Genomic DNA, 44,375 nt, shown 5'->3' with positions numbered 1-44,375 from the left:
GCATCCAGCCGCCCGTTCCTTGGGTGCCCCCAAGGAACTGCTACAACCATTCCGACGCTTGTCGTACAAGACCGTCGGAATTACTACACAACCGAACTGACGGAATAATACAAGGGTGCAATACCCGAAGGGCATTGCACCTTCGGCGGCAAAACCACAAGTGAGGCTGGAGCGCTGCCCCGGTCGACGAAAGGTGGAATGCCCCTTTGGGGTATTCCACCCTGTGCGATCCTGGCCATCAACCGCGTGGCAGAAAGGCAGTCGGCGCCGTGATGGGAAAACTGCATTACGAGGCTGGTACGGACGAATTTGCTTTAGGCAGCAAGCCAGCGCCCGTGCGCATCGCCGCACGGGCTTTTTCACAATTCATCGCGCAGCTTGGTGAAGCAGCAGCCGTAACGTGCAACACCCCGAAGGGGCAATGCACCGATGGCCGATCAGGGAAAGCGCGCCATTACCGTCACGGTTGGCCGCCGACGGCGCAATGCCCCTCGGGCGTGGCGCCTTGCGAAAGCAGCGGTCGCTCAATTTCATGTGAATGGCGGTATACGGAACGGCATATGCGGCGTGTTGCCTGGATCGATGGTTGGCGGAATGCTCCTTTGGGGTATTCCGCCCCACGATAGTGTCGATACCATCGAAAGCTGTTCCGCTTGAGGCGTTGCCGATACGCCGCTCAACGTCCGTTCGCGCCTTCGCCCCGCTTGACGCTTCCATCCGGCTGCGGCACCTCGATCGGCTTGACCTCCACCGGCGCCACGCCGTCTTCCTTCATGTCCAGCTTGTCCGCCACCTTGGGCGTGACATCGACAATGCGGTCCTTCACATACGGGCCGCGGTCGCGGATCTCCACTACCGCCTTCTTGCCGCTTTCCAGGTTCACGATCTCAGCCTTGGTGCCCAATGGCAGGGTCTTGCTGGCTGCGACGTTGGCATTCGGATTCATCCGGGTGCCGTCCGCCATCTTCCGGCCGTGGAACTTGCGGGCGTAATACGAGGCCTTGCCGCGGCGCGCCTTGCCAGACAGGTCCAGCGCCGGCTTGCCGGCCTTCGGTGTCCTGGTCGCCTTGGAGGATTTGGCCGCCTTGCTTGTCTTTGAATGCGCGGCATGTCCGCCGTCCGCCTTGCCATGGCCGGGCGGCGTTGCGGCCGACGCGGCCGCGCCGATGCAGCAGGCGACGAGGCATGCCGCCAGCTGGCGGCTCTTGCGTGAAATGGTCATGTCCGGTCCGTTGCAGAGAGTAGGGGATAGCCCGGCCGCGCCGCATCCGGCACAGCGCGTGGCTTTGTTGTTTCGATGGCAGCAGGCGGGCAAAGTTCGGCTGTCGCTGCCGTTGGGTTTGCGCGCATCGCAGCCCGACCGTATGGCACAGGCGGCTGCGTTATGATGGCGCCCCCTGCATCCCCGCGAAAGCAATGCCATGCCCATCAAAATGAAGGAAAACTCCCTGTTCGCCATCCTGCTGCGTTCGCGCTGGTGGATCAGCTTTCTGGTCGCGGCCGCCGTTGGCCTGCTGGCGGTCGCGCTGATGCCGTCGCCCTACAAGCCGCTGGCGGCCTTCTCCGGCGCACCGTTTTTCATCATCGGCTGCATGGCGGCCTGGCGCCAGTTCCGCGCGCCGGCGCCGGCCGCGGTGGCGCGCACCCTGGAACGGGCCACCGCAATGTCCTCGCGCGACTTCCTGCAGGCGGTCGAAGAGGGCCTGCGCCGCCGTGGCTACACCGTAACGCCCTATGCTGGTCCCGGCGCCGACCTGCGTGCCGAAAAGAACGAGCAGGTGCTGCTGCTGGCCTGCCGGCGCTGGAAGGCGGCCCGGCATGGCGCCGACGCATTGCGCGAGCTGGAGTCGGCCATGCGCGCCGCCAGGGCCGGCAGCGGCGCCTATCTCGCGCTCAACGAACTGACCGAGCAGGCGCGCCGCCAGGCCGCCGACAGCGGCATCGATGTGATACGGGATGCGCGCCTGGCCGAACTGCTGGGGCTCTGACCTGTCCGGCACTGCCGGTCATGCAATCGTCATCCTCTGGTCATGCTGGTGAAGCATGCGGTGATTAATCTTTTGCCAGTTCATCGCGGCCCGGCGCCGTCCGGACTGCGTGCGAAGGATCTGACCCGATGCCCATCAACAGGAGGAACACCATGACCGACAACGATATCTCCGGCAAGCGCCGCAATCTGCTCAAGGGCCTGGCCGGCGCCCATGCGCTGCCCTTCATCGGCGCCCTCGGCGCGCTGCAGGCCAGGCAGGCGCAAGCCGCCGACGGCGTCACCGCGCTGGTGGAAAGCCCTTACGGCCCGATCGCGCCCACCAACGACATGGCCACCGGCCTGCCGCTGCTGCAGCTGCCGCCAGGCTTCACCTACAAGAGCTATGGCTGGCGCGGCGACCTGATGAGCAACGGCCAGCCCTGTCCGGGCGGCCATGACGGCATGGGCGTGATCGCTTCGGGCAGCAGCGGCAACCGGGTGGAGGTGGTGCTGGTGCGCAACCATGAAATCGGTTTCGTCGCACCGGAAAGCGTGATCGATGCGCCCGCCGTCTATGACCGCGGCACCAACAGCGGCCTGGTCAACAAGCCCGGCGGCGGCACCACCAACCTGGCCTTCCGCGACGGCAAATGGGTCGGCATGACGCCCAGCCTGGGCGGCACCCAGGGCAACTGCGCCGGCGGCGTCACGCCCTGGGGCACCTGGCTGACCTGCGAGGAAGTCAGCTCGGACGCGGCCAGCAGCGCCGGCAACATGCACGGCTATGTATTCGAAGTGCGGGCCGACCCGTCTTCCACCTCGGCCCGGCCCATCGTCGGCATGGGCCGCTTCGGCCACGAGGCGGCCGCGGTCGATCCGGCCACCAGCATCGTCTACATGACCGAGGACAGTTCCGGCAAATCCGGCTTTTACCGCTACGTGCCGCGGGTGACGCCGGGCGCGCCTGGCACGCTGGCCCAGGGCGGCACGCTGCAGATGGCAAGAGTGAAAGGCCTACCCAATGCCAATCTGGCCACGGTATCGGTGGACCAGCAGTATGAGCTGGAGTGGGTGACCATTGCCAACCCCGACCAGGCGCGCGGCAATGCCACCGGCCTGAACGGGCAGGTGATCACCAATGCGGCCGGTCCCTTCGTGCAGGGATGGGCACAGGGCGCGGCGCGCATGAATCGCGGCGAAGGCATGTGGTACTACCAGGGCCGGATCTATGTGATGGACACCAGCGGCGGTTCGGCCGCGCGCGGCACGGTGTGGGAGCTCGACCTGGCGCGCCAGCGCATCACCTGCATCTACAGCAGCCCCGGCGCGCTGGTGGGGAACATGGGCGACAACCTGACCGTCAGCCCCGGCGGCGGCCTGCTGCTGTGCGAGGATGGCGGCGCGGAAACCGGCGACCGCTTCGGCATCGGCCAGCGCCTGATGGGCCTGACCGATGCCGGCGACGCCTACATTTTCGCCAAGAACAATGTCAACCTGACGGCGCAACAGGTGGCAGCGGCCGGCAAGACGGCCAGCGCCGCCGGCGACAGCCGCACGCGGGAATTCTGCGGCGCCTGTTTCGATCCGACCGGCCGCTTCCTGTTCGTCAATATCCAGACGCCAGGCATCACCTTCGCCATCACCGGACCCTGGGCCAAGGGGCCTCTGCATTCCCGCGGCAACGGCGCATAGGGCAGGGCCGCGCATGGCGGCATGACCGGACCGGGCGATGAAGGCAAGCCTGCTGCCTTCATCGTTCAGTAAGGTTTACCCGGATGGTCGTTGAGCCAGGACCTACCCCCCAGTCCAGGCCGACGCGCAGGCAATGCGACAACGGCGGGTGCGGCGCGAAAACGCGTTGCGCCCGCCGTTGTCGCTTTTGTTTGATGAGAGCGATTACCGCCCAATTTTAATTTCCTGGTGATAATATACCGACAATCACTTACCTTTTCGTAGTGATGGTTAAGCATGCTGCATCGACCCGGAACGACGCGTCGTCGCTGCATGATCTGCTCCTTCATTTTCAGCCGCCATGTTCTACCCGCCCGACACTGTTCTCCATCATCCCCGGCCGTTTGAGCAGCTTTCTCCAAGGGGAACCGCTCCATGCTGAAACGTGTCCTGCACACCCGGCCAACAGCCGCGGCCCCTATCGCCCCGCCTGCCGAGGCAGCGGTGGCGATCGGCCCGGAGGCAGTGCTGCGTCTGCTGCTGGAGCAATTGCGTCCTTTGCGTGGGGAAATGTCAGTATTCGCACCGCGCCTGGGCCGGGCGCTGGACCAGTCCGATTGGGCGCTGGCCAGCAGGACGCTGCTGGATCTGGTGGAGATGGCAGCCGAGCTGACTGGCCGTGCCCCGGTGCGGCGCGAGACGATCGAGTTCGAGCCGCCGGCCGGCACTGACGAATGGCAGGCGGCCGCCGCCATGCTGCTGGATCGCGGCATGCCGGCGCTGCTGGCAGCCGGCGATGCACTGGCGACGCGCGCCAGAAGCGCCGCGGAACGGGTCAGAAGCGTGAGCGGACCACGGCAGACCGAAGGCGCGCTGCAGGAAATGGCCTGCCTGGTCGACGACTGTGCCGGGCACGGTGAGCTCTCCCTGCAAAGGCAGGGCCTGTTGCTGGACCTGCTGCGCCACCTGAGCGCCAACATGGCCGGGCTGGCCGAGCAGCAGTCCTGGGCGCACGGCCAGGCGGCCACGGTGCAGGCGCTGCTGGACGGCCCGCTGAGCGTGGACATGCTGCAGGCGGCGCTGGCCAACCTTCAGGATGTGGCCGCCCGCCAGTCCAGGATCAAGGAGAGCCGCGACCAGGCCCGCGATTCGGTCGAGCGCATGCTGCAGACCTTCATCGCCAGCCTCGATACCATGGCCGCCAGCACCGGCCAGTACCATGCCCGCATCAGCGCGTATTCCAGCGAACTGGCGGATGTGCGCGGCGCCGAGCAGCTTCGTCCCATCCTGGCCGCGGTGCAGCGTGAAACCGCCACGCTGGAAAACCATGCCCGCACCGTCAGCGCGCAGGCCGGCGCGGCACGCTCGGAACTGCTCGACGCACAGAAGCGGATCCAGGCGCTGGAAGCCAAGCTGGAGGAAATGAGCGAACTGGCGCGCGAGGATGCGCTGACCCAGAGCCTGAACCGGCGCGGCATGATGGAAGCCCTGGGCCGCGAAATGCATCGCGCGCGCCGCTACCACACGCCGCTGTGCGTGGCCCTGCTCGACATCGACAACTTCAAGCAGCTCAACGACAGGCTGGGCCACCAGGCCGGCGACAATGCGCTGGTGCACCTGGTCAGGGTGATCCGGGCCACGCTGCGGCAGATGGATGTGATCGCACGCTTCGGCGGCGAGGAATTCATGCTGCTCCTGCCCGGCACCACTCTGCCGGATGCAATGCAGGCAGTCACCCGCATCCAGCGCGAACTGACCAGGTCCATCTTCATGTACGAGCACCAGAAGGTGCTCGTGACCTTCAGCGCCGGCGCGGCGCTGGTAGGCATCGACGAAGGCCAGGACCAGCTGATCCAGCGGGTCGACGCCGCGCTGTACCAGGCCAAGCGCGAAGGCAAGAACCGGGTGGCGGCCGCCGCCTAGTGGAGGGCAGCGCAGTCCGACATGAACTTCGGGCTTGCTGCGCATGCACGGCGTCATCGGCAACGAAGCGGCATGACTGCAAGCAGGGATCGCCCCATCCCGTCATGCCGCCCCGGGCGCTGCCGTTACCGGCTTATGCCTTCGTCGTGCGGATTGCGCTGGCATCGGCGGTGAGATAGCCGACCGCCGCGCCGAAGGCATTCCTGTAGTTGGCCTTGATCAGCGGATCGAGCGTGGACTTCACCGCGCTGTGGATGGGCAGCCAGTCGCCGGCATGCTGGAAGTTGCTCATGATGTAGGTCCAGCCATTGATCTCGTCCACCGCATGCAGGCCGGTGGACTCGCCGCCGGACGGGATCGACATGATGCGCGCGAGCTGTCTCGTGTCCACGTTGTAGGCCCACAGGAAGTTGTTGACGTGCTGGCTGCTGTCCTCGCCGATGAACAGGGTGCGCATCTTCTCCGAGAACTTCAGGTTGTCGGGATTGGCCACCTTGTCGGGATTGGCGGTATTGCCGAGCGCGTCGGCGGGGATGTCCTGGCCCACCAGCAGCGCCTTCAGGTCGACCGGCATCCATTCGCTGTTGATGGCCGCGCCGCCGGTGTCCTGCACGCCGCCCTTCAGGTTCAGCGCCATCACCGCGCCGGCAGCCAGCTGGCCCGGAATGGAGACGCCGTTGCCCGGCAGGTTGAGCGCATTGCCGGCCACCATCGAGCTCTGGCAGTTCTGCAGCGCCGAGTAGGCCACCTTGTCGCGGGCGTTGACGGTGGTGCCTTCCATCTTGGTGAAGCCCATGGAGGCGCCCACCAGCGCGGCGTAGCGATGGGTTTCCAGGAATGCTGCCGCCTTTTCCATGCCGGGCATCAGCCTGATCCACTCGATGCGGCCGTTGGCGGCCACCCGGGTGTAGGCGGGGTCGGCGGGGTCGGCGGTCTTGACGTCCATGATGTCGGTCGGCCGCAGCGTGGTGGCCAGGCGCTGGACTTCGGCGCTGCTGGCCGAGCCGAGCCTGATCCAGGTGAGCGGCGCGCCGCCGGCGTTGGGGTCGAGCGAGAAGCCGGCGCCGACCTTGGCGACATAGAGCGTGCCGGAAGACAGGTCCTTTTCGCGGTCGGCCACGAAGATGAAGTAGCCGCTGTTGGTGGCGTCGTCGCCCATCATCACGGTGCGGTTGTCCGGCATTACCTGCACCAGTTCATGCGAGATGCGGCCAAGGCAATAATGCTTTTTGATCGACGCCGTGCCGTCCGGATTGACCGTGACTTCGGGCAGGTGGCCGTAGTGGTAGGGATTGGCCGCCGTCTCGCTGCCGTACAGGTTCTTGCTGAAGGCGCGGAACTGGGCGTCGGTCGCGGCGCTGAACGCATTCGGCTCGTATTCCTCGCTGGAGAGATGGGTGCCCCATGGCGACAGGCTGGCGCCGCAGGTGATCCAGAGCCCGTTGACGGACGAGGTATCGACATTGTGATACTTCACCAGGGCCAGCTTGCCGGTGGCCGGGTCCTGGTCCAGCGTCAGCACCGCGATCGGCGATGGCAGCCTGCCGTACATGTTGGTGACGCCGTCCTGCGCCAGGCTGGTGTACTCGAACTGCACCACGGCGAACACCGCATTGCCCTTGACGCCATTGACCTTGGCATTGGGCACTGTCAGCAGGGAGGTGCCGTCCGGCGAATCGGAGAAGAACTGGCGCGGGCTGGCGGGCACGCTGCTGTCGATGATGGGCTGGTTGTAGATGTCGACATAGCCGCCGGCGAGGATGGTGCCGCCGTTGCCGTCGGGGACGCGGTCGCCGGTGATGAAGAAGGGCTGATAGGCCAGCTTGTAGTCGACCTTGCTGGCATCGCTGTAATTGACCGTCATGGTCGAGCCCACGCTGGTGGTGGCCATCGCCGCCGGCGTGGTCAGGTTGGGCGCCGGCATCGAGCTGAAGCTGACCGAGGCGAACGAGGCCGTGGTCTTCGGGGCTTCCACCGCCGCGGCCGCAACGCTGTCGGAACCGCCGCCGCATCCGCTGAGCAGCGAGGAAGCAAGCGCGGGACCGAGCGGCAGCAGCGGCGCGCTGGCGAGGAATTTGAGTGCCTGGCGGCGGGAAAGCGGGGACTTGGTCGTCATCTTTTTCAATAGGCAGTGGAATGGGGATTGCCCTGCTTCGACTGGCACCGCGGCTTTGGGTGTCATGCATGGCCGCGCAGCGTTCAGGGTGAGCGGAGTATAGGAAGCACGTGTGACGTGCTTATGACAATGACAGCAGCGGCAGCGCTGCCGCGGAATTCAGGAGGGATGGGCTCCGGCTTCGGCGCGGCCTGACTGCAGCGCGTCGCGCAGCGAGGCAATCACGGCCTCGCGCAAGGCGCGCCATGCCGGGCCCGCTGTCGCATGGCGCTGGTTGATCTCCAGCTCGATGCCGAGATAGTCGGTGCCGGGAAAGCGGCGCCGCAGATAGGTCGTGAAGCCGTCGGCGGTGCCGGCATACGGATAGTTCATGCGCACCTTCAGCCCTGGCGCATGCCGGCCCAGCGCAAGCCGCCATTCGCGGCACAGCGCGCGCTCGCCGCCGCGGCGCGGGTCGTAGAGCAGGCCGATATCGGCATCGCGCACGTTGCCGTCCAGTTCCGGCGTGAAGCTGTGGGACGACAGGTGCACCACGCGCAGGCCGCGATGGATCATCGCGCCGATGCGGCTTTCCACCGCATCGCGGTAGGGAAGGTAATACCGTTCGATCAGCTCGCGGCGCAGCTCGGCGCCGGCGTCCCGGGTGAATTCGGAGTACAGGCGGGCATGCCGCGGCGAACGGTTGAGCTCGATCAGCAGGCGGCTGACGGTGCAGGCATGCAGCGGCGCAGCCAGCGCCGCCGCCAGGTCGCGCGCCATGCGCAGCGCGCCGGGATCATGGCCGCGGTGGCTGCGCAGGACCGCGCCGTGGCCGGCAAACAAATGACGGTAGGCGGCGGGAATGCGGTTGCCGCCATGTTCGCAACTGATCAGGAAGCCGTCGTCCCTTGTCACATCGCTAGCCCCGGCGCGGCGCCCGGCCATGTGCATGGCGGGTAGCGCGCATCACGGCAGGAAGGCATGGCCCCGCTCCAGGCAATCGCACAGCCGGCGACAGGCATGCGTCATGCCTTCGCGCGCGATGGCATCGCGCAGTCGCCTTGACAGCGTGCCATGCCGAAGGATCGTCTCCAGCGGCGAATGCCACCAGGCTTCGCCCTGGCTGGCCATCAGCGGCTGCAGCAGTCCGCGCCAGATGTCGGCCGCGGGAAGGCGCGCTTCGGTGAAGCCGAGCAGCCGCAGATAGTGGGCGTTGTCGATCACGGCGGCATCGCCGTCGCGGATGCAGACAGCAAGCACGGCGGCCAGCGCTTCGGTGGCGATCTCCTGCTGCGCGCCGAGGTCGCCGCTGGTATAAAGCTGGCGCGTCACGTCCACCGCGGCGGCGGCCACGGCAAGGTCGGCGCCGGGATGTTCCTGGGTATCGATCACGCGGATCTCGATGGCGTCGCGGTCGAAGCGGGCGATGGCCCCGCGCGAATTGAGCCATTCATAACGCAGCACATGGTCCGGGTCCAGCGCGGCGATATCGTCATACATCGGCTGCAGGATGCGGGCCTCGTAATCGGCCTGGCTGCGCACGGTTTCCGGCACCACCAGGCCTGCGATGGACGGCATGCGGTCGGCATTGTGGGTGTAGACATGCATGCGGTAATCCGCATAGCCGGTATCGCGTGCGTCGGCGTAGGGCGAACTGGCGGCCAGCGCGGGCAGCAGCGGCAGCACCAGCCTGATCGCCGCATGCAGCCGGGCGAACTCGTCGTCGCCGGCGAACGGCAGGTTCACATGCATGCTCTGCAGGTTGGACCAGCCATGGCCGCGGCTGTCGAAGATGCGGTCGTAGGCCTGGTAGATGTCCTGGTTCTGATAAGGCCACAGCCGGGTCTCGCGGTCCGGGTCCATCCACGGATGCATCGCGCCCGGCATCAGCCGCGCGCCCATGCCGGCAAGCAGGGCATTGATCTGGTCGACCTCGCGCCGGAAAGCGGCCGGCAGGCCATCGAGCGACGCGGCGGGCGCCAGGTTCTTCACCTCCACCAGGTGCATCACCAGCTCGTTGGACCAACCCATCTCGCCATGCGTGACTTCATGGTCCTCGCTGCCTGGGGCGGCCGCCAGCAGCCTGTCGGCCACGGGCAATACGTCCAGGGTCTCGCGGTCGACGATCATGTATTCCAGCTCGATGCCGACGCCGCCGAAGGCATGCAGCGGCGCGCTCATGGCTTCATCCCCCGCAGCGCCTCGATGCGCTTGTTGAACACGCCCATCACCTCACGGTACAGCGCATCGCCCAGCACGCCGTCCTCGTTGCCGGCATCCACATTCGGATTGTCATTGATCTCGATGATGTAGCACTGTCCATCCACTTCCTTCAGGTCCACGCCGTAGAAGCCATCGCCGATCAGGTTCGCCGCCCGCACCGCGATGTCGATCACCTCATTGGGCGCCTCGCCGATGGACAGCGCCTCGGTCCTGCCCTCGCTGGTCTGCGCGCTGTCATGCCGGATGATCTGCCAGTGTCCCGGCGCCATGTAGTACTTGCACACGAACAGCGGCCGGTTGTCCAGCACCGCGATGCGCCAGTCGAATTCCGTCGGCAGGTACTGCTGGGCCAGCACCAGTTCCGAATGGCGCAGCAGCTCGCACACCTTGCTCATCAGTTCCTCTTCGGTATGGACCTTGGCCACGCCCAGCGAGAAGGCGCCGTCCGGCTGCTTGAGGATGCAGGGCAGGCCCAGCGTCGGGATGATGCGGTCGATATTATCGGGATGGACGACCAGCGTCTTCGGTATCGGCATGTGGTGGCGGGTCAGCAGCTCGGCCAGGTAGATCTTGTTGGTGCAGCGCAGGATGGCGTCGGGATCGTCGATCACCACCAGCCCGGCCGCCGCGGCCAGGCGCGACAGGTGATAGGTGTAGTGGTTGACGTTGGTGGTGTCGCGGATGAACAGCGCATCGAACTCGGCCAGGCGGCCGGCGTCGCGGCGCGTGATCAGGCTGGGCTTCATGCCCAGCATGGCGGCGGCCTCGCAGAACTTGTGCAGCGCCTGCGGATTGGACGGCGCTTCCTCGCGCTGCGGGTCATGCAGGATGGCGATCAGCGGCGCTTCGCCTGCCGGCCGCGTGCTGCGTATCTTCTGCTGCTGCATGTAGGCCTGCACCGAGTGGCAAAAAACGGCGCGGTCGGCTTCGGGAATCTCGCCCGGCTCGCCGGCGCGGATCGTCATCAGCCGCCAGTTGCCGGCGGTGCGCTTGAAGCGCGCATGCAGGATGGGCGCGGAAAGGCTGCGGAACAGCTCCATGCACAGATGCTCGTTGCGGCGCTCGCCGCCGGCATCATGGCCGAAGTAGATGCGCAGCTCGACCTGCTCCCGTTCAAGCGGCGCGAAGGTGCAGCTGACGAGGTCGCCCAGCCTGTCCCTGACATTCTGCAGCAGCTCGCTCGATTGCAGGTCCTTCAGCGCTTCCACCCCGGGCAGCGGCTGGTGTCCGCGCGCCTCCGCCAGCAGCGACACATAATAGCCATGGCTCTGGTAGCGGTAGTTGCTGCACAGGTTGAACACCCGGGTCGAGGCCGACTCGCCGAAGGCCGGGTCGATCAGGTAGTCGCGGGCGGCGATGGCGGTAATGCCGGGAATGTTGCATGGCCAGTCTTCCGGCCGGCTTACAACGAACAATATCTTCATCGGGCATCCCGCCGCGTCCCATCCCTTGGCCTGATCACCAGCAGGTTGGCGTCATGTGTAACGATGCCCAGCAGCACCGCGCCCAGCACCCGGTCCATGCCCAGCCAGTACTGGTGCGCGCCGGCAAACGGGTTGGGTTGATAAGGGTCTTCCACCAGCACCTTGCGGCGCTCGCGCTCATAGCCGGCCAGCACCACGAAATGGCCGGAGGGCAAGCCACGCACATCGTCCGGCGTATCGTCGGTACCGTATTCCCTCATGGCGCGGTACAGGTAAGTGGAACTGAGTCCGGTCAGCAGCGGAAAGCCGCGCCGCAGCAGGCCCTGCACCAGCCCGCGCGTCAGGTCCTTCATGCGCAGCCGACCGCCCAGCCGCAGGAATTCCAGATAGCCTTCGGTGGCATGCCGCAGGCGGTAGTCCGCCTTGACCTCGCGCTGCATGCGCAGGCGCTCGGCAATATCGATGCCGGACCCGTTGAACCAGCTGGGGTCGAACACGTTGAGGTTGTAGGTATAGATCGTTGCGTCATAGCCGCGGCGCAGGGCATCGCAGGCCAGCAGCACGGCGAAGGTCCCGCCCTGGGCCAGCTTGCCGGTGCGCTCGATCAGGTTGCCCAGCGGCTCGTCATCTCCCCAGTATCGGTAGATCGCATGCAGGCAGGTGGGACCGCAGGTCGTCTCGTCCGGCTGGGGATGGATGTTGACGGGAAGCTCGATTCGATTGGTAAGCACGGTGGCTGGCAGGCGATGACGGCATTGCCAGTCAGATTTGCCATGCCGAAAAAAGTTTCGGTGCGGCGGTCTCCGGCAAGCCGGCAATACGAATTCGATCAACCGCCGCGCCGATGGCGGGCCGGCGTGATGCCGGCCGGGAATGCAAAAAAGCCGGGCGAACCCGGCTTTGTGTCATGGATGATGCTTACTTCGTGGTCGTGGCATCGACCTTGGTTTCCTTGCTGTCCTTCTTCGCTTCGGCCACTTTCTTGTCTGCCTTGGCATGCGCCTTTGCCTTGGACTTCTCCGCCTTGGCGTCAGCCTTGTTCACGGCTTCCTTCTCGTCCGCTTTTGCCTTGGCGATCTTTTCGCTGGCCTTGGCATCGGCCTTCTCGGACTTGGCCTCGGCATTGACTGCTGCCTTGGTGGCGGGTGCCGTGGTAGTGGTGGTCGTGGTGGCAGGTGCGGCTGGCGTTGTGGTGGTTGCCGCGGGAGCCTGTGCAAAGGCGGCGCTGACGAACAGGGTGGCAACGGACATAACGATCAGATTTTTCATAAAGCCCTCATCAAGTGGTTGAGCAGTTTGCCTGCCCTCCACTAACGCGCCCTGCCGACAGGCAGTTGACCATGGAGATGTAAGCGTTGGTTACGGTTGTAAGCACGCCTTACACGGCGCATAGTGCACCCTGTCAATCAGGGGAGAGTTCGATGAGCACGATGGAAGCGGGCAGCTTGCCCGATATTGAATTGCGTGTCGCCACGCAGGATGACGCCGCGTTGCTGGCAACGCTGCAGGCCGAAATGGATGACAGCGACCCGGCCGCCGTTACCAACATCGACCATGCGGCAATGCGTGCCGTGCTGGCGGACATGGCCGCCTACCCGCACTTTCGCGCCTACCTCGTCTACCTGGACGGGCAGCCGGTGGCCAGCTTTTCGCTGATGATCTTTGCGTCGCCTTCGCAAGGCGGACAGCCTCAGGCTCTTCTGGATGCGGTGGTGGTGAGCCGCACGCAGCGCGGGCGCGGCATCGGTGAGGCCATGGTGCGGGAAGCGCTGTTCATGGCGCGGCAGGCCGGCTGCTACAAGCTGATCCTGTCATCCAATCTGAAGCGGCGCGATGCACATCGCTTCTATGAGCAGCTTGGCTTTCGGCAGCATGGGATCAGCTATGGCATGGCGTTGAAGGAGCATGATTAGCTGCTTTGCCGGCGATGCCGAAGCAGGGCATTCGAATGGCAAGTTCAACTGCAAGGCCAGCCGCTTGGTAAGGTGCAATACCCGAAGGGCATTGCACCGTCCTTCGCAGACCGGCATCGCATCGTCGGCCGATTTCCTTGATCGACCCAAGGTGCAATGCCCCTTCGGGGTATTGCACCCTACGAACGCTGGCCGGCCAGCGCCATCAGCCGCTCGGTAGGGTGCGATACCCGAAGGGCATTGCATCGTCCTTCGCAGACCGGTATCGCATTGTCGGCCGATTTCCTTGATTGACCCAAGGTGTAATACCCCGAAGGGGCATTGCACCTTACGAACGCTGGCCGGCCAGCGCCATCAGCCGCTTGGTAGGGTGCAATACCCGAAGGGCATTGCACCGCCCTTCGCAGACCGGTATCGCATCGTCGGCCGATTTCCTTGATCGACCCGAGGTGCAATGCCCCTTCGGGGTATTGCACCCTACGAACGCCCCACCTTATTCGCGGCGGGCCTCGTTCAACGAGACTGGGAAGTCAACGGCAGCGCGCATGCCAGCGCCAATCTCCTCAGGCCGCCTGGCCGGCCAGCGCCATCAGGTCCACCACTTCCAGGCCGGCCAGATCCTGCGCCGCGTTTCCGGCAAACGCAGCACGGCTCGGCTGCGCATTCTGCAGATGCCGCATGGCCACTGCCTTGAGCTGAAGCTCGGTGCATTCCAGCACGCCGCGCCGGAACTGTTCCCGCATGGCTTGCGTGACGCCGGCTTCCCGCAGCTGCCATGCCTGCAGCGCTTCATGATGCGGGCTGCGCGGCTTGTCGAGTTCGCCGATCACGCCGATGATGGCTTCCTCGATATGTTCGCGCTCCAGCGGCGCTTCCACCACCCAGGCTACGGCACGGGCAAAGTCTTCATAGGTGCCGGCAAGCCGCGGGTCGCGGTAGGACAGCATGGTGAAGACGCCGCTGTGCGCCGCATAGCGCGCGGTGCCGCCATAGGCGCCGCCTTCCTCGCGCAAGGCCTGGTGCAGCACCTGGTTGGTCATCAGGTTGGCCAGCACCGACAGCACCGGCGCGTCCTCGTGGCCCAGGCGCGGCACCGCCCAGCTTGCGAAGCAGTGGTTGACCTGGGCAGGCGCCGTCAGCGCCACGCTGGCCGGCGCGCCGCGCTCGCGCTGCGGCGGGGTAGGCGCGCTGTCGGGGTCGGCGCCAGGGACATCGATCAGCCGCGCCAGATGCGCGCCGTCCTCTCCCACGCCGGCGCCGATGATGCGCACCGGCGCCGCCAGCACGCGCTGGTGCAGCGCCGAGAGCCGTTCACAGATGGCTTGCAGGCCATCGTCGGATTCGATTTGCCGCGACAGGGCGCTGTAGAAGCGCAGCGCGCCTGCGCCGTCCACGGCGTCCTGGAAGCGACGCCGCAGGGAATAGGGAAGTTCGGCCGCAATCGCGGCGTACTGGTCGCCCTGGTCGGCCAGGTCCTGCAGCTGGTTTTCCGCGATCTGGTCGATCAGGAAGGCGATCCGCTCGCTTTCATCGAAGCGGGCTTCACGGATGGACTTCGACAGCACCTGCGCAATCGCCTCCTGCTCCTCGCGCACATTGCGCGACGAGAAGGCCAGGTTGATGCGCAGGGCCGGCGCATCTGCCTTCAGGGATTCCTGCGCATCCAGGTCGACCGAGAACGATGGCGCCAGCTGCTTGCGCCAGGATGCCGCTTCGGCGAAATTCATCGCGCCCACGCCGAGGTCGGGCAGCAGTTCGGCGTACAGGTCCAGCCATGGCCACTCGGCTTCGTCGAAGGCGGACACGTCATACACCACGCGGCCGTAGCTGATGCCGTTGCTGGCAATGCGAAGGCCCAGGAGGCGGCCGCTGTCTTCGGGCAGGTCGTGCAGGGGCCGCGGCAGCGGGCTCACATCCTGCGGCCGGATGCGCGGCAGCAGGTCGTTGTTGACGGGCTGGCGCTGGCGCGCCAGCAGCGCTTCGGCTTCGGCGGCGATGCGCTGCGCCTCGCGCTCGTCCATCGCGCTTGCGTGCTGCGCCAGGCGCTCTTCCTCGACCGCATTGCGCGCCTCGAAATAGCGCGCATCCGGCTCCACCGTGACGGTGAGGCGGGTCGGCGCGGCCAGCAGTTCGCGCACCATGGACTTGAAGAATTCCGGATGACGGATGTCCTGCTCCAGCTTCGCCAGCGTGGCTTCGCTGTCGAAGGCGGTCATGATGTCGCCGCCGGCCATCTCGAAGGGCAGGGCCTGCAGCAGCTTGCGCATGCCGTACGGCAGCTGGCCGCCCTGTATCTCGCGCTGCGAGAAGCGCAGGTCGCGCAGCGCCGCCTGCAATACCGCGTGCGGCACGCCGGTCTGCGCGGTCTTTTCCAGGGTCCGCCAGATCAGCGCGCGCGCCTCTTCGGTCTGTTCGCGGGTCAGGCCTTCCATGCCCAGGTGGAATACCAGCTGGCGGTGGCTCGGGTCCATGCCGTTGAAGGCGGACGGCCTGCCATAGCCGGCCGTCTCCATCGCATGCAGCAGAGGCGCCGAGGCGTCGCCCACCAGGCCGGCTTCCAGAAGCTGCGCGCGGTAATACGCCATCGGGTCGGCCGATTCGCCGGCCAGCCAGGCCAGCTGCATGCCGTATTCATCGTCGCGCGCGGTCGGCGACGGTATGCGGATGGTGCTGCTGCGCGGCGCGTCCCATTGCGGCGCCAGTTCCGGCATCATGCGCGGCGCCTGGCCCGACAGCTTGTCCAGCACATGCTCGGCAATGACGCGCTGTACTGCTGCCGGATCGACTGCGCCGGCGGTCATGAACACCGCCTGCGACGGATGGTAATGGCTGGCGTGGAATTGCTTCAGATCGTCATGCGTCAGGGACGGAATCGCCAGCGGATCGCCACCTGACTCGACTGCATAGGTGGTGCCGGCAAACAGCACGGCGTCCATGCCCTGCGCCAATGCCCGCATCGGGTCGGCGAACGCACCCTTCATTTCATTGAACACCACGCCGCCATAGCCGAGCTTGCCGTTCTCCAGCGTATGCCGCCAGCCCTCCTGCAGGAAGTCCAGGTATTCGAGTTGCGGGAAGAAGGCCGCGTCCAGGTAGACGCCGAGCAGGTTGAAGAAGTCGGCCTCGCTGGTGCTGGCGAACGGGTACACGGTGCGGTCGGGATAGGTCATCGCATTCATGTAGGTCGCGGTCGAGCGGCGCAGCATCGAGAAGAACGGGTCGCGCACCGGGTAGCGGCGCGAGCCGCACAGCGCAAGATGCTCCAGGATATGGGCGCGGCCATCGTCCTTGTCCGGCACGGTGGGAAAGGCCACCAGGAAAACCATTTCGGGATCGTCGGTTGCCAGATGAATGTGGCGGGCGCCACTGGCGGGATGCTCGTATTCTTTCAACACTGCCTGCATGACCTTGACGGGCCGGACACGCTTTTCAATGAAGGTCATTGACTAATCCTATTGATGATTTAATTTGTATAGCAGTTTATCCTAGATTGCCGGCCGGCGCGCCGTTGACAGAATCCAGCGATGACATGCAGCACATTACGCCTCTTGGGCCTCCTATCTGGTGGCGCCATTAGCGAAGATCAATGGCGCGGCGGCGCGATGGAGTATGACAAAGTTCAGCCGCAAGCGTTAGCGCAGGCGCACGACGCAGGTGTTCTGCCCGTGACGACCGGGCAGGCTGGTGTCGCGCGCCTTCCCTGAGCCTGCGTTTCTTCCAACCGTCCCAGGTTGATACAAGGAGCCTTCCATGTCCTCACCCAGTCCCAATCCCGTGGCCGACCTGGCCGCCGTCAAGGCGCGCCAGCAGGCGGCCTGGTCCACTGGCAACTATGCCCTGATCGGCAGCACGCTGCAGATCGTTGGCGAGAATCTCTGCGAGGCGCTTGATCTGCGTTCCGGCATGCGCGTGCTCGACGTGGCCGCCGGCAATGGCAATGCGACGCTGGCGGCGGCCCGCCGCTGGTGCGAGGTCACGTCGACCGACTATGTGCCGACGCTGCTCGACAGCGCCCGCCGCCGCGCCGAGGCCAATGGCTTTGCCATCGATTTCCAGCAGGCGGATGCGGAAAACCTGCCCTTCGCCGATGCGGCATTCGACGTGGTGCTTTCGACCTTCGGGGTGATGTTCACGCCGGACCAGGACAGGGCGGCCAGCGAGATGGCGCGGGTGTGCCGGCCGGGCGGCCGGATCGGCCTGGCGAACTGGACGCCGGACAGCTTCATCGGGCAGGTGTTCAGGACGATAGGCAGATACATCCCGCCGGCGGCAGGCGTGAAATCGCCGGCATCGTGGGGCACCAGGGCCAGGCTGGAGGAAATGTTCGGCCAGGTCGCGGCCGACATCCGCATTGCCGAGCGTGCATTCGTCTTCCGCTATCGCTCGCCGCAGCATTGGCTGGACGTGTTCCGCACTTATTACGGCCCGATGAACAAGGCATTTGCCGCGCTCGATGAGAGCCGGCAGCAGGCTTTTGCCCAGGACTTGCTGGACCTGATGGCAAGCCTGAACCGTTCAGGCGACGGCACGCTGGTGCTGCCCAGCCCCTACCTGGAAGTGGTGGTGGAGCGCAAGGCCTGAGCCGGGGCCGGCCGGCGCGGCGCTGCCAGGAGATGGGCCAGGTGCCGATTACCAGGCCAGCCGCGATGGCGGCCACGACAGCTGCCATCGCGGCCATGCGCGCTGCGTCATAGCGGGCCGGCGTTGTCCGGTACGCGACCTTGCTGACATCGCACCGCACTTGCCGCAGCGCCTAGTCTTCGGCGGTCAGGCAGGGAAAACCGAGAACGAAAATCATGCGAGACTTGATGGCTACATTCCTTGACAGGGGAGATGGCCGGTATGTCATGGCGCAGAACCTGTTGTGACCAGCATGCAATTCCCTTTTTGACAGGCGGCCCATGGCGGCAACGTATTCCACGCTCGACGACCTTCACCAATGCCTGACCCGGGAATTCGGCCTGGTCGCCGAGGCGCCGCATGGCGGCAGCTGGCGCACATATTTTCTTGGAAATGTCGAATGGCATCCGTCGCGGTCGACCCGCACCCTCAAGATATTGCTGGATGGCGCCGGCAGGCCATGGAAGATACAGCTCTGCGTTTCTTCCGACAATAACAACAGCGTCTTTCTGGACGCGCCATTCGGGCATGAGGTGCTGAAGCAGGCGATCGACGGAGAAGTCCGCCTGCTCTTACGCAATTCACAGCGCTGACACCCGTTGCGGCCGGGCCAACGCCGCGGGCATTACAGCGCCGTGCCGCGCCTGCGCACGCGAGCCACGGCAAGCAGGCCCAGGCCTAGGCCAAGCAGGCGCAGGGTGGCCGGCTCCGGCACCTGCGCCGCCTCGCCTTCCAGCGTGAAACGGAAATTGTCGGCTGCGAACGCGACCGATGTGCCGGGCTGCACCCAGACTTCCAGCCTGTCGATCGGCGCTCCCAGGCCGGTTGTGCGGGTCGCAAAGTCTTGCGGCGCGGTATCAAGGAAGGAAAACTGCAGTGCATTGCCCAACAGGCCACGGAACAGCCAGGCATCGCCCTGCGCGACCGGGCCCAATGCCGCGATGTCATAGCCGTCGAAGGTGAAGTCGCGCCCCGTGAAGGTGGAAAAGACTGTTGGCGCACTGGGCGCGCCCGGGACCGGGCTTTGCGTCGCCGGATAGCCCACCAGCGCGCTGGGCGGATTGCCGGCGCCGGCAGAGAGAACGAAGTTCCTGGCGATCGCATAATTCATCTGGCTCTCGGACCGGTCAACCCCGGGAAGGAAGCCCTCGTCCAGATCTTGAAAGGTCACTGTCGCGGCCAGCGATTGCGATCCGGTCAGGGTGTGCAGCAGGGCAAAGGCGCTGCCGAGCACGACGGCCTTGATCGACTTTCTCATGGCGACCTCCTGGGTATGCAAAGTGGTCCATCGGAATCAGCGTGTTGCTTGCCGCGGATGCTGGCAAGAAAACCTGGCCCTTTCCATTATCGATAGCGCGGCTGCATGCTTTTTGAGCGAGGCCAACATCGAGGTTGCCAGGCCTGCTGCACGGCAGGCGTCGATGCGCAATCCTCCCTTTGGCAGATGGCGCGGCTGAACAAACGACTGCCCGGAGCGTCAATCGGGGCAGGGACATGGCTCGCGCGTACTGTTAAAAACGTTGGGGCGAACGCATGGTGCGCTGAAGCCAAAGTGAGTTTGAAGAATTGCATTTGCCCGAAGACAGTTGCTTACGGTTGATCCGGATCATGGGCGCATGGCCTGCGCAGGGCGAGCGTCGCGCTGGCCATGGAAGAATAGCCGCCATCGGAATGCGGCGAAGCGCGATTGCAAGCCGCAGCAGGCGCGTCATGGCCAGCGATTTGTGCAGGAATGATGCTGATGACTGCAGGCTGCCATTCGTCATCAGTCCCGGGCCGGCGGAGACGTGCCTGCCCTGACCTGAATAAGGAAAACAATGTTCTTCGACAGCATGCATGATCTGTGGCGGGTCTTCCTGGTCGGCACGCTGGCATACATCGGCTGCATCGTGATGATGCGGCTGAGCGGGAACCGCACGCTGTCCAAGCTCAATTCATTCGACCTGGTGGTGACCGTTGCCTTTGGCTCGACGCTGTCGTCCATACTTATCAGCAGCGACATTGCTCTGGCCGAAGGCCTTTTCGCCATTGCCCTCCTGGTGCTGCTGCAATTTGTCATTACCTGGCTTTCAGTCCGGTCCGGCGCGGTCAACACCATCATCAAGACCGCGCCCACCCTGCTTCTGCGCAACGGCCGCATGCTCGACGATGCCATGCGGAAGGTGCGCATCACCAGCGACGAAATCCGGACTGCGGTGCGGCAGAAGGGCATGGGCAACCTGGAGCAGGTCGCTGCGGTCATCCTGGAAACAGATGGCAGCCTCTCCATCATTTCTGCCGAGAAGCTTGGCTCGGGTTCTGCGCTGGAGGGTGTCCAGGGAGCCGGGGACAGGCTGCAGCACTGAGCTTTCGCGCTACCGCATAGCTGTCGGCGTTTGCGGAAGGCTACGCCTGCGCCGGGCTTGCGGCAGCACCTGCCAGGCGGCGCGCCCTCAGTCTTTCCTGCCTGCCAGCGAACGACCGCCGCCCGAGGCGGGGCCTGCGCCCGGACGTTTGCCTGCAAGCAGGCGCGCGCCACACAACAGTCCCAATGCCGCGCCGCCGGCCAGGAACCATGCGCGGTGCATGCTGGCCCAGAGTTGCAGGCTTCCCGTATGCGCGCCGGCGCTGTACCTGCCCCGCGCCGCGTAGGGCCCTGGGACCGGCTGCCACAGGTTGGATGGCCGGTCGCGGGCGATCGGTTCGTCGGTATGCTGACCCTTGAAGCCGGTGCGCGCGAGATAGCGGTCCAGAAGCCGCGGCGCAACCTTCTCCGCCAGTATGGTCATGGCCGACGGCGCGCCGACATACAGCTCGGGACGCTGGGCATGGGCTGCCCAGTAAATGGCCCGGGCCGCCACTTCGGGCTGGTAATACGGCCCCATCGGCTTGGGATGACGCAGCAGCGTGGTCTTGCACCAGTCGAACTGCGGCGTGTTCACGCCCGGCATTTCCAGGATCGTCAGGTGGATGTCGCTTCCCTCATGCAAGAGCTCTGTGCGCAGCGACTCGGTGAAGCCCTTGACCGCATGCTTGGCGCCGCAATAGGCCGATTGCAACGGGATCGAACGATAGGCAAGCGCCGAGCCAACCTGGACAATGGCCCCGCGCCTGCGCGGCCGCATGCGCTTCAGGGCCGCCATCGTGCCCCATACATAGCCGTGGTACGTCACATCGGTCACGCGGCGGTAATCCTCGGGCGTGATCTTGGCCAATGGAGCGAAGATGGTCGCCATCGCATTGTTGACCCAGATATCGATCGGGCCCAGCGCTGTCTCGGCCTGTGCGGCGGCAGCTTCGACCTGCTCAGGGTCAGCCACGTCGGTAGGTATTGCGACGGCCCGGGCGCCCAGCGCGCGGGCTTCTGCGCAGGCAGCCTCCAGCCGCTCGGCATCGCGCGCCAGCAGCGCAATGGAAGCGCCATGCCTGGCGAATTCACGCACCGTGGCGCGGCCGATGCCCGCGCTGGCGCCCGTAATGACAACCACTTCGGGTCGATGAGTATCAGTCATGCGATGCCTTCGATGAAAGGAGCGACTGCGGGAACGCGCGCGCCAGCATGAAACTTTTGACCGGCGCGCGCATACCGGGTTCAATATTGTTTGCGCAAATGCACTTGCAGCGCGCTTGCCCAGGAACCATCGCTTCATCGATACATCTCAACGGTAATGCCGGCTCCGCACCCGGGGAGCCGGGATGCATTTCCAGTAGTCGCCCGCGCAGCCTGGGCGCCGTATCAGGCTAACCCGGAATGCCTGCCGCAAGCCGTCCTCCGGAAGCCTTCCATCCATCCCAGCCAGAAGGAGCACCGATGAACAGGTATGCGCGATTCGCAATAATGATTCTGACCTCGACCGTCGTCATGTTCGGAATGATGTATCTGAACACCTTTGAGTATGACCATGTCTTCTTCAGCGAGACGCGCGCCTGGATGGCCTTGATGATGGGAGCCGCCATGGCCTTCATCATGCTTGCCTTCATGCTGGGGATGTACACCAACCGCAGCGCCAACATCGCCATCTTCATCGGCAGCATCGCGGTTTTCTGCGTTTCGCTCTGGCTGGTGCGCAGCCAGGCGACGGTCGACGAGGTGTCGTACATGAAAGCGATGATCCCGCATCACTCGATTGCGATACTGACCAGTTCGCGAGCGCGCATCAACGATCCGCGGGTTCGCAAGCTGGCCGACGGGATCATTGAAACCCAGCGCAAGGAAATAGCCGAGATGAAGGGCCTGGTCGGCGAACTGGGGAAAAGATAGGCCGGCACCGCGAGGTGCCTCCTTCCAGCGGCATGGAAACGCTGCCATACGATTTCCCACAACCACTGTCTGCCCCGGGGCTGCTAGCATCCGTGTGATGAGAGGCCGGCTCGTCCGCGGGATGCGGCCGGCTGCCGGCGCCGATTCCTTCACCCCAGGGAGGCCGCGTGCCAAGTACATCACCCGTCGTCAGCAAGCCGGATGCATCACGGCCGCAATTGCCATGAGGGCGAAGCTGCTCAAGTACTGGGAGCACGTCTGGGCCAGCTTCTGGTTCCTGCCTTCGCTGATGGCGGCTGCCGCAGTGGCGCTTGCGCTACTTGCGGTGATGCTGGACCACAGGCTTGACGACAAATGGCTCAACAGCGCCTCATGGGTCTATGGCGGCGGCGCCGAGGGCGCGAGCGCCGTGCTGCAGACCATTGCCGGATCCATGATCACCATCGCGGGCGTGGTATTTTCGCTGACGCTGGTGGCGCTGTCCCTGGCTTCCTCGCAGTTCGGTCCGCGCCTGTTGCGCAACTTCATGCGCGACACCAGCAACCAGCTGGTGCTCGGTACCTTCATCGCGACCTTTCTGTATTGCATGCTGGTGCTGCGCACCATACGCAGGCCGGAAGAGGGCGCCTTCGTGCCGCACCTGGCCGTGACGCTGGGCGTGGCATTCGCCATCGCAAGCCTGTGGGTGCTGATCTATTTCATACACCATGTTTCAGTCTCGATCCAGGCCGAGGAAGTGATCGCCCGGGTGGCGGCTGAACTCGATGAGACCATGGAAAAGCTGTTCCCCGAGCAGATCGGCGAAGGATGCGACGGGCCCGGGCAGCAGGAAGAAGCCGATCCGGCGCAGGCGATGCGGGCCATGGAACGGCCCGGATGCGAAATCCTGGCCGCTGGCGACGGCTACCTGCAGATCATCGATCACCAGCTGCTGATGGCCTTTGCCACGGAAAGCGACACGGTGCTCAGGATGGAGCGGCGGCCTGGCCACTATATCGTGGGCGGCACGCCGCTGCTGTCTGTCTGGCCGCCGGAGCGTGTCGACCAGAAGGCGCGCGAGCGCCTGCTGGCGGCATTCGTATTGGGCAACCAGCGCACCTCGGCGCAGGATGTCGAGTTCGCCTTGCTGCAGCTGGTCGAAATAGCGACCAGGGCGCTGTCGCCGGGTGTCAACGATCCTTTCACCGCGATCTCGTGCGTGGACCGCATCGGCTCGGCCCTGTGCCGCCTGGCGCGGCGCGCCATGCCCGATGCGCTGCGCCGCGACGACAGCGGACAGTTGCGGGTCGTGGCCAGCGCGCCCACTTTCCCCGCGCTGGCCGACACCGCATTCCATCAGTTGCGCCAGTATGCGAGGACCAACACGGATGTCACCTTGCGCCTGCTGGAAACCATCACCGTGATTGCCGCGTTCACGCGCCGGCCGGCCGACCGGGTGGCGCTTTCCAGGCATGCCGACATGATCGCCAGGGGCGCCAGGGAAGCGATGCAGCTTGACGAGGACAGGCAGGCACTGGAAGGCCGCTATCACGCTGCACGGCGCGCGCTCGTGAGCCAGGACGCGGATGTCGGCTGACGCCCTTTCAGTATTCGGGGTGGCCGGTGGCGCATGCAAGGACGGACAAACAGGGCAAGCCCCGGGTCCGCACCTACCCGCCCGGCGCCTGGTCGAACGAGGCGGCGAGGTAGTCGACGAAGGCGTTCTTGCGGGTGGTCGAGCGGAAGGCGCCGCATGGAAGGGCCTCGGCATGCCGGAAACCCTGTGGATCAACAAGGTCATTTCCTGAGGATGGGCCATGGCGCCCGGGCATGGCCGGAAAGGCCACGGCCATGCCCGGGCGCATCGCCATCGTTTCTGCTCTGCCTGTTTCATTCGCCGGCCGGGAGGCGTCCAAAGCAAGTGGCGCGCAGCAGGCGCGGCGCAGCCATGCCGCCTTTAATTCCCGCTTTCAGTCTTTCTGCGGATCGTGGCCCCAGTTCATCAGGGAATAGCGCCAGTCGCTGGTCGCAGGATCGCTCTTGCTCGGACCTTGCGCCAGATGGCGGTGGACATAGCCAACCACCTTGCGCATATGCGCCAGGTCGTCTTCGCTCAGCTCCGCCGCAGGTGTGTGCAGCAGCTCGATGATGCGCCGGCCGGACTGATGGCCCACCGATTCGCCGGCGCCGTGCTTTTGTCCCACGCGCTTGGAATCTTCGCTGGCCAGCCATTTCTCGAGCTGGGCAGGCGTCATGTTCACCGCCTGCTTGAAATCGGCAATGGTCTTTTTCCTTTCTTCCTTCTGGTCCTTGTCGTCGGCGTTAACGTTTCCGGTCATCTGCTTCTCCATTTAAAAAGTCTTATGCCTGCATGGGCAGGCCAAGGGCCGGAGCACGTCGGCCGGCTCCCGGTTTGGACAAGAAGACGCGGCAAGGTTTCCTGCCGGTTTCCGGCCTGATGCCGGCTGGCGCAACAGCAGCGCATTTTTCCGGCAGGCGTGCCGCCGGCTTTCGAGAGAAGGGGGAAGGCCGCTTCCGAGGAGGCGAGGGAGTTTGTCGGCAGGCGCCTGGCGCAGCGGGTCAAACCGTTGTGCCAGGCCGGAAGTGCCCTGCGCTCAGGCTGCCGGCGCAGCGTTGGCGATGTAGTCGCACACGGCGCGGGTCACGTCTGCCGTGTTGGCCTTGCCGCCCAGATCCGGCGTATGCACCTTGCTTGCCGTGACCGCTTCGACTGCCCGCATCAGGGTTTGCGCGGCGACGGTTTCGCCGAGGTGTTCCAGCATCATGGACGCGGTCCAGAACGTGGCGACCGGATTGGCCACGCCCTTGCCGGTGATGTCGAAGGCGGAGCCGTGGATGGGCTCGAACATCGACGGGAACCGGCGTTCCGGATTGAGGTTGGCGGTGGGCGCGATGCCCAGGCTGCCCGACAGCGCGGCCGCCAGATCGGACAGGATGTCGGCATGCAGGTTGGTGGCCACCAGCACGTCCAGCGACTTGGGCTTTAAGACCATGCGCGTGGTGACCGCATCCACCAGTTCCCGGTCGGTCCTGACATCGGAATAATCCCTGGCGACTTCGTAAAAGATTTCATCCCACATCACCATGCCGAAGCGCTGTGCGTTGGACTTGGTCACCAGGGTCAGGTGCTTCGCCGGGCGCTTGCGCGCCAGCTCGAATGCGAAGCGATGGATGCGTTCCACGCCCGCGCGGGTGAACACCGCCACTTCGGTGCCGACCTCGATCGGCAGGCCGCGGTGGGCGCGGCCGCCATTGCCCGAGTATTCGCCTTCGGAGTTCTCGCGGATGATCACCCAGTCGATGTCCTCGCCATTGGTCAGCGGGCTCTTCACGCCGGGCAGCACGCGCGCCGGCCGCACGTTGGCGTACTGGTCGAAGCCCTGCGCGATCGGCAGGCGCAGGCCCCACAGCGATACATGGTCCGGCACCTGCTGGCTGCCGACCGCGCCGAAGAAGATCGCGTCGAACTGCTTCAGCCTTTCCAGGCCGCCTTCGGGGATGTAATGGCCGTGCTCCAGGTAATAGGCCGAGCTCCAGGGGAAGTGCTCGACCTCGAGCCGGAAGCCGCCGTCCTTCTCGGCCAGCGCCGTCAAAACTTCCAGCCCGGCAGCGATGACTTCCGGACCGATGCCGTCGGCGCCGATCGCCGCGATTTTATGTGTACGCATGTTGTCTCCAGTTAATTTTGTATGAGCAGCGCCGAGTCATGTTTCGTGATGCCGACAGGGCAAGGTCGGCCGCGGCCTCGTTCGCAGAGCAGATTGTAGGGCTTGCGGCGCCATGTTGGGCGGACATCGATTCACATTGCGATGGCGGCGAAGTGAATAATGGCAGCCAATCGGATTGGTCTGCATTTCGCAAGATTCAGTGAAAGAAAACGCTTCCGCGGGCGAAGGAATGACAGCGTTGGGGTTCGAGCTGAATGTTGCTTGCGCCGGGAAAGGCAGTGATCCGGCGCTTGCCAAGGCCGCCGGGTGGATGGTCCGGCATCTCCGGTGTACAAGGGTGTACAAGGGTTTACAAGGCGGCGCTTAATCAAAACAGTAATTTCCATGCATAAACAACCCCGTCGAATTTATGTCCGATAATCGATTTAACTAAGTTAAACTTTCCGCGCCTGTCTGCTTAAGCCCATGTTTTCATGATAGCAACGCCCCAGATTCCGTCGCTGCAGCAAAAGATCAGTCTTCTCCGCGGTCATGCCTCCTCCCTGGCTCCCTGGCCCGCAGCCTGCGCGTTGCTGATCGCGGGCCTGTGGTTCTGGGCGGCCTCGACCATCCATTACGAGCAGCGCGACCTGCGCGATCGCACCTTTGCCAACGCGTCGGCACAGGCGCGCACCTATGCCGACCAGATCGAGCGCAGCATAGGCCAGCTTGACTACCTGATGCAGAGCCTGCTGTTTTCCTGGCAGAAGAATGGCGGTGCGCTGCATCTCGAGGAGCAGGTCAACGCCGGCCTGGTGCCGGCGGCGGCGCGCATCTCCATCAGCGTGTTCGACCAGACCGGCAAGCTGCTGACCTCGACGCTGGCGGAGCCGAAAGGTTGGCAGGGCGTGGCAAGCCGTGCCTATTTCAGGGCGCATGCCGCCAGCCCCAGCAAGGCGCTTGCGATTTCCAATCCGATGAGGAGCATCGTCTCCGAGCGCAATGTGATGATTCTGTCGCGCCGCATCGATGACACCGACGGCGGCTTCGCCGGCGTGCTGGCAATTGCGGTCGATCCGGAATTCCTGGCGTCCTTCGTGGACGATACCAAGCTCGGCCGGGATGATTTCGTCTCGATCCGCAATACCGACGGCAGCTTTATCGCGGCCAAGTCGCGCAACGAATTCCGTGTGAGCGACCCTATTTTCCGCAACACCTCGCCCGTGACCGAGCGGATGGGCGTCACCGTGCGCGAGGCTGCGCGGTATGCGGATGGCAAGGCGCGCATCGTTGCCTGGCATACGGTGCAGAGCTATCCGCTGGTATCGATCGTCGGCGTGTCCGAAGGCGCGCTGAAGGAAGCGTATCTGCCGCGCTACCGCGAAATCCAGCTCATTGCCGGCGTTGGCAGCCTGGTGCTCGCGCTGATCGCCGCCGCCTGCGTGCGCCATGCGGCGTTGCGGGTGTGGCGCGCACACCATATGCGCGAGGTGCATGAGGCTTATCGCATCGCGACCGAGAATGCGAGGGAGGGGTTCTACATGCTGCGACCGCTGTATGGCCCCAACCGCGAGGTTGTCGATTTCCTGATCGAAGACTGCAACGAGCGTGGCGCAATGTACCGAGGCATGGCACGCGGGGTCCTGATCGGCAAGACGCTGTCGGCCATGCTGCCCAGCCTGTTCGATACCCACATGCTGGCGGCCTGCCGCCAGGCGATGGCAGACGGCCTGTATGAAGATGAAATACAGTTGCCGCAGCGCGGGAGCAGGTCCGTCCAATGGATGCAGCGACGCCTGGTGCGCTCCAGCGCCGGCCTGGCGGTGACGCTGCGCGATATCACCGAAAGCCGGCTGCACCAGGAGGCGCTGGAGCAGATGGCCAATGCCGACGCGCTGACGTCGCTGCCCAACCGCCACTGGCTGACCGGCTATCTGCCGGCAGCGGTGGAGCAGGCCCGCGAGGCGGGACGCATGCTGGCCGTGATGTTCGTCGATCTGGACGACTTCAAGAACATCAACGACACCCTGGGCCATGCGGCCGGCGACGAATTGCTGAAGGCGGCCGCGCTGCGGCTCAATGCAGTGATACGCCCGGAAGACAGGGTGGCCCGGCTCGGCGGCGACGAGTTCACGATCATCGTGCAGGCAGCCCAAACGCGGGAAGAGGTGGCAGCGGTGGCCGAGCGGGTGATCGACACGCTGTGGCAGCCTTTCATGCTGAGCAGCGGCAAGCGCCAGCATGTGGTGCATGCCTCGGTCGGCGTGAGCATCTTCCCGGATGACGGGACCAGCGGCGAGGCCCTGCTCAAGCAGGCGGACATCGCGATGTATGCCGCCAAGGGCGCGAAGAAGGGCAGCTATCGCTTCTTCGAGCCCGAGTTCGAACGGCGCCTGGTCACCCGCCTGAACCGGGAAGCCGAGCTGAAGCTGGCAATCCAGAATGGCGAGCTGCTGCTGCACTATCAGCCCAGGGTGCGCAGCGACAGCGGCGAGATCACCAGCATGGAAGCGCTGGTGCGCTGGAACCATCCGGTGCAGGGCCTGATGGCGCCGAATGAATTCATCCCGCTGGCGGAAAAGACCGGCCTGATCGTCCCGCTCGGGATGGAAGTGGTGCGCATGGCCTGCGCCCAGCTCGCGCGCTGGAGGCGACAGGGCTTGCCGCTGGTGCCGGTCTCCATCAATGTCTCGGCGCAGCAGCTCGATGCCGGCGACCTGGGCGCCATCCTTGCCGGCGCGCTGCAGGCAAACGGCCTTGAGGCCCGCCTGCTGCAGGTGGAAATCACCGAATCAGCCACGGTGGCGGAAGATGGCCCGGCGATGCTGCAGCTGGCGGCGATCCAGCAGGCGGGCATTCGCCTGTATGTGGATGATTTCGGCACCGGCTATTCCTGCCTGGCGCAACTGAAGCGGCTGGACATGGATGGCCTGAAGATCGACCGCGCCTTTACTTCCGAACTGGACAACAGCGCCAGCGACGCCACCCTGTTCAGGGCGATTGTCTCGATGGCCCATGCGCTGCAGATGCGGGTGGTTGCCGAAGGCGTGGAAACAGCCGGGCAACTGGCGGCAGTGCAGGAGCTGGCATGCGAGGAGGTGCAGGGCTATTTCGTCTCACGGCCATTGCCGGCCGATGCGGTGGCGCGCCTGATGCAGCAACGCTTCCTGTTTGCGGTGGAAAACCAGGTTGAGGGCTGAACCGCCTGCTGCTTTCCAGTGGCATTTTTTTATGTGACTATCGATGTTCATGCTCGTCGATGGCACAGCTTGCAGCGCCTTTCCAGCAGGTGGTTTCCAGGCAGCCCTCTCGCTGCATTCCACTCACCCATTCAATCACGGAGAATTCCCACTATGACTACCCGAACTGGACTCTTGCGCGCCGGCCGTTGCCTGGCCAGACAAGGCCTTGTTGCAGCCGGCCTGGCGCTGCTGCTGGCAACGCCGCCGGCGGCGGTGGCGGGTTCCAGGAAAGCCGGTTCCACTACATCGTATAGCTACTTCGCCACCGGCAATCCGGATGCCGCAGTGAGCACGCCGTCCACGCTGAACGCGTCGTCCTTCGTGCTGATGGGCGGCGGCCCGGATGTGGACGAGGCGTTTCGCTGGATGATCAGCCGCGCGGGCATCACGCCGAAAACCGGCGGCCGCTTCGTGGTGATCCGCGCCACCGGCACCGAAGCCTATAACCCGTACATCTACTACAGCAACGATGCTTCCTCGACCTCGTCGCCGCCGGCCGAGCTGTGGGTAGGTGGCGCCGCGCTCGGGCTGAGTTCGGTGGAAACCCTGGTCATTCCCAGCGTCGAGGCGGCCAATGACGATACGGTCAATGCCATCGTCGGGCGCGCCAATGCGGTCTTCATCGCCGGTGGCGACCAGGCCGATTACATCCGCTACTGGAAAGGCACCAGGCTCGATGCGACGCTGAAAAACCTGATGGCGAAGAACATACCGCTGGGCGGCACCAGCGCCGGGCTGGCCGTGCTGGGGCAGTTCGACTACGCCGCCCTTAACGGCACGGTCACTTCGAAGCAGGCGCTGTCCAACCCTTACAACAAATACATGACGCTGGACCCGGCGCCGCTGGCAGTGACCGCCGGCTTCATAGCGCCGCCCGCGCTGGCCAACCTGATCACTGACTCCCATCTCGATACCCGCGACCGCATGGGCCGCTTGTTTGCCTTCGTCGCGCGGCTGGTCAAGCCCGACGGCACGACTGGCTGCAGTGGCGGCATCCTGCCGGCTGGCAGCGGGACCGGCACTGCGCGCGGCATCGGCATCGGTGTGGAGACGGCGCTGCTGGTGCAGGGCGACGGCACTGGCGTTACGGCGCGCCGCGTGACCAATCCGTCCACCACCACCGAAAGCGCGGTGTATTTCGTGCGGCCGCTGAATCCGCCCACCAGTTGCGTCGATGGCAAGCCGCTGACCATGACGACGGTGGAGGTACAGAAGCTGGCTGACTCCAGGACGGTGTTCAATCTTGGGGAATGGCGGGGGGTGGGAGGGCGGACGGTTGATGCGGTGTCGGGGGAGTTGACTGCGTCGCCTTATTGAGGTGGGGGATTGGGGGCTGGCATCGCTTTGATTGCTTTCATTGCTTTCATTGCTTTACTACGATAGTGCTGCCCTTGCGTTGCCGGGTGACGCAACACGAATGCACTGTCGTCATGGCCAGGCCGGGAGTTCGCCCCGGCAGGCGACCTACTTCTTTTGCTTCGCCAAAAGAAGTAGGCAAGAAAAGGCGACCCGGTGATCGCGCCCCGCTGCGCGGGGTGCCCGTGTCAGCGGCACCCGGAGCGGGGCGCGGCTAAACTCGCTCCGCTTCGCTACACTCAGACAGACGCCGCACCTTATCCGCTCCGGGCACCGCTGACACGGCGCGCTCAACGGGATTTCACGGCAACGACCACTTCAAAGGCAACGGCCACTTCAAAAGCAACTGCAACTGTCGCTGCGCGTACTTCAAAAGCAACTGCAACTGTCGCTGCGCGTACTTCAAAGGCAACTGCAACTGTCGCTGCGCGTACTTCAAAGGCAACTGCAACTGCAACTGCAACTGTCGCTGCGCGTTCTTCAAAGGCAACTGCGACAATAGAAACAGACGCAACGTTCTCTTTATCGCGACGCATCTTGTCGTTCACCAATCCCGCGATATCATTCCTCTCCACCGACTCGACAAGTAAGGCGCAAGCGACGTTGGTTCGTCCGCCTATAAACTTCTATGAAAATCGTTATTCTTCCTGGCGACGGCATTGGTCCCGAGATCAGCGCCGTCACCATTGACGTGCTGCAGGCCGTCTCCCGTACCCATGGACTCGGCCTCGAACTGCTTCACGACAGCGCGGGCCTGGATAGCCTGCGCGTTCATGGCGCCACGGTTACGCCTGCCCTGCTGGAGAAAGTGCGCGGCGCCGATGGGCTGGTGCTGGGGCCGATGTCGACTTACGAGATGAAGGATGAAGCCAGGGGCGAGGTCAATCCTTCCAAGTTCTTTCGCAAGGAACTGGACCTGTATGCCAATATCCGGCCGGCCCGCACCTATCCCGGCCTGCCCAACAAGGTGGGCGAATTCGACCTGGTCGTGGTGCGGGAAAATACCGAAGGCTTCTACGCCGACCGCAACATGGAGCAGGGTAACGGCGAGATGCTGGTGACGAAGGACGTTGCCATCTCGCTGCGCCGGATCACCCGCCAGTGCTGCGAACGCATCGCCGAGTCGGCCTTCGCCCTGGCGCGCACCCGCAAACAGCATGTGAGCATCGTGCACAAGGCCAATGTGCTGAAGATCGGCGATGGCATGTTCATCGATGCCTGCCATGAGGTCGCGAAGCGCTACCCCGATGTCACGGTGAATGACTTCATCGTCGATGCCATGATGGCCCATGTGGTGCGCGCGCCGTCGCGCTTCGATGTGATCGTGACCACCAATATGTTCGGCGACATCCTGTCCGACCTGACCTCGGAACTGTCCGGCAGCCTGGGCCTGGGCGCGTCGCTCAACGCCGGGTCCGGCTTTGCGATGGCGCAGGCTTCGCATGGCTCGGCGCCGGATATCGCCGGGCGCGATTGCGCCAATCCGTCCTCGCTGGTGCTGTCCGCGGCCATGCTGCTGGCCTGGCACGGGCAGCGCAGTGGCGACCAGGCGTTTGTCACTGCGGCGCGGGCGATCGAGCAGGCGACGACAGAGGCGATTGCCTGCGGCGAAATGACCGCCGACGTCGGCGGGCGGATGGGGACGAAGGCCGCCGGCAAGGCATTGACGGCACGGCTGGCATGACCTTTCCATCGGCAAGGCAGTGAGCCGGGGTCGCGCGGTGCAGGTTAGCCGGCGGCAGGCATTCCTTCATCCGATGTTCCCCGATTTCATTTGCCTGGTTTCCCGACCATGGTCCGGCAGCCAGGCAGGCGAGCATCGCCGCGGCGTCGCTGCGCATGCCGTGTTCCTGCCTGCAAGCCCGCCGCGACAAGCCGATACCGTTTAAGATGCGAGCGCGCAGTCGGGCCTGTTCGCAGGCCGGCATCGGCGCCAACACCAACATGGAGAGCGACAATGATTTTCGAGAGGGCAGTGATCAGGGTAAAGCCGGGCGAGGACGCCAATTTCATGGCGGCGGTTCAGGCGGCGGCGCCCTTGTTTCAACGGGCCAAAGGCTGCGTTTCGATGCAGCTGGAACAGTCGGTGGAGTATCCGGACAGGTACACGCTGGTGGTCGGCTGGCAGACCGTCGAGGACCATACCGTTGACTTCCGCAATAGCGCCGACTTCCAGGAATGGCGGCGCCTTGCCGGCCCCTATTTTGCCGAACCGCCCGAGGTGCAGCATCTGGGCACGGTGCTGCAGGCATTCTGAATCGTCTGCCAGGGACAGGCAGTGGCCATGCTTCGATTCGAATCGCCGTGCGCCACTCACGCCCCTTGCTCTGGATTGCCGCCTGTGGCCTGGCACAGGGCGGTAAATCCTGGTCAGACGCATCAAGCAGCGCGTCGGCAGCGAACGCCATCCAACGCGATGGCGCTTGGCCGCAGCGGGACTCGACGAACGCTTTCCCGTCTCTCTATGCGGCCGGCTTGCGCAGCTGCTGCCTGAGCATCGCCAGCATGGCCTCTGCCGCTGGCGACAGCGAGCCTTCGCGGCGCAGCACCAGGCCGATGGAGCGGCGTATCACCGGCTCCGCCAGCGGACGCCGCACGATGCCGGGGTCGGCTATCACATCGGCCGCCAGCGCCGGCAGCGCCGCCACGCCGAGTTCCTCGATCACCATGGCGCCGATGGTGGCGAGATGATCCACCTCATACGCAGGGTGGAAGCCGAAGCCATGCTGCAGCGCGGCGGCCTCGACGTACTGGCGCACGCTGGTATGGCGCGACATCGAAATATGCGGAAACGGCAGGGTGTCGGCAAAGCGCACCTTGCCGCGGCCCCTGGCCAGCGGATGGCCGGGCGCGGCCAGCAGCACGAAACTGTCGGTGGTCAGCGGCACATAGTCGAGGTCGGTGTAGGCGGGATTGGCGGCCGTCAGCGCAAAGTCCACCCGGCCCTCGCGCACCAGTTCGAAGGCCGGCTCGGACAGGGTGTCGACCACCGACAGCCTGATGTCCGGATGCCTTGCGCTGAAACTGCGGAATAGCCTGGGGATGATGCGCGCCGCCAGCGACGGCATCGCAGCAATCGCCACCCGTCCGCGCCGCACCGCGGCCACGTCCCGCACCGCGACCACCGCGCGCTCGATGTCCGACAGCAGCTGTTCGGCCTGCGCGGCCAGCACCTCGCCGGCTGCCGTCAGGGCGACGGCGCGGGTGGTGCGGTCGAACAGCCGCGTGCCGATTGCCCCTTCCAGCCGGCTGATCAGCGTGGACAGGGCCGATTGCGACAGATGCATCTCCTGCGCCGCCTGGCTGAAGCTGAGCGACTGGGCCACGGCGAGAAAGGCGCGGATGTCGCGGGCTGAAAGATTTATCTCCATAATCGATAAGTTTATAGAAAATATGCGATTCACAGAAATAAGATCCGACGGCAGACTGCAGTTTTTCTTGCTCCGTCCAGGCTCATGAACACCGATCACGCTGCTACTTCCATTGCTTCCCCGCAGGCCGGCGGCCTGCCCAAACCGTCGCGCGCCTGCGCGCTCGTCGCCGGCGGCGGCACCATGGGCGCCGATGTGGCGCTGGTGCTGGCCCGCGCCGGCTGCCGAACCATCGTTCTCGAACCGGGAGAAGCCCGGCGCCAGGCGCTGGACGACTATTTCACCAGCGGCCTGCGCGGCCTGGAAGCCGAAGACATGCGCGGCTGCCTCAGCGCCTGCGCATCGCTGGACGAGGTGGACTGGCAGGCGGTCGACCTGGTGATCGAATGCATCCCGGAAAAGCTGGCGCCGAAGCAGGCGCTGTTTGCCGAACTGGAAAAGCGCGCCAGGCCCGACACCCTGTTCTGCAGCAACAGCTCCAGCTTCCCGATCTCGGCGATCGCCCAAGGACTGACGTCGGCCCAGCGCATGCTGGGCCTGCATTTCTTCATGCCGGCGCACCTGGTGCCGCTGGTCGAAGTCGTGCTGGGCGAGCATTCCTCCGCTGCGCTGGGTGAAGCGCTGTCGGCTTTCATGCGCGCCTGCGGCATGGTGCCGGTGCTGGTGCGCAAGGACTTGCCGGGCTTCCTCGCCAACCGCCTGCAGCATGCGCTGGCGCGCGAGGCATTCGCGATGATCGATGCCGGCATCGCCACGCCGGAAGACGTCGATGCCGCGGTGCGCTTCGGCTTTGGCTTCCGTTTCCTTGCCGCCGGGCCGGTGCTGCAGCGCGACCATGCCGGCATCGATGTGCATTGCCCGGCCGCGGCCACGATGTATCCGTCGCTGGCGGCCAATACCGTGCCCGCCAGGGCATTGAGCGAGCGGCTGGCCAGCGGCAAGTTCGGCATGAAGACCGGCGAAGGCTTTTTCAAATGGACGCCGGAAAGCATTGCCGCCGAGCGCAAGCGCTACGACGACCTGCTGAAGGCGGGCTTGCGGCTGCTGGCGCCAGAACTGCCGAAGATCGAGAAATAGGCCGCAGGCAGACAGACTGTGATCCACGTCGACGTGCAGACTCATTAACCCAAGCAGTGACAGGCCCATTCCATGAACACGACTTCTTCCATGCCACGCATCGCGCTGATTCATGCGCTGAGCCATTCGGTGGACCCGATCAACCAGGCCCTGGCGCATGACTGGCCGCAGGCCAGGCGCATGAACCTGCTCGACGATTCCCTGTCGGCCGATCTCGCCGCTTCCGGCCGCGGCCTGGATGCGGCGATGCATCAGCGCTTTCATGACCTGGCGGAATACGCGGTCGGCACCGGCGCCCAGGGCATTCTGTTTACCTGTTCCGCCTTCGGTCCCTGCATCGAAGCCGTCGCGCGGCGCTATGCCAACCTGCCGGTGCTGAAGCCCAATGAAGCCATGGTGGCCGATGCTGTCACGGCGGCCGGCCCGGTCGGGCTGATCGCCACCTTCGGGCCGACGCTGGCATCGATGCCGCCGGAGTTTCCGGAGTCGGTAGAGCTGCAGAGCGCGCTGGCCGAAGGCGCGCTCGATGCGCTGAACCGCGGCGACACCAGGCGCCACGATGAACTGATCGTTGCCCAGGCGCGCCTGCTGCAGGCCGCCGGCTGCAAGACCATCGCGCTGGCCCAGTTCAGCATGGCCCGCGCGCGCGAAGCCTGCGAACAGGCCACCGGCCTGCCCGTGCTCACCACGGTGCACAGCGCAGTAAGTGCATTGAAGCGGCGGCTTGCCTGACCGCCCGTTTGCGACATAAACCAAGGAGACAAGAAATGCTCAAGAAAGCGCTATTCGCATCCATGCTGCTGGTCCAGGCCTTTGCCGCCGGCGCCAGCGACTATCCGTCCAAGCCGATCAAGTTCATCATTCCCTATCCGCCGGGCGGCCCGACCGACGCGATGGCGCGCATGATCCAGGTGCCGCTGCAGGCCAAGCTGCAGCAGCCTGTGATCATCGATAACCGTCCCGGCGCCGGCGGCAACATCGGCACCGACTTCGTCGCCAAGTCGCCGGCCGACGGCTACACCATCCTGCTTGCCGCCAGCGGCCCGATGGCGGTCAACAAGACGCTTTACCGCTCGATTCCCTTCGATTCGCAGAAAGACTTCGCGCCCATCATCCAGATCTCGGCATTCCCGCTGGTGCTGGAGGTGCATCCTTCGGTGCCGGCAAACAACATCAAGGAATTCCTGGCGCTCGCCAAGAGCAAGCCGAACGACCTGGGCTTCGCCTCGGCCGGCAACGGCACGCCGCAGCACCTTGCCGGTGAACTGTTCAATACCGCCACTGGCCTCAAGCTGCAGCACATTCCCTACAAGGGCGCCGGGCCGGCGCTCACCGACGTGATGGGCGGCCATGTCAAGGTGATGTTCGACATTCTCGGCAGTTCGGTGCAGTACATCAAGAGCGGCAAGCTGCGTCCGCTGGCGGTGACCACCGCGACCCGCAGCCCGGCGCTGCCGGACGTGCCGACGCTGGCCGAGTCCGGCCTGACGGGTTATAACTTTTCAGGCTGGCATGGCATCGTCGCGCCGGCGGCCACGCCCAAGCCCGTGATCGCCAAGCTGAACCAGGCCATCAATGAGATCTTCGCCGACCCTGAATTCAAGAAGCGCTGGGAAGAACTGGGTACGCCCATCGTGGGCGGCAAGCCGGAAGCCTTTGGCGAACTGATCCGTTCCGAGTCGACGAAGCTGGGCAAGCTGGTCAAGGATGCCGGCGTCACCGTCGACTGACGCATTGCCGGGCGCCGCGCCTGCGGCGCCCGGCCCGGCTCAGGCGGAACCGTCGTCCCGCTTCTTCTCCTTGCCGCCCTGTTCCTGCTGAAGATTGCCCCGGTCGTTCCGGTGTGGCCGCTCCGGCGTGGCCGCATTCTCGTCGGCGATCATGTCGTGCTGGTCGCCGGACTGCTTGCGGCGGTATTCCTCGATGCCGGTTTCCTGGCCGCGGTTGCGGTTGGGATGCGTGGTGCTCATCTGTTACTCCTTCTCAGAGCAGTGTGGACAGGTTGGATGCCCGCCACGCAGTGAAGTTCTCGGCGATGCCGTCAGGCCGCCAGCCTGGCGACGCGTCCGCCGGCTTCGGTCATCACCCGGTTGCGGCCTGCCGCCTTGGCGCCATACAGCGCCTCGTCGGCCCGCTTCAGCAGCGTATGCAGCGTGTCATCGGCATGCAGCACCGCAGCGCCCATGCTGAGCGTGATCTGCAGCGTCCGGCCGGATTGTCCGGCGGCGGTCACGGCCTGCAGGCGCCGCGCCACGGACACCGCGGCGATCAGATCGGTGTCGGGCAGCAGCAGGGCGAATTCGTCGCCGCCGATGCGCGCCATGAAATCGACCGGCCGCAAGGCCGTGCGGGATAGCCGCACGAAGTCCGTCAGCGCCGCATCGCCGGCAGCATGGCCGTAGGTGTCGTTGGTTGGCTTGAGGTTATCGAGATCGATCAGCAGCAGGGCCAGCGGCTGCCCGTCATAACGGCTTCGTTCCAGCAGCCGCGGACCGCTTTCATGGAAGGCCCGCCGGGACCAGGCGCCCGTCAAAAAGTCGCAGTTGGCCGCGTTTTCAATACTGGTGACGATCCTGCAATGGGCAATCAGCAGGCCGCCCAGCATCAGGCAGGGCAGGGCAAAGGCATTGGCCCACAGGAACAGCAGGTTGATGCCGCTGGGTTCGAGCAGCGAGCGCGGGACGTCCGACATGACGGCATGCCGGACCACGCGGGCAAGATGGCCGCCGCCTATCAGGGCGCACATGCACAGCACATAGATGGCCGGATAGCGGGAGCGGCCCTGGTAGTCGCGCGAACTGAGCACGGTCAGGGCAATGATGCCGGCTATGCCGACCTGGAAGCCCGACACCGCGATCGTCCTGGCGTCGAAGGAATCGACCACGTAATGGAAGTAGGCGGTGACGGCCGTGAGCAGCGCAATGCTGGCGCACGTCAGCGTTGCCGGACAACGCGCGCCGAACAGCTGCCGGTAGCTGACCAGGATCGCCACCGAGGCCGCCGCATAGACCGCGTTCGCCACTTCATAGGCAAAGACGACGGGCATCTCGCGGCCGAATGCATACAGGATGTTGCCGGCCATGCCCAGCACGCTGGCCAGCAGCAGCTGGCGCACGCCGTGGACGCGGTCCTGCTTGACAGAGAAGAGCAGAAGGAAGATGACGAAGCATAAGAGCGAGGCGATGAGAAACGCTTCCTTCGTGTCGAGCATGAGACCCCGCCTGCTAAAATATTTTCCTGAAGGAAATATTTTAGCAGGCGGATTGCCCCGTATCAATAAGCCATCACGCCGACGTGGGTATTTCGTTGCGCATCGGGTGCATCAGGGCAGCGGCGGCGCTCCCACAGCCGGTGATGTTCCGTTGGCCGTCGCCGGTTCCTCCACGAAGCACTCCGCGATCAGCGCGCGCAGCCACTGGTTGCCGCTGTCCTGGTGAAACCGGCGGTGCCAGAACACGTGGGTATGCAGCGCCGGCAGCCGCAGCGGCGGCGCGGTGAAATCCAGGCTGAACGGCCCGCAGGCCTGCTGCGCCAGCTTGCTCGGCACGGTCACCACCATGTCCGTGCTGCTGACGATGTAGGGCACCGCGGTGAAATGCGGCACCTGGAACTGCACCGAGCGGGTCACGCCGGCCTTTTCCAGCCGGGCATTGATCTGGTCGTAGGGACTTTCGCGCGAATCGACGAACAGGTGCCGTGCCGACAGGAATTCCTTCAGGCCGACCTTGCGCTGCGCGAACGGGTGGCCGCGACGGAACATGGTGACGTAGTTCTGGCTGAACAGGCGGCGATGGAAGAAGCGCTCGGCGACGTCGGTGAAGGCGCCGAGCGCAAGGTCGATGCGGCCGGCTTCCATCTGCTGCTGCCAGTCCACCGCGCTGGCCCGCACCGAACTGATGCCGACATGCGGCGCCAGGCGCGCGCAGTATTCCACCAGCCGCGGCATGAAGTGGATCTCGCCGACATCGGTCATCGCAATCACGAAGCGGCGCTCGCTGCTGGCCGCGTCGAACGGCTCCTCCAGGTTCAGCGCCGCGCTGACGCTGGCCAGCGCCTGCCCGACCGGCTCGGCAATCCGGTCCGCGCCCGGCGTGGGCTGCATTCCGTGGGCGGTGCGCACGAACAGCTCGTCGCCAAAGGTCTTGCGCAGCCGCGCCAGCGCATTGCTCACCGTTGGCTGCGACAGGCCCAGGCGCTTGGCCACCAGCGACACATGGCGCAACTGGTAAAGCTGGTGGAACACCACCAGCAGGTTCAGATCGATGTCGGCAACGTCGCGCATGCTCTACCCATTATTGATATGGTCAATAGTCGTCATTTTTGCATTTGTATTTTAAACGGTGCCATCCCTGCTTATAGTGTGGCTCTTCGATTGATTGCGGCGGTTCGCCGCATCCCATGACCACAAGGAGTGTCAGCCATGACCGACGCCAGACCCGCTTCCTTTCCCGAATCCTATATGTCGGGCTTCGCCAACGAGTTCGCCACCGAAGCCCTGGCGGGCGCCCTGCCGGTAGGACAGAACTCGCCGCAGCGCGCGCCTTATGGCCTGTATGCCGAGCAGATCTCCGGCACCGCCTTTACCGCGCCGCGCAGCCACAACCGCCGCTCCTGGCTCTACCGCATCCGCCCGGCCGCGGTGCACAAGCCTTTCAAACAGTTGCCTTCGCAAGGACTGGTATCGGACTTCTCCAGCGTTCCGCCGACGCCGCCCAACCAGTTGCGCTGGGACCCGCTGCCCATGCCCGATGCCGCCACCGACTTCGTCGAGGGCTGGGTGACGATGGCCGGCAATGGCGCGCCGGACGCCGGCACAGGCTGCGCGATCCATCTGTATGCCGCCAACCGCGACATGGACGGCCGCTATTTCTACAACGCCGACGGCGAGCTGCTGATCGTGCCGCAGCAGGGACGCCTGTCGCTTGCCACCGAGATGGGCCGGATCGATGTCGAGCCGCAGGAAATCGTGGTGATACCGCGCGGCGTGCGCTTCCAGGCGAGCCTGCCGGACGGCCAGGCGCGCGGCTATATCTGCGAGAACTTCGGCGCGCTGTTCCGGCTGCCCGACCTCGGCGTGATCGGGTCCAACGGCCTGGCCAATCCGCGCGACTTCCTGACGCCATCGGCCTGGTATGAAGACAAGGAAGGCGACTTCGAACTGCTGGCCAAATTCGGCGGCCGCCTGTGGAGCGCGCCGATCGGCCATTCGCCGCTGGACGTGGTGGCCTGGCACGGCAACTTCGCGCCCTACAAATATGACCTGCGCCGCTTCAACACCATCGGCTCGATCAGCTACGACCATCCGGACCCGTCCATCTTCCTGGTGCTGCAGTCGCCGAGCGCCGTGCCGGGCGTGGACAGCATCGACTTCGTGATCTTCCCGCCGCGCTGGCTGGCCGCGGAAAACACCTTCCGGCCGCCCTGGTTCCACCGCAACGTGGCCAGCGAATTCATGGGCCTGATCCATGGCGAATATGATGCCAAGGCCGAAGGCTTCGTGCCCGGCGGCGCCAGCCTGCACAACTGCATGACCGGCCATGGCCCGGATGCCGGCACCTTCGAGAAGGCCAGCCGCTCCGACACGTCCACGCCGGGCAAGGTGGGCGACACCATGGCCTTCATGTTCGAAACGCCGGTGGCGATCAAGCCCACGCAGTTTGCACTGGAGACGTCACAATTGCAGAGCGAGTATTTCCAGTGCTGGCAGAACCTGAAGAAGCACTTTTCTCCGACAACCAAATGAATGGCGCTTAACGCCGTCCCTGTGCCGTGAAGCCGGGGAAACAACCACGGGCCCGATACGCTTATGAACAACCTGAATGAAACCCACGATCCGGCGCTGCGCAGCTGGGTTGCTTCCGCCAACCTGCCGGCGTCTGACTTTCCGGTCCAGAACCTGCCTTTCGCGGTATTTCGTCGCAAGGGCAGCGCCGAAGCCTTCCGCGGCGGCGTGGCGATCGGCGACCAGATCCTCGACCTGTCGGCCGCTGCCGGCACCGGCGTCTTCAGCGGCGACGCTGCGATCGCGCTGCAGGCGGGCGCGCAGGACAAGCTCAATGCCCTGATGGCGCTCGGCGCGGGCAAGTGGCGCGCATTGCGCCTGGCGCTGTCGCGCGCCCTGCGCGAGGGCGCTGCTGAGCAGGCCAGCCTGCAAGCCTGCCTGGTGCCGCAGGCGGAAGCGGAATACGATGTGCCGGCACGCATCGGCGACTACACCGACTTCTATACCTCGGTGCATCACGCCACCAACATCGGCAAGCAGTTCCGCCCTGACAATCCGCTGCTGCCCAACTACAAGTGGGTGCCGATCGGCTACCACGGCCGCGCCTCCAGCATCGGCGTCTCCGGGCGGGACTTCCATCGTCCGGTGGGCCAGACCATGCCGCCCGGCGCGGCCGAGCCCACGTTCGGCCCCTGCAAGCGGCTCGATATCGAGCTGGAGCTGGGCATCTTCGTCGGCACCGGCAACAGCCAGGGCGACCGCATCGTGATGGAGGAAGCGGAAGACCATGTATTCGGCATCTGCCTGCTCAACGACTGGTCCGCGCGCGACATTCAGGCCTGGGAATACCAGCCGCTCGGCCCCTTCCTGTCGAAGAATTTCGCGACCACCATCTCGCCGTGGATCGTGACGCTGGAGGCGCTGGCGCCTTACCGCGTGCCATTCGACCGCCCCGCCGGAGAGCCGCAGCCCCTGCCTTATCTCGACTCCGAAGACAACCGCCGTGGCGGCGCCTTCGACATCCAGCTTCAGGTCGGCATCCAGACACCGGCGATGCGCAAGGCCGGGCAGGGCGATGCAAGCATCTGCCGCACAAGCTACCGCCACGCCTACTGGACCGTGGCGCAAATGGTGACGCATCACACCGTCAACGGCTGCAACCTGCAGCCGGGCGACCTGTTCGGCAGCGGCACCCTGTCGGGACCGACGCTGGACCAGGCCGGCGCGCTGGTGGAACTGACCGTCGGCGGCAAGCAGCCGCTGCAGTTGCCCGACGGCGAGGCGCGCACCTACCTGGAGGACGGAGATGCGGTGGTGCTGCGCGGCTGGTGTGAAAAGACCGGCGCGGCGCGCATCGGCTTCGGCGAGTGCTGGGGCACGGTGCTGCCGGCCAGGGCGTAGGCAGGGAAGGAGTAGGGTGGAATAACCCTGAAGAGGGCATTCCACCATGGGTGGCGGGACGATAGGCATGGCCGAAGCCCTGAGCTGCTCGGCGGTCTGGTGCAATGCCCTGCGGGGGTTGCACCCTGCAAATTACAAGCTGAACCGTCAACGCCAGCCCGCCATGTCGCCATGCGGCAAGTTTGTTTAGCCGCCGGCCCCGCTCTCGCTTGGCGTCTTTACCGGGTCGCCCAGCATGTCCTGCACATACAGCATCGACACCAGCACCGCCGCCACCGCGGCAATCGGCGTTGCCAGGGCCACGCCGGCGAAGCCCCACATCGCGCCCAGCAGCGCCTGCATCATGATGGTCAGCGCCGGCGGCAGCGAAACCGTGCGGCGTTCCACCAGCGGCAGCAGCAGGTAGCCTTCGGCGGACTGGATGAAGACGAACAGCAGCACCACATACAGCGCGGTGGCAGGGCTTTCGGAGAAGGCCACCAGCACCGCCGGCACGCCGGCCATGATCGGGCCGACATATGGCACGAAGTCCAGCAGACCTGCCAGGATGCCCAGCACCAGGGCCAGCGGCACGTCCAGCAGCAACAGGCCGGCGGTGCTGGCCACCGCCACCACCAGCATGGACAGCAGCTTGCCTGCCAGCCATTGCGACAGTGTCGCGGCGATTTCCGACATCACTTCCCTGATGCGTTTGCGCTTGCCGAAGGGCGCAAGCGTGATGATGCCCTCGATATAGATGCGCGGCTGCGCGGCAAAGTAAATGCCGACGAATACGATGATGGCGATATTGCCGATCACGCCCAGCAGGCCGGAAAAGAACAGGCCGGTGCGCGGCAGCACCGAGCCCATCTGGCCCATCAGGTCTTCATTGGACGGCAGGCTGGCGCCCAGGCTGCGCAACAGCGGAATGTCCTCCAGCATGGCGCGCACCTTGTCGAGCGCCTTGGGCAGCGCATCGGCCAGGGTGCCGCTCTGCTCGCCGATCTGCGGCGCCATCAGCCAGCCGCCGACGCCGATCACGGCGCAGCTTGCCAGCACGACGATGGCCAGGGCAGTTCCGCGTGAAACCGGCAGCCAGTGCCGCACCTTCCTGCTTGCCATGTACAACAGAATCGCCAGCAGTATGCAGGCAAACAGCAGCAATAGCACCTCGCCACCCAGCCATACCACTGCGGCGAGCGCCACGAATAATGCGCCAACCGCGTAGAAGCCGACTACCTGGCGCAGGAAGCCCCGGCCGGAAGCGGATGGGCGTTGGCGTTGTGTGCGGGAAGGAATGTGGATGTCGGAATTGGAATCAGCCATGGTGCCTCGGTCGGCGGGGCCGCCACCCGGTTGTTCGGCGGGAACGGCGGCGTGTCCGCAAGGTTCTGGCTGCTCATTGTGCCCGGCGCCGGAATGGACAGCGTACGACCCAGTCAAGCATGCGTGCAGTACTGCCGGGTTTCCTGGCCGGCCAGGCATGGCGCGCCGCGCCAGGCTCCGGACGGTCAGGTTCAGGCATCCAGCCTCGCTCGTCCGCGGCTAATGCCCGGCAACGGCGCCTGCGCCGAACACGCCGGTTCAAGGCCATCCGCACCGGCCAGCGCGGCCAGGCGGTCGCGGTCCTGCCGGGTCTGCCAGCCCTCGGTCACGTCATTCCATGCCAGGAACACCGTCAGTGCGCAGGCCCGGTAATAGCCGCCGGCCTCGGGAAACGGCGCGTCGTCGCGCCGCTCCGCGGTCCCGGCCTGCAGGATCAGTTCAGTGATGCGTTTTTCCGCGATTTCGGTCAGATCACGGTAGAAACAAAGCGGTTGTGCCATGGCATTTCTCCTTTGACAAAAGAGCATGCCATGGTACGCATTAGTTTCTGTAGAGAAACTAATGATTTGTTGATCCACGCCAATATCAGCGCAGGTGATGCACCTCCGCCTGGCCGTAGACCGGGGTCGGTATGCCTTCCATGCGCGCCTTCAACTGCAGCGACAGGTAGCGGGAATAATGCCGCGACTGATGCAGGTTGCCGCCATGGAACCACATGTTTTCCTGCGCGGTCGGCTTCCACATGTTGCGCAGTTCGCCTTCCCACGGACCGGGGTCCTTGGTGGTGGCCGAGCCCAGGCCCCAGCACTTGCCGACCTTGTCCGCCACTTCCGGCGACACCAGCCGCGCCACCCAGCCATTCATCGAACCGTAGCCGGTGGCGTACACCAGCAGGTCGGCCGGCAGCTCGGTGCCGTCGCTCAGTTCCACCGAATTGGCCTTGATGCGCCGGATGTCGACCCGGCTCTTGAGCTTGATGCTGCCGTTGGCCACCAGTTCGGAGGCGCCGACATCGATGTAGTAGCCCGAGCCGCGCCGCAGGTATTTCATGAACAGGCCGGAGCCGTCGTCGCCGAAGTCGAGCATGAAGCCGGCCTTTTCCAGGCGCTCGTAGAGGTCGGCGTCGCGCTTCTTCATTTCCTCGTACACCGGGATATGGAAGGTGTGCATGATCCT

General features: G+C 65.0%; 40 protein-coding genes (1 of these 40 cut by a window edge). 18 read left to right on the top strand and 22 right to left on the bottom strand.

Annotated elements, in window-relative coordinates; genetic code table 11:
• Nucleotides 1-676: 676 nt before the first annotated feature.
• Nucleotides 677-1,222, bottom strand: a complete 546-nt coding sequence (locus IGW04_RS08570) for a septal ring lytic transglycosylase RlpA family protein (RefSeq protein ID WP_194712642.1) — start codon at nucleotides 1,220-1,222, stop codon at nucleotides 677-679.
• A 199-nt stretch (nucleotides 1,223-1,421) separates the two neighbouring features.
• On the opposite strand from IGW04_RS08570, the gene IGW04_RS08565 reads away from it, so the two are divergent.
• The 3 genes from IGW04_RS08565 (at nucleotide 1,422) to IGW04_RS08555 (ending at nucleotide 5,563) form a co-directional block, all read left to right on the top strand.
• Nucleotides 1,422-1,988, top strand: a complete 567-nt coding sequence (locus IGW04_RS08565; RefSeq protein WP_194712641.1) for a restriction endonuclease — start codon at nucleotides 1,422-1,424, stop codon at nucleotides 1,986-1,988.
• A 152-nt stretch (nucleotides 1,989-2,140) separates the two neighbouring features.
• Nucleotides 2,141-3,661: a PhoX family protein gene (locus IGW04_RS08560; protein ID WP_194712640.1), complete on the top strand. Its 1,521-nt coding sequence runs from the start codon at nucleotides 2,141-2,143 to the stop codon at nucleotides 3,659-3,661.
• A 414-nt stretch (nucleotides 3,662-4,075) separates the two neighbouring features.
• Nucleotides 4,076-5,563, top strand: a complete 1,488-nt coding sequence (locus IGW04_RS08555; RefSeq protein ID WP_194712639.1) for a GGDEF domain-containing protein — start codon at nucleotides 4,076-4,078, stop codon at nucleotides 5,561-5,563.
• A gap of 133 nt (nucleotides 5,564-5,696) precedes the next feature.
• Here the strand turns inward: IGW04_RS08555 and IGW04_RS08550 are convergent, their stop codons facing one another.
• The 6 genes from IGW04_RS08550 to IGW04_RS08525 all read right to left on the bottom strand — a co-directional run bounded on the left by IGW04_RS08550 (nucleotide 5,697) and on the right by IGW04_RS08525 (nucleotide 12,574).
• A complete protein-coding gene (locus IGW04_RS08550; protein ID WP_194712638.1) occupies nucleotides 5,697-7,679 on the bottom strand; it encodes a PhoX family protein in 1,983 nt (660 codons plus the stop codon).
• A 159-nt stretch (nucleotides 7,680-7,838) separates the two neighbouring features.
• A complete protein-coding gene (locus IGW04_RS08545) occupies nucleotides 7,839-8,603 on the bottom strand; it encodes an N-formylglutamate amidohydrolase (RefSeq protein WP_194712637.1) in 765 nt (254 codons plus the stop codon).
• A gap of 21 nt (nucleotides 8,604-8,624) precedes the next feature.
• Complete coding sequence (locus IGW04_RS08540; protein WP_194712636.1) at nucleotides 8,625-9,839, bottom strand: carboxylate-amine ligase; 1,215 nt, start codon at nucleotides 9,837-9,839, stop codon at nucleotides 8,625-8,627.
• Nucleotides 9,836-11,305, bottom strand: coding sequence for a RimK family protein (locus tag IGW04_RS08535; RefSeq protein WP_194712635.1), 1,470 nt, complete (start codon nucleotides 11,303-11,305; stop codon nucleotides 9,836-9,838). Before IGW04_RS08535 ends, IGW04_RS08540 begins: the two co-directional genes overlap by 4 nt.
• Entirely contained in the window at nucleotides 11,302-12,036 is a 735-nt protein-coding gene (locus tag IGW04_RS08530; RefSeq protein WP_194712634.1) for a cysteine peptidase family C39 domain-containing protein, read from the bottom strand. The genes IGW04_RS08535 and IGW04_RS08530 overlap by 4 nt, the downstream gene beginning before the upstream one ends.
• A 187-nt stretch (nucleotides 12,037-12,223) precedes the next feature.
• The gene (locus IGW04_RS08525; protein WP_194712633.1) at nucleotides 12,224-12,574 is read right to left on the bottom strand and encodes a hypothetical protein; all 351 of its coding nucleotides are present in this window, start codon (nucleotides 12,572-12,574) and stop codon (nucleotides 12,224-12,226) included.
• A 152-nt stretch (nucleotides 12,575-12,726) separates the two neighbouring features.
• On the opposite strand from IGW04_RS08525, the gene IGW04_RS08520 reads away from it, so the two are divergent.
• Nucleotides 12,727-13,218 (top strand): GNAT family N-acetyltransferase, encoded by a 492-nt coding sequence (locus tag IGW04_RS08520; protein WP_228526944.1) that lies wholly within the window; start codon nucleotides 12,727-12,729, stop codon nucleotides 13,216-13,218.
• Nucleotides 13,219-13,781: 563 nt separating this feature from the next.
• Here the strand turns inward: IGW04_RS08520 and IGW04_RS08515 are convergent.
• Nucleotides 13,782-16,661 carry an insulinase family protein gene (locus tag IGW04_RS08515; RefSeq protein WP_194712632.1) on the bottom strand — a complete coding sequence of 960 codons (2,880 nt, stop codon included), beginning with the start codon at nucleotides 16,659-16,661 and terminating at the stop codon, nucleotides 13,782-13,784.
• 307 nt (nucleotides 16,662-16,968) lie between these two features.
• Between IGW04_RS08515 and IGW04_RS08510 the strand changes: the two genes are divergently transcribed.
• Both IGW04_RS08510 and IGW04_RS08505 read left to right on the top strand, forming a co-directional pair.
• Entirely contained in the window at nucleotides 16,969-17,799 is an 831-nt protein-coding gene (locus IGW04_RS08510; protein ID WP_194712631.1) for a class I SAM-dependent methyltransferase, read from the top strand.
• 320 nt (nucleotides 17,800-18,119) lie between these two features.
• A complete protein-coding gene (locus tag IGW04_RS08505) occupies nucleotides 18,120-18,431 on the top strand; it encodes a hypothetical protein (RefSeq protein ID WP_194712630.1) in 312 nt (103 codons plus the stop codon).
• Between the two features lie 32 nt (nucleotides 18,432-18,463).
• Here the strand turns inward: IGW04_RS08505 and IGW04_RS08500 are convergent, their stop codons facing one another.
• Together IGW04_RS08500 and IGW04_RS08495 are read right to left on the bottom strand one after the other, a co-directional pair.
• Nucleotides 18,464-19,096: a PEP-CTERM sorting domain-containing protein gene (locus tag IGW04_RS08500; protein ID WP_194712629.1), complete on the bottom strand. Its 633-nt coding sequence runs from the start codon at nucleotides 19,094-19,096 to the stop codon at nucleotides 18,464-18,466.
• Between the two features lie 253 nt (nucleotides 19,097-19,349).
• Complete coding sequence (locus IGW04_RS08495; RefSeq protein WP_194712628.1) at nucleotides 19,350-19,676, bottom strand: hypothetical protein; 327 nt, start codon at nucleotides 19,674-19,676, stop codon at nucleotides 19,350-19,352.
• Between IGW04_RS08495 and IGW04_RS08490 the strand changes: the two genes are divergently transcribed.
• A complete protein-coding gene (locus IGW04_RS08490; RefSeq protein WP_194712627.1) occupies nucleotides 19,656-20,183 on the top strand; it encodes a DUF421 domain-containing protein in 528 nt (175 codons plus the stop codon). The genes IGW04_RS08495 and IGW04_RS08490 overlap by 21 nt on opposite strands.
• An 87-nt stretch (nucleotides 20,184-20,270) precedes the next feature.
• Here IGW04_RS08490 and IGW04_RS08485 read toward each other — a convergent pair whose 3' ends face one another.
• Nucleotides 20,271-21,329: an SDR family oxidoreductase gene (locus IGW04_RS08485; protein WP_194712626.1), complete on the bottom strand. Its 1,059-nt coding sequence runs from the start codon at nucleotides 21,327-21,329 to the stop codon at nucleotides 20,271-20,273.
• Nucleotides 21,330-21,568: 239 nt separating this feature from the next.
• On the opposite strand from IGW04_RS08485, the gene IGW04_RS08480 reads away from it, so the two are divergent.
• Together IGW04_RS08480 and IGW04_RS08475 are read left to right on the top strand one after the other, a co-directional pair.
• The gene (locus IGW04_RS08480) at nucleotides 21,569-22,078 is read left to right on the top strand and encodes a DUF305 domain-containing protein (protein WP_228526943.1); all 510 of its coding nucleotides are present in this window, start codon (nucleotides 21,569-21,571) and stop codon (nucleotides 22,076-22,078) included.
• Nucleotides 22,079-22,301: 223 nt separating this feature from the next.
• On the top strand, nucleotides 22,302-23,654 hold the full coding sequence (locus IGW04_RS08475) for a DUF2254 domain-containing protein (RefSeq protein ID WP_194712625.1): 1,353 nt from the start codon (nucleotides 22,302-22,304) through the stop codon (nucleotides 23,652-23,654).
• Nucleotides 23,655-23,727: 73 nt separating this feature from the next.
• On the opposite strand, the gene IGW04_RS08470 is transcribed toward IGW04_RS08475, so the two are convergent.
• The 3 genes from IGW04_RS08470 to IGW04_RS08460 form a co-directional block, all read right to left on the bottom strand.
• On the bottom strand, nucleotides 23,728-23,928 hold the full coding sequence (locus tag IGW04_RS08470) for a hypothetical protein (protein WP_194712624.1): 201 nt from the start codon (nucleotides 23,926-23,928) through the stop codon (nucleotides 23,728-23,730).
• 99 nt (nucleotides 23,929-24,027) lie between these two features.
• Nucleotides 24,028-24,396 carry a DUF3140 domain-containing protein gene (locus tag IGW04_RS08465; RefSeq protein WP_194712623.1) on the bottom strand — a complete coding sequence of 123 codons (369 nt, stop codon included), beginning with the start codon at nucleotides 24,394-24,396 and terminating at the stop codon, nucleotides 24,028-24,030.
• Between the two features lie 276 nt (nucleotides 24,397-24,672).
• Complete coding sequence (locus IGW04_RS08460; protein WP_194712622.1) at nucleotides 24,673-25,746, bottom strand: tartrate dehydrogenase; 1,074 nt, start codon at nucleotides 25,744-25,746, stop codon at nucleotides 24,673-24,675.
• A gap of 473 nt (nucleotides 25,747-26,219) precedes the next feature.
• Between IGW04_RS08460 and IGW04_RS08455 the strand changes: the two genes are divergently transcribed.
• Nucleotides 26,220-28,925 (top strand): bifunctional diguanylate cyclase/phosphodiesterase, encoded by a 2,706-nt coding sequence (locus tag IGW04_RS08455; protein ID WP_194712621.1) that lies wholly within the window; start codon nucleotides 26,220-26,222, stop codon nucleotides 28,923-28,925.
• Between the two features lie 153 nt (nucleotides 28,926-29,078).
• Nucleotides 29,079-30,284: a cyanophycinase gene (locus tag IGW04_RS08450; RefSeq protein WP_194712620.1), complete on the top strand. Its 1,206-nt coding sequence runs from the start codon at nucleotides 29,079-29,081 to the stop codon at nucleotides 30,282-30,284.
• 329 nt (nucleotides 30,285-30,613) lie between these two features.
• On the opposite strand, the gene IGW04_RS08445 is transcribed toward IGW04_RS08450, so the two are convergent.
• Nucleotides 30,614-30,874 (bottom strand): hypothetical protein, encoded by a 261-nt coding sequence (locus IGW04_RS08445; RefSeq protein ID WP_194712619.1) that lies wholly within the window; start codon nucleotides 30,872-30,874, stop codon nucleotides 30,614-30,616.
• Between the two features lie 77 nt (nucleotides 30,875-30,951).
• Here IGW04_RS08445 and IGW04_RS08440 point away from each other — a divergent pair, with 77 nt between their 5' ends.
• Entirely contained in the window at nucleotides 30,952-32,007 is a 1,056-nt protein-coding gene (locus IGW04_RS08440) for an isocitrate/isopropylmalate dehydrogenase family protein (RefSeq protein WP_194712618.1), read from the top strand.
• Between the two features lie 273 nt (nucleotides 32,008-32,280).
• On the top strand, nucleotides 32,281-32,580 hold the full coding sequence (locus tag IGW04_RS08435; protein WP_194712617.1) for an antibiotic biosynthesis monooxygenase family protein: 300 nt from the start codon (nucleotides 32,281-32,283) through the stop codon (nucleotides 32,578-32,580).
• A 205-nt stretch (nucleotides 32,581-32,785) separates the two neighbouring features.
• Here the strand turns inward: IGW04_RS08435 and IGW04_RS08430 are convergent, their stop codons facing one another.
• Complete coding sequence (locus tag IGW04_RS08430) at nucleotides 32,786-33,694, bottom strand: LysR family transcriptional regulator (protein ID WP_194712616.1); 909 nt, start codon at nucleotides 33,692-33,694, stop codon at nucleotides 32,786-32,788.
• Between the two features lie 183 nt (nucleotides 33,695-33,877).
• On the opposite strand from IGW04_RS08430, the gene IGW04_RS08425 reads away from it, so the two are divergent.
• From IGW04_RS08425 to IGW04_RS08415, 3 genes are all read left to right on the top strand, one after another.
• Nucleotides 33,878-34,771 (top strand): 3-hydroxyacyl-CoA dehydrogenase family protein, encoded by an 894-nt coding sequence (locus IGW04_RS08425; protein ID WP_407672084.1) that lies wholly within the window; start codon nucleotides 33,878-33,880, stop codon nucleotides 34,769-34,771.
• A gap of 90 nt (nucleotides 34,772-34,861) precedes the next feature.
• Entirely contained in the window at nucleotides 34,862-35,503 is a 642-nt protein-coding gene (locus IGW04_RS08420) for an aspartate/glutamate racemase family protein (protein ID WP_194712651.1), read from the top strand.
• Between the two features lie 35 nt (nucleotides 35,504-35,538).
• Nucleotides 35,539-36,501, top strand: coding sequence for a Bug family tripartite tricarboxylate transporter substrate binding protein (locus tag IGW04_RS08415; RefSeq protein ID WP_194712614.1), 963 nt, complete (start codon nucleotides 35,539-35,541; stop codon nucleotides 36,499-36,501).
• Nucleotides 36,502-36,540: 39 nt separating this feature from the next.
• Here the strand turns inward: IGW04_RS08415 and IGW04_RS08410 are convergent, their stop codons facing one another.
• The 3 genes from IGW04_RS08410 to IGW04_RS08400 all read right to left on the bottom strand — a co-directional run bounded on the left by IGW04_RS08410 (nucleotide 36,541) and on the right by IGW04_RS08400 (nucleotide 39,053).
• Nucleotides 36,541-36,741 carry a hypothetical protein gene (locus IGW04_RS08410; protein WP_194712613.1) on the bottom strand — a complete coding sequence of 67 codons (201 nt, stop codon included), beginning with the start codon at nucleotides 36,739-36,741 and terminating at the stop codon, nucleotides 36,541-36,543.
• A 71-nt stretch (nucleotides 36,742-36,812) separates the two neighbouring features.
• The gene (locus tag IGW04_RS08405) at nucleotides 36,813-37,982 is read right to left on the bottom strand and encodes a GGDEF domain-containing protein (protein ID WP_194712612.1); all 1,170 of its coding nucleotides are present in this window, start codon (nucleotides 37,980-37,982) and stop codon (nucleotides 36,813-36,815) included.
• Between the two features lie 111 nt (nucleotides 37,983-38,093).
• Nucleotides 38,094-39,053, bottom strand: a complete 960-nt coding sequence (locus tag IGW04_RS08400) for a LysR family transcriptional regulator (protein WP_194712611.1) — start codon at nucleotides 39,051-39,053, stop codon at nucleotides 38,094-38,096.
• A gap of 138 nt (nucleotides 39,054-39,191) precedes the next feature.
• Here IGW04_RS08400 and hmgA point away from each other — a divergent pair, with 138 nt between their 5' ends.
• Nucleotides 39,192-40,514, top strand: a complete 1,323-nt coding sequence (hmgA, locus tag IGW04_RS08395) for a homogentisate 1,2-dioxygenase (RefSeq protein WP_194712610.1) — start codon at nucleotides 39,192-39,194, stop codon at nucleotides 40,512-40,514.
• Nucleotides 40,515-40,577: 63 nt separating this feature from the next.
• Nucleotides 40,578-41,894, top strand: coding sequence for a fumarylacetoacetase (gene fahA, locus IGW04_RS08390; protein ID WP_194712609.1), 1,317 nt, complete (start codon nucleotides 40,578-40,580; stop codon nucleotides 41,892-41,894).
• Between the two features lie 186 nt (nucleotides 41,895-42,080).
• Here the strand turns inward: fahA and IGW04_RS08385 are convergent, their stop codons facing one another.
• The 3 genes from IGW04_RS08385 to IGW04_RS08375 form a co-directional block, all read right to left on the bottom strand.
• Nucleotides 42,081-43,199, bottom strand: coding sequence for an AI-2E family transporter (locus tag IGW04_RS08385; protein WP_194712608.1), 1,119 nt, complete (start codon nucleotides 43,197-43,199; stop codon nucleotides 42,081-42,083).
• Nucleotides 43,200-43,390: 191 nt separating this feature from the next.
• Nucleotides 43,391-43,699 (bottom strand): hypothetical protein, encoded by a 309-nt coding sequence (locus tag IGW04_RS08380; RefSeq protein WP_194712607.1) that lies wholly within the window; start codon nucleotides 43,697-43,699, stop codon nucleotides 43,391-43,393.
• Between the two features lie 85 nt (nucleotides 43,700-43,784).
• A protein-coding gene (locus tag IGW04_RS08375) for an NAD(P)/FAD-dependent oxidoreductase (RefSeq protein ID WP_194712606.1) crosses the window boundary here: on the bottom strand, nucleotides 43,785-44,375 show its end. 1,203 nt of this gene lie beyond the right edge of the window; the window shows 591 of its 1,794 coding nt (coding positions 1,204-1,794); its start codon lies beyond the right edge, outside the window; the stop codon is at nucleotides 43,785-43,787.

The organism is Noviherbaspirillum soli, from assembly GCF_015352955.1.
Classification (GTDB): Bacteria; Pseudomonadota; Gammaproteobacteria; order Burkholderiales; family Burkholderiaceae_D; genus Noviherbaspirillum_A; species Noviherbaspirillum_A soli.
The sequence above is the reverse complement of the archived record's forward strand: the minus strand, read 5'-3'. Positions and strand labels throughout refer to the sequence as shown.

Coding starts and splice junctions, on each gene's coding strand:
- IGW04_RS08570 (WP_194712642.1), bottom strand. CDS start 1,222: ATGACCATTTCACGCAAGAGCCGCCAGCTGGCGGCATGCCTCGTCGCC.
- IGW04_RS08565 (WP_194712641.1), top strand. CDS start 1,422: ATGCCCATCAAAATGAAGGAAAACTCCCTGTTCGCCATCCTGCTGCGT.
- IGW04_RS08560 (WP_194712640.1), top strand. CDS start 2,141: ATGACCGACAACGATATCTCCGGCAAGCGCCGCAATCTGCTCAAGGGC.
- IGW04_RS08555 (WP_194712639.1), top strand. CDS start 4,076: ATGCTGAAACGTGTCCTGCACACCCGGCCAACAGCCGCGGCCCCTATC.
- IGW04_RS08550 (WP_194712638.1), bottom strand. CDS start 7,679: ATGACGACCAAGTCCCCGCTTTCCCGCCGCCAGGCACTCAAATTCCTC.
- IGW04_RS08545 (WP_194712637.1), bottom strand. CDS start 8,603: ATGGCCGGGCGCCGCGCCGGGGCTAGCGATGTGACAAGGGACGACGGC.
- IGW04_RS08540 (WP_194712636.1), bottom strand. CDS start 9,839: ATGAGCGCGCCGCTGCATGCCTTCGGCGGCGTCGGCATCGAGCTGGAA.
- IGW04_RS08535 (WP_194712635.1), bottom strand. CDS start 11,305: ATGAAGATATTGTTCGTTGTAAGCCGGCCGGAAGACTGGCCATGCAAC.
- IGW04_RS08525 (WP_194712633.1), bottom strand. CDS start 12,574: ATGAAAAATCTGATCGTTATGTCCGTTGCCACCCTGTTCGTCAGCGCC.
- IGW04_RS08520 (WP_228526944.1), top strand. CDS start 12,727: ATGAGCACGATGGAAGCGGGCAGCTTGCCCGATATTGAATTGCGTGTC.
- IGW04_RS08515 (WP_194712632.1), bottom strand. CDS start 16,661: ATGACCTTCATTGAAAAGCGTGTCCGGCCCGTCAAGGTCATGCAGGCA.
- IGW04_RS08510 (WP_194712631.1), top strand. CDS start 16,969: ATGTCCTCACCCAGTCCCAATCCCGTGGCCGACCTGGCCGCCGTCAAG.
- IGW04_RS08505 (WP_194712630.1), top strand. CDS start 18,120: ATGGCGGCAACGTATTCCACGCTCGACGACCTTCACCAATGCCTGACC.
- IGW04_RS08500 (WP_194712629.1), bottom strand. CDS start 19,096: ATGAGAAAGTCGATCAAGGCCGTCGTGCTCGGCAGCGCCTTTGCCCTG.
- IGW04_RS08490 (WP_194712627.1), top strand. CDS start 19,656: ATGTTCTTCGACAGCATGCATGATCTGTGGCGGGTCTTCCTGGTCGGC.
- IGW04_RS08495 (WP_194712628.1), bottom strand. CDS start 19,676: ATGCATGCTGTCGAAGAACATTGTTTTCCTTATTCAGGTCAGGGCAGG.
- IGW04_RS08485 (WP_194712626.1), bottom strand. CDS start 21,329: ATGACTGATACTCATCGACCCGAAGTGGTTGTCATTACGGGCGCCAGC.
- IGW04_RS08480 (WP_228526943.1), top strand. CDS start 21,569: ATGCCTGCCGCAAGCCGTCCTCCGGAAGCCTTCCATCCATCCCAGCCA.
- IGW04_RS08475 (WP_194712625.1), top strand. CDS start 22,302: ATGAGGGCGAAGCTGCTCAAGTACTGGGAGCACGTCTGGGCCAGCTTC.
- IGW04_RS08470 (WP_194712624.1), bottom strand. CDS start 23,928: ATGGCGATGCGCCCGGGCATGGCCGTGGCCTTTCCGGCCATGCCCGGG.
- IGW04_RS08465 (WP_194712623.1), bottom strand. CDS start 24,396: ATGACCGGAAACGTTAACGCCGACGACAAGGACCAGAAGGAAGAAAGG.
- IGW04_RS08460 (WP_194712622.1), bottom strand. CDS start 25,746: ATGCGTACACATAAAATCGCGGCGATCGGCGCCGACGGCATCGGTCCG.
- IGW04_RS08455 (WP_194712621.1), top strand. CDS start 26,220: ATGATAGCAACGCCCCAGATTCCGTCGCTGCAGCAAAAGATCAGTCTT.
- IGW04_RS08450 (WP_194712620.1), top strand. CDS start 29,079: ATGACTACCCGAACTGGACTCTTGCGCGCCGGCCGTTGCCTGGCCAGA.
- IGW04_RS08440 (WP_194712618.1), top strand. CDS start 30,952: ATGAAAATCGTTATTCTTCCTGGCGACGGCATTGGTCCCGAGATCAGC.
- IGW04_RS08435 (WP_194712617.1), top strand. CDS start 32,281: ATGATTTTCGAGAGGGCAGTGATCAGGGTAAAGCCGGGCGAGGACGCC.
- IGW04_RS08430 (WP_194712616.1), bottom strand. CDS start 33,694: ATGGAGATAAATCTTTCAGCCCGCGACATCCGCGCCTTTCTCGCCGTG.
- IGW04_RS08425 (WP_407672084.1), top strand. CDS start 33,878: ATGGGCGCCGATGTGGCGCTGGTGCTGGCCCGCGCCGGCTGCCGAACC.
- IGW04_RS08420 (WP_194712651.1), top strand. CDS start 34,862: ATGCCACGCATCGCGCTGATTCATGCGCTGAGCCATTCGGTGGACCCG.
- IGW04_RS08415 (WP_194712614.1), top strand. CDS start 35,539: ATGCTCAAGAAAGCGCTATTCGCATCCATGCTGCTGGTCCAGGCCTTT.
- IGW04_RS08410 (WP_194712613.1), bottom strand. CDS start 36,741: ATGAGCACCACGCATCCCAACCGCAACCGCGGCCAGGAAACCGGCATC.
- IGW04_RS08405 (WP_194712612.1), bottom strand. CDS start 37,982: ATGCTCGACACGAAGGAAGCGTTTCTCATCGCCTCGCTCTTATGCTTC.
- IGW04_RS08400 (WP_194712611.1), bottom strand. CDS start 39,053: ATGCGCGACGTTGCCGACATCGATCTGAACCTGCTGGTGGTGTTCCAC.
- hmgA (WP_194712610.1), top strand. CDS start 39,192: ATGACCGACGCCAGACCCGCTTCCTTTCCCGAATCCTATATGTCGGGC.
- fahA (WP_194712609.1), top strand. CDS start 40,578: ATGAACAACCTGAATGAAACCCACGATCCGGCGCTGCGCAGCTGGGTT.
- IGW04_RS08385 (WP_194712608.1), bottom strand. CDS start 43,199: ATGGCTGATTCCAATTCCGACATCCACATTCCTTCCCGCACACAACGC.
- IGW04_RS08380 (WP_194712607.1), bottom strand. CDS start 43,699: ATGGCACAACCGCTTTGTTTCTACCGTGATCTGACCGAAATCGCGGAA.